Origin of the sequence: Oceanobacillus sp. HCA-5259 (assembly GCF_037892815.1) — a bacterium.
Lineage (GTDB): Bacteria > Bacillota > Bacilli > Bacillales > Amphibacillaceae > Oceanobacillus > Oceanobacillus indicireducens.
In genome coordinates, this window is record NZ_JBBKBV010000018.1 from 1 (window position 1) to 57,671 (window position 57,671).

The 57,671-nt window shown below is 40.5% G+C and carries 52 protein-coding genes and 1 pseudogene (1 of these 53 running past the window's edge); 34 read left to right on the forward strand and 19 right to left on the reverse strand.

Translation table 11 applies throughout. The features are described 5' to 3' along the window. Positions 1-489 precede the first annotated feature (489 nt). The 5 genes from WKU33_RS11130 (at position 490) to WKU33_RS11150 (ending at position 8,533) form a co-directional block, all read left to right on the forward strand. Entirely contained in the window at positions 490-1,662 is a 1,173-nt protein-coding gene (locus WKU33_RS11130; RefSeq protein WP_156857031.1) for a pyridoxal-phosphate-dependent aminotransferase family protein, read from the forward strand. Between the two features lie 339 nt (positions 1,663-2,001). Further along, a complete protein-coding gene (locus WKU33_RS11135; RefSeq protein WP_340454580.1) occupies positions 2,002-3,318 on the forward strand; it encodes an FAD-binding oxidoreductase in 1,317 nt (438 codons plus the stop codon). Positions 3,319-3,349: 31 nt separating this feature from the next. Next, positions 3,350-4,699 (forward strand): (Fe-S)-binding protein, encoded by a 1,350-nt coding sequence (locus WKU33_RS11140; protein ID WP_340454633.1) that lies wholly within the window; start codon positions 3,350-3,352, stop codon positions 4,697-4,699. Between the two features lie 75 nt (positions 4,700-4,774). Continuing rightward, positions 4,775-6,187, forward strand: a complete 1,413-nt coding sequence (locus WKU33_RS11145) for an FAD-linked oxidase C-terminal domain-containing protein (RefSeq protein WP_340454636.1) — start codon at positions 4,775-4,777, stop codon at positions 6,185-6,187. Positions 6,188-6,766: 579 nt separating this feature from the next. Next, on the forward strand, positions 6,767-8,533 hold the full coding sequence (locus WKU33_RS11150) for an L-lactate permease (protein WP_340454583.1): 1,767 nt from the start codon (positions 6,767-6,769) through the stop codon (positions 8,531-8,533). A 343-nt stretch (positions 8,534-8,876) separates the two neighbouring features. On the opposite strand, the gene WKU33_RS11155 is transcribed toward WKU33_RS11150, so the two are convergent. Then, the gene (locus WKU33_RS11155; RefSeq protein ID WP_156857027.1) at positions 8,877-9,047 is read right to left on the reverse strand and encodes a hypothetical protein; all 171 of its coding nucleotides are present in this window, start codon (positions 9,045-9,047) and stop codon (positions 8,877-8,879) included. 229 nt (positions 9,048-9,276) lie between these two features. On the opposite strand from WKU33_RS11155, the gene WKU33_RS11160 reads away from it, so the two are divergent. After that, positions 9,277-10,653 (forward strand): ISLre2 family transposase, encoded by a 1,377-nt coding sequence (locus WKU33_RS11160; RefSeq protein ID WP_340454585.1) that lies wholly within the window; start codon positions 9,277-9,279, stop codon positions 10,651-10,653. Positions 10,654-11,221: 568 nt separating this feature from the next. Beyond that, positions 11,222-12,604, forward strand: a complete 1,383-nt coding sequence (gene nhaC / locus WKU33_RS11165) for a Na+/H+ antiporter NhaC (RefSeq protein WP_336253514.1) — start codon at positions 11,222-11,224, stop codon at positions 12,602-12,604. Between the two features lie 63 nt (positions 12,605-12,667). Here the strand turns inward: nhaC and WKU33_RS11170 are convergent, their stop codons facing one another. From WKU33_RS11170 to WKU33_RS11190, 5 genes are all read right to left on the reverse strand, one after another. Beyond that, positions 12,668-13,603 (reverse strand): ferrochelatase, encoded by a 936-nt coding sequence (locus tag WKU33_RS11170; protein WP_340454587.1) that lies wholly within the window; start codon positions 13,601-13,603, stop codon positions 12,668-12,670. A 4-nt stretch (positions 13,604-13,607) separates the two neighbouring features. Beyond that, on the reverse strand, positions 13,608-14,612 hold the full coding sequence (locus tag WKU33_RS11175; RefSeq protein WP_156857024.1) for an ABC transporter substrate-binding protein: 1,005 nt from the start codon (positions 14,610-14,612) through the stop codon (positions 13,608-13,610). Between the two features lie 29 nt (positions 14,613-14,641). Then, on the reverse strand, positions 14,642-15,403 hold the full coding sequence (locus WKU33_RS11180; RefSeq protein WP_340454589.1) for an ABC transporter ATP-binding protein: 762 nt from the start codon (positions 15,401-15,403) through the stop codon (positions 14,642-14,644). Then, the gene (locus tag WKU33_RS11185) at positions 15,400-16,461 is read right to left on the reverse strand and encodes a FecCD family ABC transporter permease (RefSeq protein WP_229782739.1); all 1,062 of its coding nucleotides are present in this window, start codon (positions 16,459-16,461) and stop codon (positions 15,400-15,402) included. The genes WKU33_RS11180 and WKU33_RS11185 overlap by 4 nt, the downstream gene beginning before the upstream one ends. Positions 16,462-16,945: 484 nt before the next feature. After that, on the reverse strand, positions 16,946-17,629 hold the full coding sequence (locus WKU33_RS11190) for a DUF421 domain-containing protein (protein WP_188858527.1): 684 nt from the start codon (positions 17,627-17,629) through the stop codon (positions 16,946-16,948). A gap of 95 nt (positions 17,630-17,724) precedes the next feature. On the opposite strand from WKU33_RS11190, the gene WKU33_RS11195 reads away from it, so the two are divergent. After that, the gene (locus WKU33_RS11195) at positions 17,725-18,051 is read left to right on the forward strand and encodes a DUF4363 family protein (protein ID WP_229782742.1); all 327 of its coding nucleotides are present in this window, start codon (positions 17,725-17,727) and stop codon (positions 18,049-18,051) included. Positions 18,052-18,061: 10 nt separating this feature from the next. On the opposite strand, the gene WKU33_RS11200 is transcribed toward WKU33_RS11195, so the two are convergent. Then, positions 18,062-18,358: a hypothetical protein gene (locus tag WKU33_RS11200; RefSeq protein WP_340454592.1), complete on the reverse strand. Its 297-nt coding sequence runs from the start codon at positions 18,356-18,358 to the stop codon at positions 18,062-18,064. A 203-nt stretch (positions 18,359-18,561) separates the two neighbouring features. Here WKU33_RS11200 and WKU33_RS11205 point away from each other — a divergent pair, with 203 nt between their 5' ends. The 5 genes from WKU33_RS11205 (at position 18,562) to WKU33_RS11225 (ending at position 22,919) form a co-directional block, all read left to right on the forward strand. Beyond that, positions 18,562-19,596, forward strand: coding sequence for an ABC transporter permease (locus tag WKU33_RS11205; RefSeq protein WP_340454594.1), 1,035 nt, complete (start codon positions 18,562-18,564; stop codon positions 19,594-19,596). Between the two features lies 1 nt (position 19,597). Continuing rightward, complete coding sequence (locus WKU33_RS11210) at positions 19,598-20,269, forward strand: ABC transporter ATP-binding protein (protein WP_340454597.1); 672 nt, start codon at positions 19,598-19,600, stop codon at positions 20,267-20,269. A gap of 110 nt (positions 20,270-20,379) precedes the next feature. Continuing rightward, a complete protein-coding gene (locus tag WKU33_RS11215; RefSeq protein WP_156857018.1) occupies positions 20,380-21,060 on the forward strand; it encodes a response regulator transcription factor in 681 nt (226 codons plus the stop codon). Further along, the gene (locus tag WKU33_RS11220; protein ID WP_340454599.1) at positions 21,057-22,439 is read left to right on the forward strand and encodes a sensor histidine kinase; all 1,383 of its coding nucleotides are present in this window, start codon (positions 21,057-21,059) and stop codon (positions 22,437-22,439) included. The genes WKU33_RS11215 and WKU33_RS11220 overlap by 4 nt, the downstream gene beginning before the upstream one ends. 87 nt (positions 22,440-22,526) lie before the next feature. Beyond that, positions 22,527-22,919, forward strand: a complete 393-nt coding sequence (locus tag WKU33_RS11225; RefSeq protein ID WP_156857016.1) for a hypothetical protein — start codon at positions 22,527-22,529, stop codon at positions 22,917-22,919. An 89-nt stretch (positions 22,920-23,008) separates the two neighbouring features. Here WKU33_RS11225 and WKU33_RS11230 read toward each other — a convergent pair whose 3' ends face one another. After that, entirely contained in the window at positions 23,009-23,581 is a 573-nt protein-coding gene (locus WKU33_RS11230) for a Maf family protein (protein ID WP_340454601.1), read from the reverse strand. 148 nt (positions 23,582-23,729) lie between these two features. On the opposite strand from WKU33_RS11230, the gene WKU33_RS11235 reads away from it, so the two are divergent. The 6 genes from WKU33_RS11235 to WKU33_RS11260 all read left to right on the forward strand — a co-directional run bounded on the left by WKU33_RS11235 (position 23,730) and on the right by WKU33_RS11260 (position 32,510). Beyond that, the gene (locus WKU33_RS11235) at positions 23,730-24,875 is read left to right on the forward strand and encodes an MFS transporter (protein WP_336252647.1); all 1,146 of its coding nucleotides are present in this window, start codon (positions 23,730-23,732) and stop codon (positions 24,873-24,875) included. A gap of 143 nt (positions 24,876-25,018) precedes the next feature. Next, entirely contained in the window at positions 25,019-26,197 is a 1,179-nt protein-coding gene (locus WKU33_RS11240; protein ID WP_445321699.1) for an MFS transporter, read from the forward strand. A 42-nt stretch (positions 26,198-26,239) separates the two neighbouring features. Beyond that, on the forward strand, positions 26,240-26,893 hold the full coding sequence (gene rnhA / locus WKU33_RS11245) for a ribonuclease H (RefSeq protein WP_156857012.1): 654 nt from the start codon (positions 26,240-26,242) through the stop codon (positions 26,891-26,893). Between the two features lie 196 nt (positions 26,894-27,089). Further along, on the forward strand, positions 27,090-27,458 hold the full coding sequence (locus WKU33_RS11250; protein ID WP_336252645.1) for an ArsR/SmtB family transcription factor: 369 nt from the start codon (positions 27,090-27,092) through the stop codon (positions 27,456-27,458). Further along, a complete protein-coding gene (locus WKU33_RS11255; protein ID WP_336252644.1) occupies positions 27,451-29,583 on the forward strand; it encodes a heavy metal translocating P-type ATPase in 2,133 nt (710 codons plus the stop codon). Before WKU33_RS11250 ends, WKU33_RS11255 begins: the two co-directional genes overlap by 8 nt. 536 nt (positions 29,584-30,119) lie before the next feature. Beyond that, on the forward strand, positions 30,120-32,510 hold the full coding sequence (locus WKU33_RS11260) for a penicillin acylase family protein (protein WP_156857009.1): 2,391 nt from the start codon (positions 30,120-30,122) through the stop codon (positions 32,508-32,510). A 300-nt stretch (positions 32,511-32,810) separates the two neighbouring features. Here the strand turns inward: WKU33_RS11260 and WKU33_RS11265 are convergent, their stop codons facing one another. Continuing rightward, on the reverse strand, positions 32,811-33,848 hold the full coding sequence (locus tag WKU33_RS11265; protein ID WP_077703054.1) for an aldose epimerase family protein: 1,038 nt from the start codon (positions 33,846-33,848) through the stop codon (positions 32,811-32,813). A 145-nt stretch (positions 33,849-33,993) separates the two neighbouring features. Here WKU33_RS11265 and WKU33_RS11270 point away from each other — a divergent pair, with 145 nt between their 5' ends. Both WKU33_RS11270 and WKU33_RS11275 read left to right on the forward strand, forming a co-directional pair. Next, positions 33,994-34,692: an L-ribulose-5-phosphate 4-epimerase gene (locus WKU33_RS11270; protein WP_077703053.1), complete on the forward strand. Its 699-nt coding sequence runs from the start codon at positions 33,994-33,996 to the stop codon at positions 34,690-34,692. 111 nt (positions 34,693-34,803) lie between these two features. Continuing rightward, positions 34,804-35,916 (forward strand): GntR family transcriptional regulator, encoded by a 1,113-nt coding sequence (locus WKU33_RS11275; protein ID WP_077703052.1) that lies wholly within the window; start codon positions 34,804-34,806, stop codon positions 35,914-35,916. A gap of 228 nt (positions 35,917-36,144) precedes the next feature. Here WKU33_RS11275 and WKU33_RS11280 read toward each other — a convergent pair whose 3' ends face one another. Together WKU33_RS11280 and WKU33_RS11285 are read right to left on the reverse strand one after the other, a co-directional pair. Next, positions 36,145-37,740, reverse strand: coding sequence for a xylulokinase (locus tag WKU33_RS11280; RefSeq protein ID WP_077703051.1), 1,596 nt, complete (start codon positions 37,738-37,740; stop codon positions 36,145-36,147). A 43-nt stretch (positions 37,741-37,783) separates the two neighbouring features. Continuing rightward, positions 37,784-39,172 (reverse strand): sugar porter family MFS transporter, encoded by a 1,389-nt coding sequence (locus WKU33_RS11285; protein WP_340454610.1) that lies wholly within the window; start codon positions 39,170-39,172, stop codon positions 37,784-37,786. A gap of 511 nt (positions 39,173-39,683) precedes the next feature. Between WKU33_RS11285 and araA the strand changes: the two genes are divergently transcribed. From araA to WKU33_RS11310, 5 genes and pseudogenes are all read left to right on the forward strand, one after another. Beyond that, positions 39,684-41,108 (forward strand): L-arabinose isomerase, encoded by a 1,425-nt coding sequence (gene araA / locus WKU33_RS11290; protein ID WP_077703049.1) that lies wholly within the window; start codon positions 39,684-39,686, stop codon positions 41,106-41,108. 195 nt (positions 41,109-41,303) lie between these two features. After that, a complete protein-coding gene (locus WKU33_RS11295; protein ID WP_308425612.1) occupies positions 41,304-41,420 on the forward strand; it encodes an RAxF-45 family protein in 117 nt (38 codons plus the stop codon). 253 nt (positions 41,421-41,673) lie between these two features. Next, on the forward strand, positions 41,674-43,545 hold the full coding sequence (abc-f, locus tag WKU33_RS11300; RefSeq protein WP_340454615.1) for a ribosomal protection-like ABC-F family protein: 1,872 nt from the start codon (positions 41,674-41,676) through the stop codon (positions 43,543-43,545). Between the two features lie 97 nt (positions 43,546-43,642). Next, a complete protein-coding gene (locus WKU33_RS11305; RefSeq protein WP_370459778.1) occupies positions 43,643-44,119 on the forward strand; it encodes an ASCH domain-containing protein in 477 nt (158 codons plus the stop codon). A 6-nt stretch (positions 44,120-44,125) separates the two neighbouring features. Next, positions 44,126-44,236 (forward strand): annotated as a pseudogene (locus WKU33_RS11310) (SAM-dependent methyltransferase); the annotation flags it as partial. A 239-nt stretch (positions 44,237-44,475) separates the two neighbouring features. Here the strand turns inward: WKU33_RS11310 and WKU33_RS11315 are convergent. The 6 genes from WKU33_RS11315 to WKU33_RS11340 form a co-directional block, all read right to left on the reverse strand. Then, complete coding sequence (locus WKU33_RS11315; protein WP_340454617.1) at positions 44,476-45,144, reverse strand: hypothetical protein; 669 nt, start codon at positions 45,142-45,144, stop codon at positions 44,476-44,478. Positions 45,145-45,302: 158 nt separating this feature from the next. Further along, entirely contained in the window at positions 45,303-46,046 is a 744-nt protein-coding gene (gene fabG / locus WKU33_RS11320) for a 3-oxoacyl-ACP reductase FabG (protein WP_340454619.1), read from the reverse strand. Between the two features lie 137 nt (positions 46,047-46,183). Next, positions 46,184-47,278 (reverse strand): sporulation integral membrane protein YtvI, encoded by a 1,095-nt coding sequence (gene ytvI, locus WKU33_RS11325; RefSeq protein WP_156857003.1) that lies wholly within the window; start codon positions 47,276-47,278, stop codon positions 46,184-46,186. Between the two features lie 191 nt (positions 47,279-47,469). Then, on the reverse strand, positions 47,470-47,826 hold the full coding sequence (locus tag WKU33_RS11330) for a DUF779 domain-containing protein (protein ID WP_156857002.1): 357 nt from the start codon (positions 47,824-47,826) through the stop codon (positions 47,470-47,472). Between the two features lie 79 nt (positions 47,827-47,905). Further along, positions 47,906-49,426: an aldehyde dehydrogenase gene (gene adh / locus WKU33_RS11335; protein ID WP_340454622.1), complete on the reverse strand. Its 1,521-nt coding sequence runs from the start codon at positions 49,424-49,426 to the stop codon at positions 47,906-47,908. Positions 49,427-49,582: 156 nt separating this feature from the next. Continuing rightward, the gene (locus tag WKU33_RS11340) at positions 49,583-49,936 is read right to left on the reverse strand and encodes a DUF488 domain-containing protein (protein WP_336252635.1); all 354 of its coding nucleotides are present in this window, start codon (positions 49,934-49,936) and stop codon (positions 49,583-49,585) included. 192 nt (positions 49,937-50,128) lie between these two features. Here WKU33_RS11340 and WKU33_RS11345 point away from each other — a divergent pair, with 192 nt between their 5' ends. Both WKU33_RS11345 and WKU33_RS11350 read left to right on the forward strand, forming a co-directional pair. Beyond that, positions 50,129-50,974 (forward strand): patatin-like phospholipase family protein, encoded by an 846-nt coding sequence (locus WKU33_RS11345; protein ID WP_336252634.1) that lies wholly within the window; start codon positions 50,129-50,131, stop codon positions 50,972-50,974. A 59-nt stretch (positions 50,975-51,033) separates the two neighbouring features. After that, a complete protein-coding gene (locus tag WKU33_RS11350; protein WP_156856998.1) occupies positions 51,034-51,387 on the forward strand; it encodes a hypothetical protein in 354 nt (117 codons plus the stop codon). Positions 51,388-51,457: 70 nt separating this feature from the next. Here WKU33_RS11350 and WKU33_RS11355 read toward each other — a convergent pair whose 3' ends face one another. Beyond that, positions 51,458-51,664: a hypothetical protein gene (locus WKU33_RS11355; protein ID WP_188858573.1), complete on the reverse strand. Its 207-nt coding sequence runs from the start codon at positions 51,662-51,664 to the stop codon at positions 51,458-51,460. 139 nt (positions 51,665-51,803) lie between these two features. Between WKU33_RS11355 and WKU33_RS11360 the strand changes: the two genes are divergently transcribed. The 6 genes from WKU33_RS11360 to WKU33_RS11385 all read left to right on the forward strand — a co-directional run bounded on the left by WKU33_RS11360 (position 51,804) and on the right by WKU33_RS11385 (position 56,739). Beyond that, complete coding sequence (locus WKU33_RS11360) at positions 51,804-51,959, forward strand: hypothetical protein (protein WP_336252633.1); 156 nt, start codon at positions 51,804-51,806, stop codon at positions 51,957-51,959. A 668-nt stretch (positions 51,960-52,627) separates the two neighbouring features. Then, on the forward strand, positions 52,628-53,233 hold the full coding sequence (locus WKU33_RS11365; RefSeq protein WP_336252632.1) for an NADPH-dependent FMN reductase: 606 nt from the start codon (positions 52,628-52,630) through the stop codon (positions 53,231-53,233). Between the two features lie 17 nt (positions 53,234-53,250). Then, positions 53,251-54,438 (forward strand): NAD(P)H-dependent oxidoreductase, encoded by a 1,188-nt coding sequence (locus WKU33_RS11370; protein ID WP_336252631.1) that lies wholly within the window; start codon positions 53,251-53,253, stop codon positions 54,436-54,438. A gap of 80 nt (positions 54,439-54,518) precedes the next feature. Next, entirely contained in the window at positions 54,519-55,445 is a 927-nt protein-coding gene (locus WKU33_RS11375) for an FAD:protein FMN transferase (RefSeq protein ID WP_156856995.1), read from the forward strand. 65 nt (positions 55,446-55,510) lie between these two features. After that, complete coding sequence (locus WKU33_RS11380) at positions 55,511-55,663, forward strand: small acid-soluble spore protein P (protein WP_156856994.1); 153 nt, start codon at positions 55,511-55,513, stop codon at positions 55,661-55,663. Positions 55,664-56,085: 422 nt separating this feature from the next. Beyond that, entirely contained in the window at positions 56,086-56,739 is a 654-nt protein-coding gene (locus WKU33_RS11385; RefSeq protein WP_336252630.1) for a reverse transcriptase-like protein, read from the forward strand. A gap of 52 nt (positions 56,740-56,791) precedes the next feature. Here WKU33_RS11385 and WKU33_RS11390 read toward each other — a convergent pair whose 3' ends face one another. Continuing rightward, positions 56,792-57,671 carry the 3' portion of a DUF2207 domain-containing protein gene (locus WKU33_RS11390; RefSeq protein WP_336252629.1) on the reverse strand. Its footprint extends 803 nt past the window's final position, so 880 of the gene's 1,683 nt are visible here — the last part of the coding sequence; its start codon lies beyond the right edge, outside the window; the stop codon is at positions 56,792-56,794.

A 57,671-nucleotide genomic window follows, 5' to 3' on the forward strand; every position in this document is an offset into this window, starting at 1 on the left:
AAAAATGATTTTACATATGTGTAACAATTTTTAAAACACCCCCAATCATCAAGTGATGAGTGAGAATTGTAATCAGCAGGATGGCTCTACTTTTAGTCAAGTGTTTCTTTATTAAGTAAAATCAAAGATTCAATCACTATTTATGCGATGTTAGTGATTATATGATTGACGCAATTAAATTCGCAAGGTTCTGAATTATAATATACTCTAATATTATATTTAACGAAAGCAAATTGCTAGTACTGTATCAATGCACGATGCAACAAACTAATTTAAACTGGGGTCTATATTTTAGTAATTAATCGTGATAACAGGAAGAGAGAGTATTTTCTGTTCTCCTAACTATTTAAATTTTATAAAAAGATGTTATCATAATATATAATCTTTACCGTATATAGATAAAATGTGAGGGGTGATTTGTTAATTGATCAACTAGAGAATTAAAGCACTAATACTAAACATAAAAATGAAGAAGGGGAGAGGGAATTTATGTATCCAACTATTCTTAGACATCCTGGGCCTACGCCTATACCTAAAAAGGTGGAACTGGCAATGGCGCAAAATATGATTAGCCACCGTTCAGAGGAATTTGTTAAGCTCTACCGAGAAACGATGGAACGTGTAAAACCTATATTTGGGACGAAACAAGAAATTTTGCTTTTACCTTCAGGTGGGACGGCCGCGCTTGAAGCAGCTGTGGTCAATTCTGTTTCTCCTGGGGAAGAAATAGTTGTGATCACAGTAGGCGCCTTTGGGGATTATTTCGTCTCGATATGCGAGAAATACGGCTTAAAAGTACATAAACTTGAAAAAAATTGGGGAGAGGCCTGTACGGAGAGTGAGCTGATTGAATTTTTAAAGCCGTTATCCAATATTAAGGCTGTCTTTGCAACGCATAATGAAACTTCAACAGGAATCATTAATCCTATAAAACAATTAGCAAGAGTAGTTCAGGAACATTCAGATGCTCTCTTTATAGTGGATAGCGTGAGCGGTATTGGAGGGGTGTCCGCCCGAATGGATGAATGGGGTATTGATATTTTAGTAACCGGTTCACAAAAAGCAATGATGCTTCCTCCAGGTCTCGCCTTATTAGCAGTTAGTGAAAAAGCATGGAAGGTGATAGAGGCTAATCGTTCGACTGCTTATTATTTAAATCTATTAAGTTATCGTGATTGGGCAGAAAAAGGAATGACTCCCAATACCCCGGCGGTTTCCCTTATTATGGGACTTTCTGCTGTGTGCGATTTAATTGAGGAGGAAGGTGGGATTGCGAAAACAGCTGAAAGACACGAAGTCATGAAAAATATGGTTCGATCAGCCATGAAAGCATTGTCGATTGAATTGTTAACAAGCGACGAATTTGCATCCCCAACAATTACAGCAATCCGCACTCCTGAAGGATTGGATCTTGCAACATACTTAGCCCACTTAAAGAAAAAGTATCAACTAGATTTTGCGGGTGGTCTTGGTCACCTTCAAGGTAAAATTTTCAGATTTGGGCATATGGGGTATTGTTTCCCTAGCGATGTTCTTCAAGCTGTTTCCCTTATGGAAGCTGGATTACAAGATTTTGCTTATCCATTTGAGCCTGGAGCTGGGGTCAAAGCGGCACAAGATGTTTATTTGTCCTCATTAAGACAGCGAAGCCCAGTGTTTTAATTAGTTTATTTAAAAAATATTGCAAGAAATCCCCTTCAAATTGTATCGTAATTAGGAGGGGATGAATTGCAAGGTGTTGAACCATTAAAAACAAGCTTGATATTAAGCGAATAATGGTTAATCTATAATTAAATTTATCAGAATATAAATTAAAATGTAAATATTCCATAATCCATTACGTGAAGATTGATAGCTTTGGTTAGATAGCTTCATTGCGTTCAACAACGCAAGATCAAAACTAAAATTTAATGAAAGTGATTTCGGGGTGCAGATAACTAAACGGCAGGCTCGGATTATTCTGGGGTAAGAACGTAACCATTTGTCCAAAGGAGGATTCATATGATTTATTCAGACACAGAAAGTATTTTGCCAGAAGAACAAGTAAAAGTAAATAATGAACGAGAGCATCTCCTTGGCAATAGCGGCATGCAAATCATGGAAGCTTATTCCGAAGCGGATATTTCCAAAGTGCTCACCTTTGCTTATGAACATGAAAAAACAGTTAACGTGATTTCTGGTGGGACGAAGCGAGGTTTTGGCGGGGAATCAGAAAGTGCAGATATATTATTATCGCTTGCAAACTATAAAGGCATTGTAGAACATTCTGTCGGAGATCTAACAATGACGGTGAGGCCTGGAACAACCCTCAAAGAAATTACAGATGAACTGGCGAAAAAAGGGCAATTTGTCGCTCTTGATACAGCTTGGCCGGAAATGGCGACAATCGGTGGCATCATTTCTGCTAATGACAGTGGGCCAAAGCGATTGCTCTACGGCTCAGCGAGAGATTTAGTCATTGGCCTGCGGGTTGTTTATGCAGACGGCAGGGTAATTCGAACAGGTGGAAAAGTGGTTAAAAATGTTGCTGGCTATGATATGAATAAACTTTTTATCGGTGCGATGGGAACGCTTGGTGTGATTAGTGAAATTACGATTAAACTGCGCCCGCTTCCCAAATATGAAGGACTTTCGCTCATTCATTTTCCCGAGGGAAGTGAAAATAAAATTCATGATTTTTCCGTTTCCTTGCTTGACTCTGTAATGGAACCAGTGACCTTAGAGTTATTAACTCCGACTCTTGCTGAAATATTAACCGGAAAGAACAGCTACATCTTAGGAATAGCCTTTGAGGATAGGGAAAAAGCGGTGCTCGAGCAGGTAAAGTGGATAAGAGAAAATCTACCTGAGGGTGTGGGACATACCGTAATGTATCAGGAAGAAGCAAAGAAATGGTGGGAAGACTTCCGGCAGATTGGACCAAACGGCTACAATGATGAAGTTGATGAGGCAAATACTTGGGCAGCGTTGAAAATCGGCAGCAACAACATGGATGTACTTGGTAATCTTGAAGCGGCTGAAAAGCTTGCAGAAACCCATCACCTAATACTCCAAGGACACGGCGGCTTAGGGCACGGCATTTCACGCATATATATAAAAGGCCGCCCCGATGATATCGTTTCTTTCATTAAAAAATTAAGAGCAAAAACAGAAGAGAAAAACGGGTTTGTTGTTTGTACGCACTTGCCGTTTAAGTTAAGGGAAACGGTCAGTGTTTGGGGCGTTAAACCAGCGCACTTCGCACTTCTAGAAGGGATTAAGCAAGCGAATGATTCGAAGCGTATCCTGAACAGAAAACGATTTGTAGGAGGAATATGACATGAATGTGGGTGAAAAAGAAAAAGAGACAATGAACCTTGTCAATATGCTGGAAAAAGGTGGACCCGCCTGTGAAACGAAGACCTTGGGAAATTATATTTGGGATGATTTACCTGATCCGGATAAATGGGCGGATTGTGTGCATTGCGGCATGTGCTTAGAGGCATGCCCGACATATCAGGAAACAGGAGAAGAACAGCATTCGCCAAGAGGTCGGGTTTATTTAATCCAAGCAGTCGCAGAAGGAAAAATTGATATTAATGAAGCGTTCTCCAAGCCAGTATTTGACTGTCTTGATTGCAGAGCCTGTGAAACAGCTTGCCCGGCAGATGTTCAGGTTGGTGGTTTGATTGAGGAAGCCCGGGGCCAAATCCGTCAAGCAATGCCTTTAAAAGGTTTTAAAGGTACTGTCAGTAAAACGGTTTTAAATGGCATTTTCCCAAATAAGAAACGGCTGAACATGCTTGGCGGTCTCATGCGGTTTTATCAGAAAAGCGGTATGCAAACAATCGCTAGAAAAACGGGTGTGCTGAATGTAATGCCAAATCATATGAAGGATATGGAAGCGATTCTCCCGGAAGTTGGAAAACCTGTGCTTGGCAGATATCCGGAAGAGGTCCCGGCGGAAGGGAAGGCGAAAGAAAGAGTTGGTATGCTGACCGGCTGTGTGATGGATATCATGTTCAGTGATGTGAACGAAGCGACCATTCGCGTTTTAAATCATAATGGTTTTGAAGTCGGCTTGCCAAAACAACAAGGATGCTGTGGCGCTCTTCATATTCACGCTGGTGATAGAAAGACGGGAAAAGAACTCGCAAAACGGAACATAGAAGCCTTTAAAGATTTTGATAAAGTGCTCGTCAATGCAGCTGGGTGTGGCTGTGCGCTCCAGGAATATGATGAGCTATTCCGCAATGATCCGGAGATGCTCCCGCTGGCGGAAGAGTTTTCCGAAAAGATAGAGGATGTTTCCAAGTTTTTATATGACAATGATTTTAAACGGCCAAAATCTGCAATCAACACAAAGATTACGTACCATGATGCGTGTCATCTGGCGCACGGGCAAGGGGTCCGCTTTGAACCACGCCAGCTTTTGCAAGAAATCCCGGGTGTAGAAATGGTAGATTTGCCTGATGCAGACAGATGTTGTGGCAGCGCGGGAATTTATAATCTCACACATCCCGAAATGGCAGGTAAACTGCTTGACCGGAAGATGGATGATATACCGGATAATGTGGAAATGATTTCAATGGGTAACCCCGGCTGCATGCTGCAAATTGCAATGGGGGTCAAGAAGCATGGCCGTAGTGAAAAGGTTGTTCATACCATCCAACTGCTTGACTGGGCCTATGAAAAAGACAAACAGCTATTGAAATCATAAGAAATGAGGGAGGTGCTCGGCTTGTTTGGAAAAAAGCGTAAAATACAAGGGTTGGATGCTGTCATTCAGAAATTAATGGCTATCGTTGGAGAAAATGAAGTGCTTTATAAAAAGGAAGACCTCATATCCTATGAATGTGACGGTTATACGATGTATAAGGGGATGCCGCGAGCCGTTGTATTTGTAAAAGATACACAGCAGGTTTCTCAAGTGGTGAAATGTTTAAATAAAGAAGAGATCCCGTATATTGCAAGAGGGGCAGGAACGGGCTTGAGCGGAGGGGCGACACCGCTGGGCGGGGAAGTGCTCATCAGTTTGGTGAAAATGAAGCGAATGCTCCATCTGGACCTGGAAAATAGAAAAGCAGTAGTGGAACCAGGTTATATTAACTTGAAATTGACCCAATCTATTTCAGATAAAGGCTACTATTATGCTCCGGATCCTTCCAGTCAGTATGCATGCACGATTGGTGGAAATGTCGCCGAAAATTCGGGTGGTGCCCATTGTTTGAAATACGGGGTGACCACAAACCATATATTAGGGCTTGAAATGGTTCTCCCGAGCGGAGAAATTGTGGAAATCGGGGAAGAAGGGGTTCCAGACCAGCCAGGATATGACTTATTAGGCTTACTTACCGGATCTGAGGGAACACTTGGAATTGTGACAAAGGTTACGGTGAAAGTTTTAAAAAATCCCGAGGGAAAGAAAACGGCGCTTGCCTACTTTGATGATATTGATGATGCCAGCCAAGCTGTCTCGGATATCATCGCTGCAGGTATCATTCCTGCCGCACTGGAGATGATGGATGAGATTGCCATTGAAGGCGTGGAATCAGCCGCTTACCCAGTAGGACATCCAAGGGACATTGCCGCATTTCTTCTGATTGAGGTGGATGGAATTGCTGTAGGGATTGATGACCAGATTGAGGAAATACTCACGGTTTGTAAACAAAATAATGTCCGTGAAGTAAAAGTCGCTAAAGATGAAGCTGAACGTAGCCTCTGGTGGGCAAACCGCAAGATGGGTTTTGGTGCAATGGGGGCAATATCCCCGGATTATCTTGTGCAAGACGGAGTAATTCCGAGAACCCGATTACCGGAAGTCTTAGCAAAAATCACACAAATTAGCAGGAAGTATGATCTCCGGATTGCAAATATCTTTCATGCAGGGGATGGAAATCTTCATCCGCTAATTTTGTTTGATGCAAGCGTTCCAGGTGAAAGTGAACGTGCATCTAGAGCAGGTTCAGAATGTTTGAAGGTCTGTGCAGATGTCGGTGGATCGATTACGGGTGAACATGGGGTCGGGATTGAAAAATCAGCCGAAATGCGTTTTATTTTTACGGATGAAGAGATAGCAGCGCAAACAAATATCCGCAACGTATTTAACCCGGAAGACTTGTTGAATCCAGGTAAACTATTCCCACAGCCCGGACGCTGTGTTGAAATAACAAGGCGAGACCACGAAGAAATGCATCCTGTTCAATAAGTTAATAGAAAACGATTTAATACAAATGAGGAAGCAACGGGGACTGTTGTATGAGAGCGATTAGCGATGAAGTTTATCAGATTAAAAGATAGATAGCATAACCTTCAGGGCACTTTTTATCACGCATTAACGGTCTATCATACCCCACCTCTAAACAGGAGGGAAGCCCAATATGTTAAGGTGCGGGATATAGATATACAGTCCGTAAATTCCTGATTCTGTTCAACTAACATTCAGTGGGGAGGAAGGAATTCCCCACTGAATGAAGCTTCAATTTACGAAGCTTCGTTAGTATTCCGATTTAGAGCATTTCTATAAAAGAAAAAGACAATTTTGTTAACGCTTCCAAAAATGAGTGTCATTATCCGTTATGCTGATTAGAGAAGTATGCGGCCTTGTGCGCAACTTTGATAGAGAGGGTTGAAATAATATGTAAAATATATGGAACTAGTGAACTTCAAAATTCGGTACAGCAAGAGGCAACATAACAAAATGGAGGAAAACCCCACCATCATCATTAAGCAATAATCAGAAGTAATAGTATTGCTTAATATAAAAGAAATCCAAGGAGGGAAAAAAATGGGGGATGGAATGTTAGCTATTCTGGCGTTACTTCCGATTATTGTTGTTGCAGTCTTTTTAGTAGGATTAAAGTGGCCTGCGAGTAAAGCGATGCCGCTATCTTACATCGTTGCAGTCCTACTGGCACTTTTCGTCTGGGATGTAGCCTTTCCGCAAGTTGCCGCTGCTTCTATTCACGGTCTAATCGTTGCTGTCACCTTATTATTTATTATTTTCGGTGCGATTTTACTATTGAACACTTTACAGGAAAGTGGAGGTCTGCATACGATTCGTCGCGGTTTTACAGATATTTCACCAGACCGCCGTATTCAGGTCATTATCATTGCATGGCTGTTTGGCTCGTTTATTGAAGGTTCTGCAGGATTTGGTACACCTGCAGCTGTTGTAGTACCGCTAATGGTTGGGCTTGGGTTTCCGGCAATGGCTGCGGTTGTTGCTGGCTTGGTAATTCAAAGTACCCCAGTATCATTCGGAGCTGTTGGAACACCAATGCTTGTGGGAGTAGGTTCAGGAGTTGAGCCACTTACACAAATCACAAATCTTTCAAGTTTTATTTTCGATGCTGCTACTAAAGTAGCCACACTTCATTTTATTGCAGGATTGTTGATCCCATTATTTTTAGTTGGGATCTTAACGAAATTTTTCGGGAAAAACAAATCATTTAGCGAAGGTCTGAAGGTATGGAAGTTTGCGATATTTGCAGCACTTGCAATGACGATACCGTATATTATTGTTGCTAATATATTAGGCCCTGAATTTCCAGCGTTGCTTGGAGGATTAATTGGACTCGCAATTGTAATTCCTGCTGCCCAAAAAGGTTTTCTTACCCCAAAAGGGGAAGATGTCTGGGATTTTGAGGAAAAAGACCGCTGGGATCCAACCTGGACCGGTCGGGTTGAACTGAAAAACAACGAAATTTATGCAGGTAAAATCAGCATGTGGCGCGCATGGGCTCCTTATGTATTGATTGCTGTATTTTTATTGATTTCAAGATTGACGGTAGTTGGAGATTGGCTTAAGTCTGTTGAGATCGTAGTTCCTAATATTTTTGGATCAAATATTAGTTCCAGCTGGGAAATTTTATTTTCTCCAGGTTTTATTTTTATTGTTGTTGCTGTAATCACATACTTTATGCACAGAATGAAACCAAGCGATTTTGCGAGGGCATGGAAGACGTCCGGTAAAACAATAATTGCTGCCAGTTCTGCACTTGTGTTTACGGTTCCGATGGTACAGGTATTTATCAACACAGCGGGAGGAGCAGCGGGCTACCCAGAAATGCCAATTGCTTTAGCGGAAGGTGTGGCAAATCTTGCAGGTTCCGTGTATCCGATTTTCGCAACATTTATTGGAGGGATCGGAGCATTTGTAGCTGGTAGTAATACAGTCAGTAATATGATGTTTTCTTACTTTCAATTTGGAGTCGGTGAACGCATTGGCGCTGATCCCTCTTGGGTAGTTGCCCTTCAGGCAGTTGGTGGCGCAGCAGGTAACATGATTTGTGTGCATAACGTCGTAGCAGCATCAGCTGTTGTTGGGCTCGTAGGAAAAGAAGGTCACGTTATTCGTAAAACGCTTCTGCCGTTTTTCTATTATTCACTATTAGCGGGATCCATCGGCTATTCCATAATATGGACAGCAGAAAAAGGAATATTTAATATTGGCTCAATCCTTGCACTGATTATTTGGACCATTGCGATTTATATTATTGCGACAAACAACAAGCGCTTGAATGCGATTGGAGGAAATAAGAAGAGTGCATAAATTACTTTCGTTTCGCTCTTTTAGGTAGATTTAGATTGAGTTTTACCACGTATTAACGGTCTGTAAAAGCCCCCACCTCTAAACATGGGGGAAGCCCAACATGTGAGGTTGGGGGATATATAGTCCGTAAATCCCCACTGAATGAGTTTCACTTTATAACGCTGCTAACTCCAATGTACATAGCGTGACTTTGGAGTTAGCAGCATTTAATATTTTACATAATGATTTTTAGGCTGGGATTTTACTGAAATTCTTGCGCTTGTGTCCAGTGGATAAGGAATATCTAGTTTGTTCGTAATAGTGAAGTTTCAGTTCTCGGATAAACTTTTACTTACTTTCATGCTCAGTGATCTGTATTGTCAATTTTTTGATGTTCCTCGTCGTTCTGTTGCTTAAGGATGACATAATATTGCTCTGAACCGAGTCCACCTTCATTAATCATGTCTGCAATTTCTCGGGAGCGTGTTTCCTTCGTTCGGTCAATCGTAATTTTTTGTTTTTCATGATTAGGCATTTTAAAACCCTCCTTTCTTCCTTTCGTTTTAACGGAAGTTCGGATTATTTACTTTATTACGTAATAATTTATATTCACTTTCTCTATATGCGGTTAATACGCATATAATGTAGTATGTGTAAAATAGTTCTCGGTGGGATTTCTGCAAAATCCTAGTCAAAAAAGAAGAGGCACTCTATCATAAATGTATGCATACCAAAGCAAATACATCATAGAAAGAGGCCTCTTCATGGATACTATTATATCAGAATTATACAGATTAATACATCAAACAGATAATTTAATTGAATTCGAGGAAAATGTTCGCACCTTGATGTATGAGGTGTTTACGTCCTTATTGGGGGACGTATTCACCAATATGAATACTGTCATTGTGAAGAAAAAACAAGCAGAAGGATGGTCCGTTGAAAGAAATGACGAAAGGGAAATTCAATTCACTTTTGGTGGAGTGAGATTTACACATACGCTTATGCATGATCCAGAAGGTCATGCCCACTATCCATTTGATGAATGGGCTGGATTTAAAAAGTACAAGCGTAGAAGTCCTTTTGTAGAAGTTAAGGTTGCCGAAATGGCCGCTGAAGGCACGTACCGGGATGTGGCTCATGTACTGAAAGAGTGGACAGCTGTAGATATTAGTCATTCAACGGTTGGAACGATTGTGAGAGAGGTTGGAGAAGCACAAGCCAAGGCGGATGAGGAAATGGTCACCGAATTAGAGGAGTCGGCTGAATTGCCAGAGGGTGAAGAAGTGGAGTTTCTCTATGCGGAGGCTGATGGGGTATTCGTTCGGGGAACGGAAGTTTATGAGGGCTGGGATAAGAATGGAAAAAGAGTATCTTTGCGTAATCAAAAAGTGATCATGACTACCAAGCCAACCTCGGAATTTTGGAAAGAAGTTCAAGCATTTACTGCCAACCACTATTCCCTGGAGAATACGAGAGTAGTAACAAATAGCGATGGTGGAGCCGGTTACACGGCTGAGAAGTTTCAAGAAGCCTTTTCTCAATCGGAATATCCAGTCCTAAACCAATTAGACTCTTACCATGTGTTTCAAGGGCTTAATCGAGCGCTTGGGGCCGGAAAGAGTGAGTATAAATCAGAGATACGAAAAGGGCTGGAGAAGCATGATCTGGAGCATTTTAACTTATGGCTAGACACTTACGAAAGCACGCTTGAGGACTCCAAAAAAGTCGAAAAGGTTAGGGACTTTCGCACGTATGTCTTGAACAATTGGGATCGTATTTTGGATTGGAGAAAGCGTGTAGATCATCCCCCAGAAGGAGCCAGAGGTCTAGGAGCTATGGAATCCAATCAGCGCCACGTTACCTATCGGATGAAGAAGCGAGGCATGCATTGGAGTCCAGAAGGTGCAGAGGCGATGGTAAAAGTTAAACAAGGCATCCTAAACGGTACATTACGGGAAGTTTACCTTGAAAATCTTAAACGAAGCGCAAGAAAGCAGCGAGAAGTAAAACAGGTAGTCCGAATGTCTTCTTACCTGCGTCAACCCACACGTCCATCGATAGGCGTTAAACAAGGCTCAATCGGCGTATACGCACCTCATTCATCCGCGATTGGGAAGCTATCCAAAAGTTTTAGATAATCATCCCTGCATTTTAAGTTAGGTTCTTGGTCTTTAGAACCTAACTTAAAATGCAGGGGAACCAAGCGAAGACATTCGCGCGGTAGCCGAAAAAGCGTACAACTATAGAGTGCCGGAAATACTGGGGTGAAGACGGTACCGAGAAAAGCTTGACACAAACTATAATGTAAGATTGGTTGACTAATTACCGTAAATTGCTTATCATTTAAGAACATCAATACATCATTGAATAAACGCATTAATTCACTAAAGTATTTTAGTAATATAAGAAATTATAATATAAAATGCTGTAATAACTTAGGTATCCAGGGCTAGCCGCGTCCGGCTCCAGCGCCCAGCAACTAGCAGATCTTTTGGTGGGACGAGCAGTGCGCAGTCCCAAACTTCACACTCCTCCAATCGATAAGTCAACATCGGCTCTCTACGTTCGCCGTGTTTCCTTTATCTCATTCCGGAGTGCTCCAGTTTGTACGTTGCTAAACGGGCGCTTGCGCCTTTGTTTAGTGATTTTAAGGACTGTTATATTCTAAGCATGTAAATAGATTTTTAGAAAATAACGGAGGATACGATGAAGAAGAGCATAACCTTTACAAAATCACTCATTCCAATAATCGGTTTAATCATTGCAGGAGCAAGTTCTATTTTCATTTGGGATGCTGGCATGAGTTTTCCGTTAATCGTTGGGGTGATATTAGCTTCCATCATGGCTGTTCGTTCTGGGTGGGAGTGGAATGAAGTTCAAAAGATGATGGCAAACGGTGTAAGCAGGGTTTTGCCAGCATTATTTATTTTATTAACGATTGGTATGATTATAGGATCCTGGATAGCTAGTGGGGCGATTCCTACGATGATTTACTATGGCATGATGCTGATTAGTCCGGCCTGGTTTGTTCCAATCACTAGCCTTGTGACGGGGATTGTGTCCATTACACTTGGAACATCCTTTACCGCTATCGCAACAGTCGGGATAGCTTTTATGGGAATTGGTGATGCATTAGGATTTTCTCCGGCACTTGTTGCGGGAGCTATTGTTTCTGGAGCGTTTTTTGGAGATAAACTCTCCCCATTGTCTGACACAACAAATATTGCCGCGGCGATGGTTGAAACAGATTTATTTAGTCATGTTAAACATATGTTATGGGATACGATTCCTGCATTCTTGCTAGCACTTGGATTATTTTGGATGATCGGGAAATCTGAAGTGACGGATATTAAATTGGATTCAGCTTTAATTGATATGTTCATGGAAACGTTAAATGATTGGTTTGTCATTCATCCATTATTATTACTGCTTCCAGTCTTTACTGTTTTTTTAATGATCAGACGGGTGCCGGCACTACCGGCTTTAATGAGTGTTGGTTTATTGGGTGCTGCTATTGCTGTCGTTGTACAAGGAAGTTCTATTGCGTCAACCGTTCAAGCAATGTCAACTGGCTTTGCAATCGAGACGGGTGTTGAAGCTGTAGATTCCCTATTAAATCGCGGCGGGTTTACCTCCATGCTGGAGACAGTCGGTATCTTAATTGTTGCCACAGCTTTTGGTGGTATCCTAGAAGAAACGGGATCATTTAAAGTCTTAACAAGAAAACTGTTGGAGAAGGTAAAGACAACCGGATCTTTAATCGCCTCTACCTTATTAACTACATCTGTTGTTGTGTTAGCAAGTGGGGAGCAATATTTATCTATTATATTGCCGGGAAGAACCTTTGTGCAGAAATATAAAGAAATGAATATTGATACGAAAAATTTATCTAGAACAGTTGAATCAATGGCTACGGTTGGCATAAACCTTGTGCCTTGGAGTGTGACCGCAGTGTTTGCCTCGGGAATTCTAGGAGTAAGTGCTTGGGAATACATACCATATGCATTCTTTATTTATCTTGTTCCATTGATAAACCTGCTGTTTGGGTTTACTGGATGGACGATTGCTAGAAAAGATTATAGCGAATAAGAGCTATAAAGTAAATAAAAAGCCTATCCCAATGGGGAGAAAGGCTTTTTATTTTTGTACGAATTATTTAATGGTAGCGGCCCCAGTTTCCATCTGCAACTCTACGGAGAGATGATCACATAACGCATCAACAAAATCCGCACTGTCATTTAAGTATTCACTTTGCACGGCGCTCATGCCAAGCCCCTTCGCCTTATTGATCGCATCCGTTGTAATCTCCTGGATCGCTTCAATATTTTCTATAACGGACAGTGCTTCAATAAAGATAACGGCTGGGACGTTTTTTGCATGTAGCTCATCAACTACATCAAGCACATCCGGCCCTAACCAGCGCTGGGGAAGAGGTTTACCGCTCCGATAAGCTAGATGGTAGTCTTTAACAGGAAGAGAATCGGCAACCTTCTTAGCCAATGTTTCGTATTGCATAATCATCGTTTGATGTGCTTTCGGAACGCCGGGCTTGCTGTGGACCGTGAACACGATTTCCGTTTGCTTTCGTTCCGCTTCTGGCAGCCATTCGTAAGCGGTTTTCGCACGGTCAGCTAAAACTTCGACAAATTGGTCATGATCACAGTAGGTTGCTACATGGACGATTTTCGTTTGGTCATTTTCTTCCCGAAATATTTTGGTGAATCGCTTTTCATATGCATTACTGCCCGTAAGCGAATCAAATGGTGTGAGACTGAATGTAGCGATTCGCTTCGGGTTTAGCTTAATACATTCCTCAGCAACGGTTTGAATCGATGGTTCTGTATGGTGGTTGGCTACATAGACAATCCATTTTTCACCAGATTCTTTCGTTAATTTCTTTACCAATGCTCGGCCGACGCGTGCTGTATTCGCTCCTAAAGGGTCAGCCATGCCGTGTGCCTCATATGTCTTGACCCCTGCAGCGATATTTTCCTCTGTAGCTGTTCCATGATAAATATCATTGTAAAATCCAGCAACATCATCAATCGACGTGAGACTTCCATAACTAAATAAAACAAGAATATTCATTGAATCACTCCAATCCATATATCCAATCAACCATAATCTCAAGTCCTTTAATTACTTCCACGTTTGGGTTCATTAAATATTTTACATCAAGCAATTTGACTCGGTCGTTTTCAATTGCTTGCAGACTACCCCAGCCGGGATTCTCACTTAATTCGGTGAAATCTTCTTCCCCATTACCAAAGAAGTCAAGCAGGAAAATATAATCCGGATCCATCTTCATCACTTGTTCAATGGAAGCGGGAGTAGAGCCTTCCAAGCCGATTTGATCCACTGCAGGTGTTGCTCCAGCTAATTGGATTAAATCATAGGAAATGTTTCCAGGTCCCATCATGAATGGTCCGGTTCCTGCTCCGACTTCCGAAAGAACTAAGACAGATGGTGCATCTTGATCTTCTGGAATTTTACCTTGAATTGCTGTGATATCATTTTCCATCTGTTCAATCAATTCGGCTGCTTTTTCCGTTTCTCCAACTGCTTGACCGATTACTTCGATATTTTCCATGAATTGGGCAAGTGTACCCATCGTTTCAAAAGTAATAATCGGTAGGTCAATTTCACTTAAAATACTGCTCGCATCTTCTTCCTGCCCATGCATTTTCGTTAGTAAAAGTAAATCTGTTTCATAGGCGAGGACTTCTTCTGGATCAATATATGCCGCCGTAGAAACCCGATTAGGAATTTCCTCGGCCTTTTCGGTATGTGTTGACAAATGTTCATCTTCAGCAGAACTAGAGATAGCGACAACTCTGCTTGGATCGACAAGTTCCAGTAAAATTTCCGTTACGTCAAGCGATAATGGTAAAATATTTTCCGGTTTTTCATTGATTGTTATTTCTTCCCCATCATGTTCAATCGTTACTGGAAAATCTTGTGTATTTTTGTCTTCTGCGGTTTCAACTTTATTACCGTCTTTCGCTTCTTCTGTATTCGTTCCATCAGTCGATCCGCAGCCAATTAGAAATATGGCGATACATAATATACTGCTTACAATAAATAGATTCCTTTTCATTGTATTCCTCCTCGAACATGATTCCCTTTTTAAAGAGGGGTTACGTTTAATGCATCGATTAGTTCATCCCGTCTTATTTTCGCATCGATATGGTAGGTTTCTTTTAATCTTTCTTCTGTCAATACTTCATTTGAATGGCCAAATGTCCTTACTTCGCCATTTTGCAGCAAAAGTAGCTTCTCTGAAAAGCGGGAAGCAAGATTCAAGTCATGCAGCACTGTTACAACTGTCTTACCCTGGGACGTGAGTGCTTGCAGTAATTTTAATATGTGCATTTGGTAATAGATATCAAGGGCGGAGACTGGTTCATCGAGTAAAATCAACGGTGCATCTTGTGCGAGAGCTTTTGCGATAAAGACGAGCTGTCGCTGACCACCGGACAAATTCAGGATGGAATCATCCCGAAAGCTCCACGTATTCGTTGCGAGCATCATTTCTTTTATGATCTCTTCGTCAGCTTTATTGGATTGTAAGAATTCACGATGAGCATGCCTCCCCATGGAAACAACCTCTTTGACATTGAAATTGAAATCGATATGGGTATCCTGGGGAACATAGCTTAAGTGTCGTGCCATTTCTTTATGGGAGTATGCTTTCTGATCCTTACCGGCAATCTTTATTTTTCCTTCCTTAGCAGTGATCAGTTGGGCAATTGTTTTCAGTAAAGTTGTTTTCCCGCTGCCGTTCGGACCAATTAGACCGATAAATTCGCCTGGCGCGACATGAAAGTTTATGTTTTTTAAAATCTGTTTATCACCGAGCGTTACATGTAAATTGCTAACATCGATCATAAAGACACTCCTTTGTAAGCTCTGATAATAAGAAAGACAAATAATGGGGCACCGATCAGGGCACTCACAACACCAACCTGCAATGTGATCGGCTGAATGACCATTCGCGAAATTAAGTCTGCTAAGATAAGGAATGCTGCCCCGCCAAGTGCACTTGCCGGTAAGAGTAGTCGGTGATCTGGCCCGATAGCAAGCCTTAATATATGCGGAACAACGAGTCCGATAAAGCCGATGATTCCACTAACAGCAACTGCTGCACCGGTGATTAATGCGGCAATGGTAAGCACAAAGTTGCGAGTAACCCGCGTGTTGATTCCCGAAGTTTTCGCATGATCTTCGCCGAGGAGCATCATATTCAACTGGCTGCCAAATAAGAATAAGATGATAATACCAATGGTAATCGGAATCGAGATAATGAGGACATGCTCCCATGTTCTGGCTTCAAGGCCTCCCTGCAACCAGAAAACGATGCCTCGCAGTTCTTGTTCGTTTTTAGATGTAGCGACGAGCACGTTCATCATTGCCGAGAAAAAGGAATTGACACCGATGCCGAGTAAAAGTAATACCGCTATACTTCGCTGATTCGTCGCTTTCCAGACAATGATGATGACAAACATAGCGAATAGGGCACCAATAAATGCAGATATTGGCAGCAACCACTGATTTATTGCTGACCAACCAAAAAATATCGCACAAACAGCACCGAGAGCAGCCCCGCTGGAAACACCGATATAACCGGGTTCAACGAGAGGGTTACGAAACAAGCCTTGCATTGCAACACCGGCAACCGCTAAAGCAGCACCGACAAAGCTTGCGACAAGTACGCGGGGAAGGCGGACCTCTGTAATGACGACCCACTGTTGGTCTGTGAAACCAGCATAATTAATGAGCTGTAGTTTATGTAAAAATATCATAATCGTTTCTTTAAAAGGAATCGAAATCGGTCCTAGAGAAACCCCTACGATAAACGCGACAGCTAGAATGATTGTCATCAGCACTAATGTAATTGTTGTTTTAAAGACGCGATTACGCTTCCATCTCATTGTTAATTTATTCATAAAGCACCTTCAATTTGTACTCCTCTCGGGTGGTAAGGGTAGTTGGATTTTCTTTTTATCACGTATTAACGGTCTGTAATATCCCCATCTTTAAATAGGAAGGAAACCCAATATGTGAAGGTCGGGGATAAACAGTCTGTAAATACCTGATTCTGTTCAACTAATATTCAGTGGAAGGAAGGTAAGGATTTCCCACTGAATGAAGTTTCACTTTATTGAATTACCATTATAGCAAAAAGAGGCAAGTTCTTCTTGCTTTTCGAGGAAATGTACTGAATCATTCATAATTTTATTAAAAAAGGCAGCGTTTCATCCAATTTTGTGGAAAAACACTGCCCGCTTGATTTCTAATATCTTATTTCGTACTTTCCACGGTGTTCCTAACGCCGGCAATGCCCAGCGGTCAAGGCCGTACTAATCGGGGACTTTCCAGGCTAGAATGACGAGGATTGCAACCAGCAGCATGCTTGATCAAGAAGTGGGTTCAAGTATCATATAAATCGACATACAATTGTCCTTTGGAATCGATTTGTGCTAAAAATACATCACTAATATCATAGGCGCCTTGCTTTTTCACTTCTGTTTCTAGCCATTCAGCAGTGAACCCTAACACTTCCATGCTTTTTGTCATCATTTTTCCATCCATAATTAAAATCATCGGACCATGTTCCAAGGGAATTGGCATGTTTAACATTTTTGCAGTAACCGGTTGCTGATCGGTTTTTAACATAATACTTAATTTACCGTTCGTCTCTAATATAGCCATTTCAACGTCAGACACTTTAAAAACGTCTTTTTCCCTTAATAAGAGCATTAATTCATTGAGATTCATCAGATTCTTTTTCATATTCTTCTCAAGAATCTTGCCGTTTTCTATAAGGGTTGTCGCTTTTCCATCTGTCAGATTAGAGAATGCATTGGATTTCATTCCGATATAGGAGAGTAAGATTGGAAAGAGCCCCCACACGAATAATGACATTAAGCCATTCAATGCCTTAACATTCTGGTCAACAGACATTGTTGCAGCAATCGAGCCAATCGTGATCCCAACACAATAATCAAAAAATGTAAGCTGGGAAATTTGTTTCTTTCCCATCATTCTCGCCATGAGAAATAATAATAAAAAAGCTGCGATTGAGCGTAGTAAGATTAATATCAGTTCCGGCATCTTTTTTCCACCTTTTACATTTATTATTTAGCTTTAGTATGGGGCAAGATATGCATATCAATTCATGGAAAAGGAGGAGCATTTCTTTGCGTAAAATGATCGGTTTTATCTGTTTATTTGTCTTACTTGTTGGTTGTGAAAATAATTTCGGCGGTCAAGCTTTCTATGACCAGATTAAGGAGATAGAAAGCAGGGTGGAAGCAGAAGATTGGGAAGACGTCGTGGTGAAAGCTGAAGAATTGAAGGAATTGTATAAGCAAGATAAGTGGAAATTGCAATTATTAGGGGATGAGGATGAATATGAGGGCTTATATGAAGCCATCAATAAATTAATCACTGCGGGAAAAGGGAAGGATGAGGCGAACGTTCGGATGGAATTGTCCGGTATTCATACGCGTATTGAAGATATTTATTCGTTGTGACGAACGAGGCTTAGGTTTCCCCTAAACCTCGTTTGATCTTTTTCTGTCTATAAGCGGTCCAAGCTGTTTTTAAAGCAGAATATGTTCCAACTGCGGCGGCTCCGTAAAAGGCTTCCATAAAAAAACCTGCCCATAAATCACCTCGGTGACTGATGAATATGGAAATAATAAATCCGATAATGCTTGCTATCGTTGGGAAGAAGGCCCTGGGAATTGGAAAAAGTTTAAAGCATTGGGTTAATAGAACGACAGCTGGAACTGCAATGACACCATCCCAGAAATTAGTATGAATCGTCGGGAAATCCAAAGTAACTCCTCCTTTTTTAGTAATATGCCTTATTTTGAAAAAAATATTACACGCTCAGGTACCAGCCAACTGGGACAACTGCTCTGACCCCGTGTCCCGATCGGGACATGGGGTCAGAGCAGTTGTCCCAATCTGTTCATTATCTATTCATATTTGGGTTGTATTCTAGGGTTAGTGATATGAATAAGGTTGGAGGAATGAGGATGAATCTTGCTTGGAAAGAGATGAAGAAGAATAAGGTGAGATTTTTAATATTGGGTTCGATCGTTTTTCTTGTTAGTTTCCTAACGTTTATCATATCGGGGCTTGCGAATGGGTTGTCTCAGGATAATGCGGCTTTGATTAAAGATTTGCCGGATGGTCAGTTTTACATGAGTGAGGATGCGGAAGAGACGTATAATTTATCAAGGATTGATGTGGATACACAAGAAGAATTATTAGAAAAAGAGGAACAAGCTACAGCGTTGTCGATTCAGCTGGGATTTCTAAATGATGGAGACAACAAACAGCAAAGTGTCGCCTTTGTTACGTCAGCAGGTTCGGAAAATTTCCCTCAAGTAGGAAATGGGAAAGTCATCTTGGACCGCTCGCTGGAAGAGAAGGGCATTAAAGTTGGAGATACATTGACGAACAATCAATTTAGTGGTGAGTTTATTGTAAAAGGGTTTGTTGATCAAGAGAAATTCAGCCACGCGCCTGTTGCATTTATCCATACGGAAAACTATCAAGAAATGTACCGGGTAGAGGAGATGCAGCTTGTCTTCATACCGAACGGGGAAACTACCGAATCGGTTAGCGGGCTACAAGCTTTTACAAAAGATGAATTTTTACATACGATTCCAAGCTTCAGCGCAGAACAGCTGTCATTAAATATGATTGTCTGGTTTCTAGTTGTTATTAGCGGTATGTTGTTTGGCATTTTCTTTTATATGATGAACGTGCAAAAGATTGGCCTGTACGGCATTTTAAAAGCAATAGGTTACAAGACTAGTAGTCTATTCAAAATGATGTGGACGCAAATGATATTCATTACATTACTCGCTCTAGGAATATCCATTGCACTTAGTCAGGTTTTCAATCAGATCGCTCCGGACGGGATGCCCTTTAGCTTACCTGTCGGAACAACATTGCAGTTGTCCATTGTATTCCTCGTGATTGGATTCATCGGTTCGACCTTATCAGGCATCCAGATAAAAAAGGTCAATCCTTTACAGGCAATTCAGCAAGGAGAGATGTAACATGTCCATACTAACAATGGAAGAAGTGAGAAAGACATTTACAAACGGAGAAATAGAAGAAGAGATATTGAAAGGAATTAATCTCTCGCTTCAGAAAGGGGAAGTTACGGCACTGGTCGGAGCATCCGGTTCCGGTAAAAGCATCCTGCTCACGATAGCTGCAGGTCTACAAGACGTATCAGTCGGTCAAATAATTGTGAACGGAGAACGTTTAACCGGAATGAATCAGGAACAAATCCGTAAGATCCGTGCGAGTCAATTTGGTTTTGTTTTTCAATTTGCCCATCTCGTTCCGTTTCTTACCGCAGAAGAACAACTCTTGCTCATGCTTGAGGTTTCCGAGTCGAAATTAACGAAACAGGAACAGAAAATAGAAGTCGATCGGATGTTGACATTGGTTGGAATGAGCCACCGGAAAAATGCATATCCAGCTTCCATGTCAGGCGGGGAGAAGCAGCGGGTTGCCATTGCTCGGGCCATGATTCATAAGCCTAAAATTCTATTCGCCGATGAACCGACCGCAAGCTTGGATTCCAAGCGGTCGCAGGATATTATGGAATTAATCCGCGAACTGACGAAAAGTGAGAAGATCACGACACTGATGGTCACACATGATGAAGAGATACTAAAATTTGTTGACCATGTGGTTAAAATGAGTGATGGGGTCATTTAATGATCTCAATTCACTTACATTTAGTGTCCAACCCAGCCCTTGATATTGCACAGGGCTGTTTTTTTCTGTACAGTTTGGTTAAAGAAAATATTTTCATAGGAGTTAACAAAATGACAACTATTTTAATTGTTGATGATGATAAAAATATCTTGAATCTCGTATCCATCCATCTGTCTGAACAAGGTTATCACGTGTTGAAAGCGCAGGATGGAATTGAAGCATTAGAAATCCTTCATGAAGAAATTTGTCACTTAGCAGTTGTTGACGTGATGATGCCGTTTATGGATGGTTACGAACTGACGAAGGAAATCAGGAGGCAGTACAATATTCCAGTTATCCTGCTCACTGCTAAAAGTCAAATCGATGATAAAGAGCAAGGATTCCAGGCAGGAACAGACGATTATCTTGTGAAGCCGTTTGAGCCAAAGGAATTGGAGTTCCGGATTAAAGCATTGTTGCGCCTTTATTATAATGAACACGATGAATTTACGATTCGAATCGGTGAGACTACGATTAATAAAAGGACGTATGAAGTGAAAGCCGGTGACCGGACCATTCTTTTACCATTAAAAGAGTTTGAACTATTATATTTTCTTATGTCACATCCGAAGCAGGCATTTACCCGCGAGCATCTAATCGAACAAATTTGGGGCTTTGATTATGAGGGGGATGATCGCACTGTAGACGTGCATATTAAGCGGCTCAGGAAACGTTTTTCAACATGGACCGATGATTTCCAAATAAAAACTGTCAGAGGGGTCGGCTATTTACTCGAGGCGAAACGCACATGAGGACGCTTTATGTCAAGCTTGTTGTCATGACGATCGGGATCATGATACTCAGCAGTATTCTAGCTTTCCTATTATCCAATACGTATTACCAGCAAAAATTAAAACCGGAAAACGATGAAAAAATTACAACAATCGCTGAATCGATAACGACATATATTGATGAGAATCCGAACATTGATCTGATCGACTATTTGGAGAGCATTGCAGCTGTCGGTTATCAAATGTATTTGGTTGATGACACTCAGGAAGGGAATTTTTACGGAGCGGAATTCAGGGATAAGAATCTTTCGAAACAGACAGTGGAACTTGTTTTAAACGGCGAAGTGTACCACGGCATCCTGGAGTTTCCCCAAGAAACATTTGTGACTGGCTTCTTTGCAAATGAATTGAAGAATACAATCGGTGTCCCGATAACACATGGCGGGAAAAATTATGCGCTCTTCCTAAGACCGGATATTAAATTACTCTTCAATGAAATGCATTTTCTATTTGCCTGGTTGCTTGTATTCACGATTCTGTTAAGTATTATTTTAGTAGCCATCAGCACGAAATATCTAGTTAAGCCAATATCCGAGTTAACGGCGGCAACGAAATTGCTTGCAGAAGCTAATTTTAATGTAGAAGTAGGGACAAACCGGAATGATGAGCTTGGAAAACTTTCACAAAGCTTCGTACAAATGGCGAAAAAATTAGAACAAATGGATGATGTGCGGAAGGAATTCATCTCAAATATTTCCCATGATATCCAGTCTCCTCTATCTAATATTAAAGGTTATACGAATTTGCTGGAAAAAGAAGCGATTAGTGAGGAAGAGAGAGCTGAGTATATTTCCATCATTAATGGGGAGATCAAACGGCTGTCCAGTATGACGGATCAGTTATTACTTCTCGCATCATTGGATCGCAGTGATGATTTGGTAAAGCGGAAAACGTTCAATCTCGCAGAGCAGTTGAAAGAGTTGGTGCGGAACCATCAGTGGCAGGTTAATGAAAAAGGAATCATGCTGGCATATACATTACCGGATATTGAATTGAACGGGGACCCATCCTTATTGAATACGGTTTGGGATAATCTGTTATCAAATGCGATTAAATATAATAAGCCGGATGGAAGCATTAACTTATCCATTGAAGGAAAAGATGAAGCGGTCATTATTCGGTTTGAAGATACCGGAATAGGGCTTGGACATCCAGAAATGGAAAGAGTTTTTGACCGTTTTTACCGGGCCGATACATCGCGGACAAGAACAGTTGAGGGAACAGGACTCGGTTTATCGATTGTCTGGACGATAATTAAATTACATGGTGGCTCGATTCACGTTGACAGCAGAGAAGGGGAGGGGACTGTTTTCACCGTTGAGTTACCTAATCGTATATAATTTCTTTCCAATTCATCCTCTATTCATATTGATTCTGTAGATTATAGAGGAAGTTAAAAAACACCTATATGAATTGGAGAGGATGTAATGAATACTAGATATAGTATATTATTGTTGCGATTCGCAGCTGCTTTTGGTGTAGTTGGAGCGATCCTCGGAGCGCATATGGCTGGAGCAGGTTCGTATGCATTTCGACCGGTTCATGCACATATTTTAGTCGTCGGTTGGCTAAGCCTTTTCGCTTGGGCGGTATATTATAAGGTATTCCAGCCGTCTATCTCAGGCTTGGCAAAAGTCCATGTCTTTAGTGCAATTATTGGATCAGTTGGCCTTTCGGTTGGGATGTGGTTATACATGGTCAAGCCGTTTGAATTACCGGAAGCCGTGCTGCTTATTATTTATATTGGTGGTGGCGTTACATTACTGATTAGTTATATTGTGTTTTTCTTTATGACTCTGTTCGATAAAGGGAAAGCTTAAATATGAAAAACAGAAGCGCAGTTCTTTGAGGAATGAAGGATTCGCACTTCTGTTTTTTTTACTGTCTGTTCTTCAAATTTATACGATATTTATTCCATCACGATCCCAAAATCCCGCAATTCCCTCACAACTCGAGATATTGGCAAGCCAACAACCGTATAATAATCACCGATAATCTGTTTTACAAACATTGCACCTAAGCTCTGAATGCCGTATGCTCCCGCTTTGTCATAAGGATCTTCCGTCGATATATAAGCGTCGATTTCTTCTTCGCTGAGTGGCCAAAATTCTACTCTCGTTCGTTCGACAAATACCTTTTTCTCTTGTAATGAACGGATCATGACACCGGTATAGACATCATGTACTTGACCACTTAGAGTAGAAATCATTTGCTTTGCTTCATTTTGATTGCGGGGCTTTTCAAAAATCGTTTGCTCATAAGAAACGATGGTATCAGCTGATAAGACGATTGTGTTTAGATGTTGAATCGGGATATTTTCACCTTTCCAAATCGCTAGTAGCTTTACTTTCTCGATTGGATCTGTTGTTGTAATCTGTGATTCATCTATATTTGCGCTTTGAACGGTAAAAGGGATATTCATTTGTTGTAATAATTCTTTTCTTCTTGGCGATGATGAGGCTAATATTAGTTTGTTTGCCATTCTAATTCCTCCTGCACGTGTTGGGTATAGTGTAATTATAGGTGAATGGGCACGATTGTCACAATTTATTTGGAGCCTATCAACTGTTTAATTCATCTTACTCAGGTATAATGATGGTTAGAAAAATGTGTGGAGAGGTTATGTAGTAATGAGTAGAATCTTATTTGTTATTATTGTTGTTTCGTTCTTGGATACGTTTATCCAATTGCCGATTATAACGCCATATGCGATGGAGTTAGGAGCATCCCATCTTTTGGTCGGGTCAATTGTTGCTATTTATTCGCTGACCAATATGATCGGTAATATTTTCGGTGGGCATTGGATTGATCGTTATGGAAGGAAAAGAATGCTCTTAACAGGGATGTTTTTCGCGGCAATCATCCTTATCTTTTATCCCCTTGCCCAGTCCGGTTGGCAGCTATTCTTTATTCGCTTCTTCCATGGACTTGCTGGTGGGGTGCTGATCCCGGCAGCTTTTGCATATGTTGGTGACATATCGAAGTCGAAAACACGTGGCAGATCGATGGCATTTACTGGTGCAGCTATCGGGATTGCGGCGATTGCAGGTCCAGCAATTGGCGGAGCGATGGCAGCAAGATCGCAAATAGAATATGTATTTATTTTCGTAGCGATTTTATTTTTCATTAGTACGTTTTTAATTTATCAGTTTATTGAGGAGTCCTATGTGTCTACGGAGAAAGGGAAGTTTTCTTTAAGTGAATTTATGCCGCTCCTAAAGCATCCACTAGTTCTCCAAGCATCACTTGCTGCGTTTGCTTTGATGATCAGTAACGGGACATTGGCATTTGCCTTGCCTTTAAAGGTGAGTGATATGGGACTTACATCTGAAACGACGGGAATGATGTTAAGTACATATGGCATTGTCGCACTTATTGTTTTTCTGACGCCAATCAACCGAATATTTGACCGGATTTCTTCATTATCCCTAGTTATTACTGGAATCATGATTATCGGTTCGGTGCATATTATGCTGAATATCGTAACGATTTACTGGGTGAACATGCTGCTTATGGTCGTTTACGGAATTGGCTTTGCCTTTGTATTCCCGTCGATGAATAAGATTGTTGCAGAGGCTTCATCTAAAGTGGATCGCGGGAAAGCGTACGGAATCTTTTACGCATTCTTTTCCCTTGGGGCCGTTGCAGGCTCGTTCGTTTCCGGGGCGACAGCGGAGACGTTGGGTCTGCCGTTTTTCTCAAGTGCGATTACGATGATGACGGTTGGAGTGATCTTGATATTTATTGCGAGGAAATATCCTGTTAAAGGGAAGTAATAGTTAAAAAGATAAGCAGGCTGCCTTGGTGTAGTCTGCTTTTTTTGCCGTCAAAAAAGAACATCATACCTGTCATATTCTCATTATTAGCGTATAATAAAAACGATAGACGTAGTAGAAAAAAGATGTTTGTCTGTTTTTCAATGAATAAAGGTGGTATAAACTTGAAACTAAAAAAAGTGCTGCCGATTCTTTTTATGATTATGTTCCTTGTGATGGTTGGCTTTGGGATCATCATTCCAGTGCTCCCGTTCTATGCGGAAGAATTAGGTGCCTCGCCAACGGAACTTGGATTATTAATGGCAGTATATTCATTCATGCAATTTTTATTTGCGCCGATGTGGGGAAGAATATCGGACAGGTATGGTAGGAAACCAGTTATTCTTGTAGGGATATTTGGTTTATCGTTATCCTTTTTCCTCATGGCATTATCTACACAAGTATTGATGCTGTTTGCCGCCCGGGTTATCGGTGGAGCGTTATCAGCAGCAAACATGCCGACTGTGATGGCGTATGTTGCAGACATCACAACGGAAGAAGACCGCAGTAAAGGAATGGGGATAATTGGTGCAGCGACAGGACTAGGATTTATTTTCGGTCCAGCGATTGGCGGAGTATTCACGAATATCAACCTGCACGCACCATTTTACATAGCAGGAACATTATCATTCCTGACACTCCTTTTCGTGATGTTTTTCTTGAAAGAGTCCTTGCATTATTCCGAAGCTGGAAAAGCTGGTAGAGACAAGAAACAGCCTTTCCGTAAAGCAATTGCAGGACCGTTTGCGTTGCTCTACTTCTTGCAATTTTTCATTACATTATCGCTTGCTGGGCTGGAGGCAACATTCGCGTATTTCGCAGCGGCTAAAGCAGGGCTTGATGCGGTGAAACTTGGTTATATCTTTATGATAATGGGACTTGCAAGTGCAGCTGTTCAAGGAAATATGGGGAAACTGACGAAAAAATTTGGCGAAGTGCGGATTATCCAATCGGGGATTATCATCTCGGCTATCGGGTTTGCACTGATTTTATTCACACAGAACTTTATCACTGCAGCTATTTTCCTTGCGATATTCGGAGTGGGGAATGGTGTGATTCGCCCAAGTATTTCGTCTCTCTTAACGAAAAAGTCACGTGCGGGTTATGGTAGGACGACAGGTTATCTATCTTCCTTCGATTCCCTTGGAAGAATTATTGGTCCGGTACTCGGCGGAGTTCTATATTCAATTGCGATTGAACTGCCATATATTTCAGGAATTATTTTATCTATCGCAGCATTCTCCCTTGTTAAAGGAGCAGCTCGCGGTCGAATGAGTACTTAATTTATTGGTGCAAACACTAAAAAAAGGAGTCGGAGTCGTACAATGGCAAAGCAAAAATATTATGTCGTTTGGGAAGGCAGGAAGCCCGGAATTTATACAAGCTGGGCAGAATGCCAGAAACAGACGAAGGGTTATAAACAAGCGAAATTCAAATCTTATATGATTCGTAAAGAAGCGGAAAAAGCGTTTGAAGAAGGCTGGAAGAAGAATTGGGGGAGTGGTGGAAATACGGCTGCTGTATCTAGTAAGAGGTCAACGAGCAATGCTTCTTCAAGCACTTCTACAGAAAAAATAGATTATGACAGTATTTCAGTTGATGTTGGTACTCGTGGGAATCCAGGTCCGATTGAGTATCAAGCAGTAGACACACGGACAGGAGAAGTCGTATTTTCTTATGGCCCGATTAAAAAAGGAACGAATAACTTAGGAGAATTCCTGGCAATCGTTCATGCCCTGGCATACTTACAAAAGCAAGGTAGCAATAAGACGATTTATACGGATTCGGTTAATGCGATGAAATGGGTGCGGGAAAAGAAGGTTTCGACAACGCTGAAACGGGATGCATCGACGGAAGAGGTTTGGAATTTGGTTGACCGGGCGCTTCACTGGCTTCATACCCATACGTATGAAAATAAAATTAAGAAATGGGATACGAAGAAGTGGGGCGAGATTAAGGCGGATTATGGGAGGAAATAGAGCGAAATATACCCTTATTAAAAGGGCTAAATTAAATGGAATAGCAGGGCAGTTCAGTTGAAGAAGAATTGAGGAAATAATCTCGATTCTTCTTTTTTGTCTTATACAATATCCTTAATCAAATAAACTTGAATAAGGGAGAGTAAAATGATAAAGTTCATTCAAGTATATATTTGAATAATAATGAGGTGAGGATATGAGTAAAAAAGATACCTGTGAAATCTTTTATTATGACGAAGAAAAGGTTAACCGAATACAGGGGGATTTACAGACAGTAGATATTTCTGGTGCAGCCAAAATGTTTAAAGCAATTGCCGACGAAAATAGGGCAAAAATCACATATGCATTGTGTCAAGAAGAAGAATTATGTGTGTGTGATATAGCGAATATTATTGGGTCAACAATAGCAAATGCTTCTCATCATTTACGAACACTTTATAAGCAGGGTGTTGTGAAGTATCGAAAAGAAGGAAAACTCTCTTTTTATTCGTTGGATGATGAACATATCAAGCAGTTAATGATGATTGCGTTAGCCCACACGCAAGAGGTGAAGGTCAATGCCTGAACAGCTAGTTAAACGATCCGAACAAGAAATGAAAGCATATCGTGTTCAAGGATTTTCTTGTGCAAGTTGTGCAGCTACATTTGAAAGTAACGTTAAAGAATTGCCAGGTGTAAAGGATGCAAAAGTAAACTTTGGAGCATCCAAGGTTTATGTTAAAGGGGAGACAACAATTGAGGATTTAGAAAAGGCCGGATCCTTTGAGAATTTAAAGGTTCGGGATGATAAAGAGAAAAGAGTGGAGCGCAAACCCTTCTGGAAGCAAAAAGAAAACATAAAGGTATATATTTCAGCGGTTTTACTTGTTATTAGTTGGTTTTTAGTACAGGAATACGGAGAAGGGCATATGATTCCAACAGTAGGTTACGCATCCTCGATTTTGATTGGTGGTTATTCGCTATTTATTGCAGGTTTTAAAAACCTAAGCAGATTAAATTTCGATATGAAAACATTAATGACGATTGCGGTTATAGGGGCCGCCATCATCGGTGAATGGGGCGAAGGGGCAACCGTTGTCATTCTTTTTGCTATCACGGAAGCATTAGAGCGTTATTCAATGGATACAGCTCGTAAATCGATTGAATCATTGATGGATATTGCACCAAATGAAGCGTTAATTCGCCGTGGAAATGAAGAAATGATGGTAAACGTGGAAAATATCCTAGTGAACGATATTATGATTGTAAAACCTGGTCAAAAATTGGCTATGGATGGGGTGATTATCAATGGTACTTCTACGTTAAATCAGGCTGCGATTACTGGTGAAAGTGTCCCAGTTATAAAAACAATGAATGATGAAGTATTTGCGGGAACGTTGAATGAAGAGGGGTTACTTGAAGTCAAAGTAACAAAACATGTGGAGGATACCACTTTATCCAAAATTATTCATCTTGTAGAAGAAGCTCAAGCAGAACGAGCACCTGCTCAAGCATTTGTTGATAAATTTGCGAGATATTATACGCCAGCTATTGTTATATTATCTCTACTAGTTGCTGTTGTTCCCCCATTGCTGTTTGGTGGTGTTTGGGCAGAATGGGTTTATCAAGGTTTAGCTGTATTAGTGGTTGGTTGTCCGTGTGCCTTAGTTGTTTCAACCCCTGTTGCCGTCGTTACCGCGATTGGAAATGCTGCGAAGCATGGTGTTTTAATCAAAGGTGGCGTTCATTTAGAAGAATCTGGAGCACTTCAAGCTATCGCCTTTGATAAAACAGGAACATTAACAGAGGGAATACCTGCTGTAACTGACATTGTGACATATGATGAAAATGAAAGTGAATGGATGACTATAACGGCTGCTATTGAAAAAAATTCCCAACATCCATTGGCTTCAGCGATCGTAAGAAAGGCAAAGGAAAAAAGATTAAATTTTAATAATGTAACGGTGGAAGAATTTCATTCCATTACAGGTAAAGGCGTAAAAGCAAAAGTGAACGATGTCATGTACTATGTCGGAAGTCCAAATCTGTTTGAGGAACTGCATGGAAATATCGAAAGCACGATCAAGGAAAAGATTACTCATATGCAAACAGAAGGGAAAACCGTGATGGTGTCAGGAACAGAAAATAAAATCCTTTCGTTGATTGCTGTTGCCGATGAAATAAGAGAATCGTCCAAAGAAGTTATAGGGAAATTGAACAAACTGGGAATAGAAACAGTCATGCTGACAGGAGATAACCAAAGGACGGCAACAGCAATCGGAAAACAAGTTGGAGTTTCTGATATTAAAGCTGATTTACTTCCAGAAGATAAGTTAAATTTAATCAAAGAGCTTCGCGGAAAGCATCAAAATGTGGCAATGGTTGGAGATGGTGTAAACGATGCTCCAGCACTTGCGGCATCAACCGTTGGTGTAGCGATGGGGGGAGCTGGAACAGATACAGCATTAGAAACAGCCGATGTTGCTTTAATGTCCGATGATTTAAGCAAATTGCCATATACAGTTAAATTGAGCCGTAGGGCTTTGGCGATTATCAAACAAAACATCACCTTCTCCTTGGCAATTAAGGCTGCTGCTTTATTGTTGGTTGTTCCTGGTTGGTTAACGCTATGGATAGCGATATTTGCAGATATGGGGGCAACATTGCTTGTGACATTAAATAGTTTACGACTATTAAAGGTAAAAGAGTAAATGCATATCACCAGGGAAAATTTCTCTCCTTCGCGTTTTTTAGGAAAGGCAAGACTTAATTGATGTTATCACGTGTTGCGTAAGAGCACTGTATGAAAACAATTTAAATGAATGGCTGGGAGTGTGGTTTATTTCTGCTCTCAACCATTAAGTTTATTCGTAGTTATTATTTATTTTAAGTTTACCCAAAAATAAAGCTTGAATTGCGGATGAAAATAGGCATTAAAAAATCGTCTAGAGGATTTTCATGAGGAAAACACCAATTAGTGGAAAACGATGGAAAGGTTGTCTCTACTTATGGTACTACTGACAAATAAGGTGGCTAAAAAGAAGGAAGAGGTACTTTCTATTTAAAAAGCCTATATAATCAGATGGCGCATTGAGTTAAAAATAACTATCCATTGTCCTCCCGGGCCATTCATTGTATAATGATGTAATAACAGACTTTTATTTATTATCTGACCATTAAATGTTAGTATTTTTCAAATGTTGGTATAGCATGATTTGCTGGTGGCCAATTTAAAGGGGAGAAGCAAATGGAACAACAGACAACAACGAAGAGTCCAGTAAGGAAAAAAGGAAGATGGAAGAAGATATTACTTATTGGACTATTATTGTTACTAATTATTGGGGTTGGAGTGTTCATATATATACATTCATACATAAATAAATCTTTGCCTCATATCGAAGGTACCATTGCGTTACCGCATTTACAAAATGAAGTTACGGTGATCACGGATGAAAATGGGGTACCCCATATAAGTGCGCAAAATGATCATGATTTATATATCGCTCAGGGCTATGTACAAGCGCAATATCGCTTGTTTCAAATGGACTTGTCACGAAGACAAGCATCTGGAACTTTGAGTGAAGTAGTTGGAGAAAGTGCGATTAATAATGATAAATATTTTCGTGCGCTTGGATTGAGACGGGCAGCTGAAAAATCGTATGATACCTATACAGATGAAGGAATTGAAGTGTTAGAGTTATTTGCAGAAGGTGTGAATGCATATATTAACGAGGCAATAGAAGACGATAAATTACCAATTGAGTATACATTGCTTGGTGTAGAGCCAGAGGAATGGTCGACAATAGATTCCCTTACGATCGGGAAATATATGGCATTCGATTTAGGGGGAAATTGGGAACGACAAGCGTTTAACTATTATTTATTGAATCAGTTCAGAGAGGAAAAAGCCTTGGAGTTATTTCCAGTATATCCCAAGAATAAGCCGACAATCATGGAAGATGGTGAAATTGATATAACGGGTATTATAGAACATGCAGTTATTCCACATGATTTTAATGGAAGTAATAACTGGGTAGTAAGTGGTGAAAAAACAGCTTCAGGTCATCCGTTATTAGCGGATGATCCCCATTTAGGTTTGGCGACACCATCGATTTGGTTGCAGATGCATTTAGAATCAGCTGATGTAAATGTGGGTGGAGTTATTTTTGCAGGTGTACCTGGGATCATCCTTGGTCACAATGAAAATATTGCATGGGGAGTAACGAATGCAAATCCCGACGTTCAGCAGCTTTATATAGAAAAGCGGAATCCAGATAACAAAGAAGAATTTGAGTTTGAAGGAAAATGGGAAAAGGCACTTGTTCATGAGGAGCCAATCAAAGTGAAAGACGGTGAAACGATTGATTTCCAAGTGCTTGAAACACGTCATGGACCAATTATTTCTGAGTTTGCAGAAGATAGTGCGAAAGATACCGTTTTCTCTCTACGCTGGACTGCACTTGATGCAACGACAGAGTTAGAGGCCATCCTAGATATCAATCGGGCAGAGGATTGGGAAACATTTGAAAAAGGGTTAGAAAAATTCATTGTTCCAACGCAGAATTTTGTTTTTGCTGGGAAAGATGGAACCATTGCATACAAAGCAAATGGAAAAATACCAATCTATGAAACGAGTGAAGATGCACTTTTACCACTTCCTGGTTGGGAAGCGAAGTACGAGTGGGAAGACTTTATTCCATTTGCTGAATTACCTCGTATCGTAAATCCGGAGAAAGGCTTTATTGCAACTGCAAATAATAAAATTGCTGGTGAAAGTTACCCCTATCATATTTCCAACGTTTGGGCACAGCCATATCGTTATGAGCGAATCACAGAAGTATTAGAGGCAAGGGACGATTTTACTGTAGAAGACATGCAAAACTTGCAGATGGATGCGATGAATTTACGTGCGCGTGAGTTTGTGCCGCTATTTAATGATGTTCTAACAGGTGTAAACCTTGGCGAAGCGGAAAAAGAGGCTTTGGAGTTTCTACAAAATTGGGATTATAAGGATGGTGTTGAGCTACCCCAGCCTTTGATATTCCATTCCTGGTTTGATGAAATCGATGCAATTTTATATGATGAAATTCCCGAATCGATGATGGAATTTTTTAGTGCGAACGGACAGACAACCGATGAGCTATTACGCAAGAGTATCAATGGTGAAAAATCCATTTGGATAGAAGAAAATGGTGGTTTAGAAAAGGTATTGCAAACATCCTTAACTGCAGCAGTTATGAAATTAGCGGATAAATATAGCGAGGATATGGAAGCCTGGCGGTGGGGAGATTATCATAAAGTACAGTTTTATCATCCGTTATCTAACGTACATCCTATACTAGCCTACTTTTTTAACAGAGAAAAGCCAATTCCAGTTGACGGAAGTGCTGTCACGCCAATGGCAGCAGCATACAAGAAGGAAACTGGAGAAGTAGATCATGGCGCTTCCTGGCGCTTTGTCATCGACATGGATCAGCCTGTCGTCGGATATCATATTGTCGCACCAGGGCAAATGGGACATTTTAGAAGTGAATGGTACCATGATCAAATGAATGATTGGGCAGAAGGGAACTTCCACAGGACAAAAATCAAAGATGCCCAAGGGAATGAAATTTTACTTAAACCAAGTACAGAGTAAGCTTTTATAAGGAACTTCAGGGAAATCCTGAAGTTTCCCTATGATAAATGTTGTTGCCTAATTGCCGCTTTCTATTGGAATGGAGAGCGGCTTTTTATCTCGGGAGAATTTGTAATTAAAGGTAACTTGTTTGTTGAAAGAGATGTAGTTTTATGATATTAAAATTAAAAGAAAGGAGAACCCACTTTTTGTAGATTCTCTAATTTTTATGTAAAGCCCTTTATTGAGAAGCTCCTTATTTATAAGTGGCTGGGAGCGCGTTTGGACTCTGCTCCTAACGATTGAGTTTATCCCGTAAAATCACGCATCAACTGACAATTCATAAATAATCCGATATGTCTTTTTATCACCTGCATCAAGCACAATATTACCAAAATCCGGATGATGAACTGCACCAGGTAATGTTTGCGGCTCGAGTGCAACAGCCATATGCGGGGATAAGGCATGCCCATCATTTACGATTTCCTTTGATTCAGTCGCGTTTAGAGAATAGAAAACAAGTCCATTTCGATCTGAGTGGATGCGAATATATCGTCCATTATCCGAATTCCTTAATACGGCAATCTCTGAATCCGTTACCTTATAAGGGTCATCAAAGCCAGATGCTCCAATTTGTTTGACAGACTCTAATTTTTCTAAGAGACTACTTTCCTTGTTAAAGTCATAAGCTGTGCCCGAAATATTTAGTAGTTTACCAGTTGGGATTTGGTTCTTATCAAGCTCCACCGTCTCACGCGCAGGAATGCTTAATAGATGACTTTTGAGTCCAGCTGTTTTATTATCGTTTAAATTAAAATAATTATGGGTAGTCGGATTGAACAAGGTCGCCATTTCGGATTGGTTTTCACCGGTAAACTCAATTTGTAACTGATTTCCGGAAATCCAAGTGTATGAAATGGACGCAGCGAGTTCAGCGGGGAAGCCGTCCATCTCAGGATCAATGGTTTTCGTGAAAACTATGCCATTCTCAAGTTCGGAAACGTCCCACCATAAGCTATGGAATCCATTGTTGCCACCATGTAATGTGTTATTACCTTCATTTTGCGGCAATTGAATATATTCATTATTAAACTGGAAAGCTCCATCTTTAATTCTTCCGCCGACCCTGCCGATTGCTTTACCAAAGAAGTACGTCTGATCTGTTATAAAATCCTCCGGGTCATTGAAGCTAAGTAAAATATTACTAGTCTTGCCGTCTTTATCTGGCATTGTTAGCGACGTTAATGCAGCGCCGACATTAAGACAGGAAAAGGAATAACCATTTCCTTTGTCCACCGTATATTTCATTAAGGGAATGTCTGTCTGAGCGTTTAATTTTTCTTTTGTAATTGTCACCATTATGAGCACCAACTTTCTAGATTGAGTAAACCGGTTACAATGCAATTGTATCACTTATACGTATGAAAGTCAATTACCTTTGACTTATACGGACAAGTGATATAAGATGAGGGTAGTTAATAATTCTGTAAGGGGATGAGTCTCGATGTTGGAAAAATTGAAACAAGAAGTCTATGAAGCGAATATGTTACTGCCAAAATATAATCTTGTAACGTTCACATGGGGAAATGTCAGCGGGATTGATCGGGAAAAAAATCTCGTCGTCATTAAGCCGAGCGGTGTGGCCTATAAGGAACTAACATCAGAGCAAATGGTTGTTCTTGATTTGGAAGGGAATATTGTGGAAGGTGATTTAAATCCATCGAGTGACACAGCAACTCATCTTGTATTATATAAACATTTTCCAGAAATCCAAGGAGTCGTTCATACCCACTCGCCATGGGCAGTGACATTTGCGCAAGCCGGCCTTGATGTACCAGCTGCTGGCACGACACATGCGGATACATTTTATGGTCCGGTTCCAGTTACGAGAAAAATGAAGGAATCGGAAGTAGTCCATGATTATGAGAAGCAGACGGGTGACGTAATTGTCGAGACTTTTGAAGAAAGAAAAATTAATCCGTTAGAAGTACCAGCAGTTCTCGTCAACGATCACGGTCCATTTACATGGGGTAAATCAGCAGAGGATGCGGTCCATAATGCAGTTGTTTTAGAAGAGGTATCCAAGATGGCGTATCATACATTGCAATTGAACCCCCATCAGATCGACATGGATTCCTACCTATTAGATAAACATTATTTAAGAAAACATGGAAAAAATGCTTATTATGGACAAAATAAATGATAACTTGAATAAAACGCTGCTGTTTTGAAGAGTGTATCAATTACTTCTTCAAGGCAGCGTTTTTTCTTTGTGATATAATAAATTTGTCATGATATAAAAGGGGATCTAGCCATGGTTAAAAAATATGAACGAATTAAAATAGATATAAGTGAGAAGATCTTATCGGGTACTTATCAGGTGAGTGATAAGTTACCGACGGAATCAGAATTAATGGAAATGTATGAAGTAAGCCGCTTCACGGTGCGCCGGGCAATTGATGAGCTGGAGAAGGATAATTACGTTTACCGGATTCAAGGTGCCGGGATATTTGTAAATGACTGGAAAAGTAAACCGAAGCAGCAAATTCAAAATAAAACGATAGGGCTCATATCAACACATATAACGGATTATATTTTCCCGAATATCATCAGCGGCATCGATAATTATATCTCCGCATACGGTTACTCGATACTTATTGCCGATACTCAGAACAATCCAGAGAAAGAACGGAAAAGTTTAACGAATCTGACAGCCAACCAATTGTCAGGATTTATTATCGAGCCGACAAAGAGTGCGAGAAATAATCTCAATAAAAATATGTACGATAATATAAAAGCGATGGGTATCCCGATGTTATCGATCAACGCGACGTACGATGATCTCGATATTCCGTATTTAGTGATGGATGATGTGAAAACAGGGGAGATGGCGACCAATTACTTAATTTCTAAAGGTCATCAGCAGATTGTAGGAATATTCAAGGTTGATGATAAGCAAGGGGTTGACCGGATGAATGGCTTTATCAAAGCTTATCAGGACCATCCGGAAATCTCGAATATGGGCGATATGATGATGTACCAGACAGAGGAAAAAATAGATAATATCTTCAAAAAGCTGCACACGATGCTGACGCGTTCTAAATATGCTCCAACGGCAATCGTTTGTTACCATGATCAGCTGGCAATTCAAATTATGAATTTCGCAAAAGAGATTGGCTTAAAAATCCCAGAAGATATTTCGATTATTGGCGTGGATGATTACCCGTTTTCCAAATACACGAATCCAAGCTTGACGACGATTCGCCATCCTCAGGAAAAGATGGGATTTGATGCAGGGAAAATGATTATTGATATGATTAATAAACAGGAAGTCCGTTCCAAAGTTTATGAGCCGGAGTTGATCGAACGCGATTCCGTTCTAGAATTAGAGGTAGTTAACGGTTCTCTTCAGGAAAAGAAGGGATAGTAAAGTGAAACTTCATTCAGTGGGGAATTCCTTACCCCCCACTGAATGTTAGTTGAACAGAATCAGGTATTTACGGACTGTATATCCCCCACCTTCACATATTGGGCTTCCCTCGTGTTTAGAAGTGGGGGGTATTACAGACCGTTAATGCGTGATAAAAAGTCCGAATGATTCAGCCTTACCTTATACTCTAAGGGAGGAGGGAAGATCATTCGGATTTTTCATGGATTAAATATGTTCAATTGCCGCTAATTCAACTGGTAGTCCGGCCCTATATTTCGTAATGAATTGCTCGTAACCTTCCACCCCCGCAGGTTCTGGGCTTAATGTAGAACTTTGCGGGTCAGTAAATACGTATTGGTCAAGGAAATCCTCTAAACTGATTTCCTTATTTCCTTGCTTCACGTAAGCTGCAAGTACTGCCATACCCCAAGCACCGCCTTCACTAGCCGTTTTCATAACCGTAATCGGTATATTTAGTGCATTGGAGAGGATTTGTTGGGCGATGACAGGTGTTTTAAATAGGCCGCCTTGTGCGATTAAAACATTTGTCTCGATTTTTTCTTCATTAATTAAAATATCCATTCCAATTTTCAGTGGAGCAAATGCTGCATACAACTGCGTAAGGAAGAAGTTAGCGAGTGTGAAGGAACTATTGACATCTCTTACGAATAGAGGGCGTCCTTCTGGCATTTTCGTGATATTTTCACCAGATAAATAACTATAATTGACTAATCCGCCAGCATCCGGTTCTGATCTTGTTGTTGAGTGGAATAGGATTTCAAATAAGCGGCCTTCATCAAGGTTAACGCCAAGACGTTCAGCGAATTCTTGAAAGATACCAGCCCAAGCATTAATATCGGAAGAGCAATTATTCGTATGGACCATCGCAACAGGCTCATTATTTGGTGTTGTCACGAGATCGATGTCTTTATAGACTTTCTGTAATGGTTTATCAAGGACAAGCATGGAAAAGGCAGAAGTCCCGACGGAAATATTTCCAGTTCGTCTCCGAACACTATTCGTACTAACCATTCCAGTTCCCGCATCCCCTTCAGGAGGAGCCATGATACTACCGGCTTGAAGGTTTCCGTTTATATCTAGTAATCTGGCACCAGCTTCTGATAATGTGCCTGCATGATCCCCTGCTTGTAATACTTTTGGGAGGATATCAAGAAGGTTCCAGTCGTATTGAGAGACATTTTCCAGGTTTTCAAACAGCTTTATATGCTTATCGGAATAAGAACCCGATTCTTCAATTGGGAACATGCCGGAAGCATCACCTACACCTAACACTTTTTCTCCAGATAACTTCCAGTGGACATAACCTGCAAGTGTTGTAATGAAATCAACCTCACGTACATGCTCTTCTTGATCAAGGATTGCTTGATATAGATGGGCAATACTCCAGCGCTCCGGAATATTGAATTGGAATAGTTCGGTCAAGTCATGTGCCGCCTGTCCTGTCGTATTATTCCGCCATGTACGGAACGGTGTTAGTAATTCATCATTTTTTGAGAAGGGTAAGTAGCCGTGCATCATGGCACTTACCCCAATGGAACGAATATTTGAAAGTGTTGTGTGATATTTACTTTCTACGTCAGCAGCTAGTTGAAGATAACTGCTTTGAATCCCTTTCCAAACATCTTCAAGGGAATAGGTCCACATGCCATTTTCGAATTTATTTTCCCAGGCATAGTTTCCAGCAGCAATCGTATTGAAATCGTTGTCAATTAGGACAGCTTTGATTCTCGTAGAACCTAATTCAATCCCGAGATATACATCGCCTTGCTGAATCGCTGTGGACGTCTCTGTAAGATTCATAAAAATTACCTCCAAAATCTATTATTCTGGTTCTCTCTTCATTTTAGGCTGTTTTATTATTCTTTGCCAATCCTTTCATTTCACCGATTTTCTCAATTTCTTCTAATGTGCGGCCGCGAGTTTCTGGTACACGGATACGGATAAAGCCGACTCCGAGTAGACAAATGATACCAAAGATAGCGAATACAGCTTCCTGTGCCATCGATGCAGTCATAATCGGAAAGAGCAATCCGACTAGGAAAGATCCTATCCAGTTAAAGGATGAAGCCAAACCGGATGCACGTCCGCGGATGAGCAGCGGGAAGATTTCTCCGACAATTACCCACGTTAAAGGTGCCCATGTAAAGGAATAGAATGCGACATAAATACTTAGGAACACAACAATCATCATCGGGTTCGCATCTGGAACAATGGAATTGATAATCGCCGGGAAGATAAAGGAAAGCCCCATTACTGTACCCCCGAGGGTCAACAATGTCCGACGCTTAAATTTATCCGCAATGACAAGGAACACTAAGGAACCTATTACTAGAATGATACCTTGGATAATCGGCCACAGCAATGCAGAGCTTGCTGCTTGTCCAGTAGCTGATTCTACGATTAATGGGATATAGTAGAATATCGCGTTAGCTCCTTGGAACTGCTGGAAGGCTGCGACACCGACACCGGCAATAACTAAATAGCGATATTTACTATTTAATAAAGCACCCCAAGAAACTTTCTGATTTTCTTGCTTACTGCTCTCTTGAATTTCTTTGATTTCGGTTTCAATTGCTTCTTTATTTGGGCGAATATAGCTTAGTACCTGACGAGCTTCGCCAATCTTATTATTTTTAATAAGGAAACGAGGCGATTCCGGTAACTTTAATACACCGAGAAACAGAATGATAGCTGGTACCGCTGCCATCGCAAGCATAGAGCGCCAAGCCATCGTCGTTGGTAATCCGCTTAGTAAAAAGTCAACAACATAGGACAGTAACATCCCGGAAACAATCATTGTCTGGTTTATCCCAGATAAGCGTCCCCGTAACTTGGCTGGAGCCATCTCTGACATATAGGCCGGAACAAGTGCAGATGCTGCACCAACGGCAAGACCGAGAAAGACCCGAACGATAATTAAGAAGATATCACCATTAGACGGTGCAATTCCCGAAAGGATTGATCCAATAACGAAGATAATCGCAGAAGCTAGAATCATCTTCCGGCGCCCGAAACGGTCCGAAAGTTGTCCTGCAAGAGCACCACCGAAGATTGCCCCTAACATAATAGAAGAAGTTATCAAGCCAATTGTTGCCGCATTTTGCAGTCCCCAATCTTGCTGCAGGAATGGAAGCGCTCCTGTCATAACACCAATATCATAACCGAATAATATTCCTCCAAAAGCTCCAAAGAAATAGATAAACTTATGAGAAATCTTTTTTTCTTTTACCAATTAAATTCCCTCCCTAGGTGTAGAACATTTCTCGAAAATAACTTCTTTAAAATCGTAAAGGCTTACAAACAAGAACGTAATGAGAGTACTAGCAAGTGAATGGAATTATTTATCAGTACAACTATGTTAAAAAATATGAATTAATTGCGTATAACTAATGTACCTCCTCTTTTATATGGTTACTTTCAGCTGGAAGTAAAGGCTTTCACAAATAAATAATATCATTATTGTACAGACAAATCAACTAAAATATTTTTGTTCGTATAAATAGTGTAGTGTCATATGCTTTGGAACACGTGGATTTATTAAGGGTTCTATTGTTTTACAGAGATGATTCACCTATCTTTTATACGTATAAATAAACTTATTATTGACTTGTGCGTATCATTAATATACAATACAAGTTGTAAGCGATTTACAAAATATTAAACGTACAGTACTGTAAAGAGATTCAAACCATGTGAATGGAGCAGGGGAAACTTAAGATATTTAATTCAAGGAGGTCTTTATTATGTTGGAAATAAATCAATATGAATTTTGGTTCATTGTAGGAAGTCAGCATTTATATGGGGAAGAAGCATTGAATGCCGTTAAGGAAAACGCGGTAGAAATCATGAATGAATTAAATGAAAAGGGTAATTTCCCTTATCCGATTGTATTTAAAACAGTTGCGACGACTGCCGATAGCATCACAGAGGTTATGAAGGAAATTAACTATAATGATCGTGTTGCTGGTGTTATTACGTGGATGCATACATTCTCTCCAGCGAAAAACTGGATCAGAGGGACGAAGCTACTTCAAAAGCCGTTGCTCCATTTGAATACACAGTTAGCGAATAATATTCCATGGAAAGACATTGATATGGACTATATGAACCTACACCAAAGTGCACACGGGGATAGAGAGTATGGTTACATTAATGCTCGTTTGAAGAAAAATAATAAAATTGTTGTCGGCCACTGGAAAGATGAAGATGTTCAGAAGGAAATTAAACAGTGGATGGATGTTGCTGTTGCTTATAATGAAAGCTTCAACATTAAAGTTGCTAGATTCGGTGACAATATGCGTAATGTGGCTGTTACGGACGGGGATAAGATTGAAGCACAAATTCAATTCGGTTGGACAGTCGATTACTTCGGTATTGGTGATTTAGTCGCTGAAATGAATGAAGTGACGGATGAAGCGATTGATGAGGTTTATAAAGAGTGTGAAGAGAAATACGAATTTGTAGTAGGTGAAAATGATCCAGCATTTTTCGAAAACCAAGTGAAAGAACAAATTAGGATTGAAATCGCATTGAAGAGATTTTTAGAGCGCGGTGGTTATACTGCATTCACGACGAACTTCGAGGATCTATGGGGTATGAAGCAGCTCCCTGGTATGGCTGTACAGCGTCTGAATGAAGCTGGGTTTGGTTTTGCTGGTGAAGGTGACTGGAAAACAGCAGCACTTGACCGTTTAATTAAGATTATGACTCATAACAAGTTGACAGGCTTTATGGAAGATTATACGTACAACTTAGTGAAAGGTGAGGAAGCGATTCTAGGCTCGCATATGCTTGAAGTTGATCCGACCTTAGCAAGCACGAAGCCACGTGTGGAAGTTCACCCACTAGGTATTGGTGATAAGGAAGACCCTGCACGCTTAGTGTTTGATGGAGTGGAAGGAGAAGGTGTGAACTTGACTGTTTCCGACTTTGGTGATCATTTCCGAATGGTAATGTACGAAGTAGAAGGAAGTATCCCAGCGGAACCTGCCCCGCATCTTCCGGTCGCTCGTCAAATGGTGACTATAAATGCCGGATTCCAGCATGGCGTGGAAAAATGGGTTGAATATGGTGGAGGTCACCATACAGTTCTATCATTTGCAGTTACAGCTAAACAAATAGAAGATTTAGCGAAAATGTTCGGATTGGAATGTGTAACAATCCGATAAAGTAAAACTTCAATCAGCGGGGCGCTTTATCCCCGCTGATTGTTAGTTGAACGGACATAAGGTATTAATGCGGACTGGGACATGGGGTCAGAGCATTTGTCCCAGGGACAAACGATCTGACCCCACGCTCCACTTGCAGATTATTCCTATAAATGATACACTACAAGTGATTATTTGAAATGGAGGTGGTTAAGGATGTTGAATCAGGCTGTTTTAGGGCACGGTTATGTATTGGATTTTCTGTATTTTTGCCGTGCAAAATTTGCAGGTTTAGTTGTTAACGGGATAAGTATGCCCTTTTTTAACAACTAAATAGCAAACTAAAACAGTGAAACATTCTTAACCCGCAGGCGGTATAATACGTAGGCAAAGAGTGCATTTTCATGCTCTCTTTTTTCATATAGTGAAGTGGTCGCACTTCTATAAGTCATGGGGAGAGTTGTCTTCTCATGGCTTTTTTATGTTTAAGAAGGATTGGGACATGGGGTCAGAGCATTTGTCCCAAACGAGCGGTCGCTCGGGACAAATGCTCTGACCCCGCGTCCCATTACGAGGAGGAAGGAAAATGATTATTTGCAGTGTGAATCATATCGCAAAAATGTATGGTGGAAATATGGTTTTTGAAGATATTACATTTGAAATAAAAGAAAAAGAACGGCTTGCTTTAGTAGGAAGAAATGGAAGTGGAAAGACGACTCTACTTCGGTTGTTAGCTGGTGAGGAGTTAGCTGACGAAGGAAAAATTCACTGGAAAAAAGGTGCTTCCAGAGGGATTTTGCGGCAGATTCCGGAAGGGGTGGAAGGTACTGGTAGAGATGTTTTAAAGCATGCCTTTTTTGAACTGACTAAGATCGCACAGAAGATGGAAAAGCTTGAACGTGATATGGCTATTGAGGTGGATGCAAAAAGGTTAGAAAAATTAGTATCCGAATATGGTACGTTACAAGAAATATTTACTGTAAAAGGCGGTTATGAAATGGAGGCGGAGATCGAGAAAATTATCCATGGACTAAATATGGAATCTTTCATTCAGCAACCATTTCGTGAGCTTAGCGGAGGAGAGAAGACAAAGGTAGGGTTAGGTCAACTGCTGTTGAAACAACCGGACTTGTTACTGTTAGATGAACCGACGAATCATCTTGATCTCATGGCTGTTGAGTGGTTGGAGAGCTTTTTGCAAGATTACGAGGGGACAGTTCTTGTGATCTCCCATGATCGTTATTTTCTCGATGAAGTAGTAGATAAAGTGATGGATTTGGAGGACGGGGAACTGACGATGTATCACACGAATTTTACCGGATATGTAAAGGAAAAAGAGAAGCGACTATTGCAAGCTTTTCAGGATTATGAGGAGCAACAGAAGAAAATAAAGAAAATGAAGGAGGCGATTAAACGGTTGCGGGAATGGGCGAACCGTGCGAATCCTCCAAATGCAGACCTTCACCGGAGAGCTCGTAATATGGAGAGAGCCTTGGAAAGAATGGATAAATTGAATAGGCCAGTATTAGAGCGGAAGAAGATGGGGCTTGAAATGGAAGCTGGAGAAAGGAGTGGAAAGGATGTTATCCAGCTACGCGATGTCAAGAAAAGTTTTTCAGGAAAACAATTATTTGCGGACATCTCGATGCATCTTGTCTACCAAGAGCGAGCTGCAATAATTGGGGAGAATGGGAGTGGAAAGTCAACACTTCTGAAGCTGATATTAGGTGAAATAGCTGCAGATGGAGGAGAAATACGAATAGGGAGCAACGTCAAAATTGGCTATCTGTCTCAGCATGTATTTCAAGAAGCTAAGAATGAAACGGTGATTGAAGCTTTTCGTAATAAGGTGAGGGTAACGGAAGGAGAAGCAAGAAACATTTTAGCGAAGTTCATGTTTTATGGTTATGCCGTCTTTCAAAAGGTTTCCGGTTTGAGTGGTGGGGAGCGGATGCGTCTAAGACTTGCGGAACTGATGTATCAGGATGTGAATCTCTTAATTTTGGATGAACCGACAAACCACTTGGATATTGATTCCCGGGAAGTGTTGGAGGAAGCGTTGGATGATTTTAACGGAACGATCTTGGCTGTATCCCATGACCGGTATTTTCTTAATCGCTTGTTTGAGAAAATATATTGGATGAAAGATGGAACTCTTCATGCGTTTAATGGGAGTTATTCCTGGGCGAAGGAGAAAATGGAGGAGACTAGAGAGCGACAAGCGGAAAAGAAGGAGCTTGATAGAAAACAAGAACACTCCCTTTTCGAAAAAAAGCCTCGTGAGAAAAAACATAACGAAAACAAGATAGAGAAAGAACTAAATCTTCTGGAGGGAAGAATTATAGAACTAGAAAAGAAACTATCAGAAACTCAAGACTTGGACTTATTACAGCAACTATATGAGGAAAAAGAAGAACTAGAAGAGAAATGGCAAGCACTTATTGAAAAATTAGACTAATCGGTAGGTGGGACATGGGGTCAGAGTAAATGTCCCAAACGAGCGGTCGTTCGGGACATTTACTCTGACCCCAGTGTCCCACTTTTAAGGGAGGAATATGAAAATGGAAAATAAATCATTGATTAAGATGTGGCAGGAGTATCAGGATAGGTTTGGAGATGTAGCTAGCGAGTATGAGGCATGGGCTTTCGGGAATTCCAAGGAGATGGCAGATGAACTTGCTGATCTTGTGTTGGCTGGAGTTAAAACGGCAACTAGTTCCCTTTATCTATTCTATGAATTGGAGAATGAAACTTTACCGTACGTTGGGCTGCATAATATTATTCTGAACGGTAAGGGAGAAGCGGTTGCGATCATCGAAACAACTTCAGTCCAGATTACTCCTTATGATGAAGTTACAGAAGAACATGCATATCTGGAAGGGGAGGGGGATCGTTCTTTAGCTTATTGGCAGAAAGTACATGAAGATTTTTTCAAAAAAGAACTTCGAGAGATAAATAGAGATTTTACAGAAGATAAGCTCGTCGTTTGTGAGAAGTTTAAGTTGGTATATAAGAATGGAGAAATTTGTTAAAGGGGAGAAATTCAAGGTCAAATTGATGCTGGCTTTGCTATTATTGGTTTTTACGAAGATGATTTCGGCGGGAAGCGGATGCTAGATAAGTATATTAAAACATTTATCACGTATTAGCGGTCTGTAATCCCCCTCCTCTAAACATGAGGGAAGCCCAATATGTGAAGGGCGGGAATAAACAGTCCGTAAATCCCTGATTCTGTTCAACTAACATTCAGTGGGAAGGTAAGGATCCCCCCACTGAATGAGTTTCACTTTATCGCTACACGTGCGGTTAAAATTGATCAAATGGAAATTTTACCTAAATAACTATTAAACGGGCCAAATCCAGTTCAATTTGACCCGTTTAAAGATTTTTAGAATTTATTTCTCATCGTTCTCATACGATAAGCGGACTTTCGTTCTTGTGTATTTGCCTCTCTGGGTGTTGGAACGGTGGAGTAAATGAACAGGCAAACGAAAATAGTTAGATTACCAGCCCACGTCATTTCAAGGTGGGGGAATAATAATTTAAGTGCGATTGGATATAGAATGAGCAAGAGACTTGTTGCCATTAATTGACAAGCTGTTCCGATAATTTTGTTTTCTAAGCGTTTATGACTGCGCCGGTAGGGTACAATCTGCCGAATTGTTCTTGCAATACGGATGAAAAAGGCTGTTAATCTAGTTTTTACGAGAAATCGTAAGGCAATAAAATATAAAATGATGTACATTATCCCGTATGTTAAAGAGAATTCCAATAACGCAAAGTCCTGTGATGTAAGTAAATGAACGCCTTCACCGTTTGCGAAGAATTGCGGCGTGCCAAATAAATAAGGATGAATGAAAATGATGATTCCGACGAGCAAACTAACCGCTGCTGTAAATACTCCAAGCATGAAAATGTGCAGACTGATGAGCAAAACTTTCCCAAGAAACTTAAATAGGGAAGAAAGTACACTGGATTTCCTCACCAATGAAATAATAATTGCTAAAACAATAATAACGAAAAAGAAAATCCCATAATTAATTAAAGCTTCAACCAAACCCCTCACCCCTTTCCTATGATTTAACTACACTATCAAAAAAATATCAAAGGGCCTATCCTCCTATTTTTGGGTGCTAGGGTCGGCGGGACAAGGGGTCAGAGCAACTGTCCCAAACGAGCGGTCGCTCGGGACAAATGCTCTGACCCCCTGTCCCGCTAAAGCATGATGCCGCCGTCGACGTGGAGGGCGTGGCCGTTTATGTAGTCGGATTCGTTGGATGCTAGGAAGAGATAGGCATTAGCAATGTCTTCTGGTTTACCAAACCGCTGTTGGGGAATTTGCGCTTTCATTTGTTCAATAACCTTCTCAGGTACTGATGTAACCATACTTGTTTCTGTAAATCCAGGTACGACTGCATTTACATTAATTCCTTTTCTCGCCAGTTCTTTCGCCCAGCTTTTGGTCATGCCGATGATGCCGGCTTTTGCAGCGGCATAATTTGTTTGTCCAACATTACCATACACACCAGAAACAGAGGATGTACTTATAATTTTTCCACTACCTTGTTTAATCATGTATGGGATAACTGCTTTGGTACACTGGAATACTCCAGTTAAGTTCACATTGATGACTTGCTGGAATTCTTCGACACTCATTTTGGTAAGCATTGCATCCCTTGTGATGCCTGCATTATTAACTAAAATATCAATCCGGCCATACTCTTGAATAGTCTCATCCGCAAGCTGCTTGCAACTATCCCAGTCAGCAACATTAACTTGGATGAAGCGGCAATCCACTCCTTCTTCTTGCAATATTTTCTCTTGTTGTTTTCCTGTATTCTCATCAAAGTCTGCAATCACTACCTTTGCATCTTCCTTCGCAAAAACGCGAACTGCTGCAAGCCCAATACCATTCGCAGCCCCTGTAATAATTGCAACCTTCCCATCTAATCTCCCCATCTCAAAAACTCCTTTCCGAATTATTTAATATTTTCTATCATTTTAACATAGAAAAAGAAAATCGGGACACTGGGGTCAGAGCATTTGTCCCAATCAACTGGGACAAGTGCTCTGACCCCAATGTCCCAGCCCCTCGGTTAGTTTTCTGTTCGTTCTGGTTTTGAGGTTAGTTCAAATAATCCTGCTTCTTTGGCGGTGATGAATGCAATGTAAACAAATGGTCCGAAGATGAGTCCGAGTACACCGCCCAGTACATACCCGAAGTACATGGAGAGTACGGTTGGAAGGGCAGCGAGACCAATAGAATCTCCCAACACTTTTGGTTCGATTGCTCGGCGTAACACGAGTAGAATGACGGTAAGGATAATCAATTGAATCCCCATAAATGTTTTCCCGAGAATAAAGGCGAGTAGTGCCCAGGGGACAAGTACAAGTGCCGGCCCGACGTATAATGGAATGATATCGACAATCCAGATAATGAAAGACATGACCAAGGCGGGCCCAGGAGCAATAAACTTAAGGCTAATGAAGCAAAAAATAAATACCCCGATACTTAAGATGAGTTGTGCTTTCCAATATCCGAGGAAGACTTCACCCATACGTTTGGAAATGAACTGCAGCTTAGCGGCAAGGTCAGAACGGAACCAGCTCCAGAAAATCTTTTTCACTCTTGGTAATTCCAGACTGAATAAAAATAGAGCAATCAAGAAGAATAAGGAGACAAAAATTAAGTTTGGAATCGCCGCTACAATATTTTGTACAAAAGACCCGATTCCAGTAATAATAGAGGTCGTAATACTTAACGCTGTCTGCATGAAATCAGAAGATAATGCTTCTAGTTCTTCAATAATGACATCCGCCATTGGAACTTCTTGGAGAAAATCATAGAACTTTTCAATATTGTTTTCGATAAAATGCTGAACTTCGATGGCATAGCGCGGGATTTGAAAAGCCCATCCATAAAGGATGTCAAAAATGACAACGACTGTAATATAAATGATTAAGCCGCTAATGATCAGAAAGGATAGAAAGGTAATCAAAACAGGTAAGATTCTTTTCTTCCATTTGAATTTGCGCATCATTAGCCGAACGAATGGTTCAAAAACTAGTGCGAGCAATAGTGCAAGTAGGATGGGGAAAATTTGTGAGAAATAAAAATATGTAAGGAGGCCCCCAACAACAATAAGTACTCCGATGATAATTCGTTTGATAATTACATTTGACGTGCTCATTTATAAGCAGCTCACCTTTCAAGTATAAAGATAGAATAATAGATTAAGATAAAAGTTCGGTAAAAGATACAACTATTATAACAGGTTAGAAGGGGAAACACCCATTCAATTGCTAGGAAATTTAGGGACATTGGGGTCAGAGCATTTGTCCCAGTGGGACAAATGCTCTGACCCCACGTCCCATCCCGCGATCACAATTCTAATTTTTCTCGTTCTTCTGTTGTGAAAATCCGTGATCTTGTCAAAAATCGCTTCCCTTCTGGACCTTCCACGGAAAACATCCCACCTCTTCCATCTACCACATCAATGATAAGCTGGGTATGTTTCCAGTATTCATATTGATCTTTGGACATGTAAAAAGGCGTATCGCCAATTTCTCCTAGTAACATATCCGATTCACCGGTTCTGAATTCATCACGTGGATAGCACATTGGGGAACTTCCGTCACAGCAACCTCCGGATTGATGAAACATGAGCGGGCCATGGATTGTTTTCAATTTTTCTAGTAATTGAAGTGTACTTTCCGTCGCAACAACACGTTGTACCATCAAAAAATCCCTCCTTATTTTAATCTATGTAAAAAGGAAGCTAATCAATACAGGCGATTAGCTTCCTTGCAGATGAAAGTTAGAATAAACCGGTAGGGCCTTCACTATAACTGATTAATAAGTTTTTCGTTTGCTGGTAATGGGCGAGCATCGTCTGGTGATTCTCCCGGCCGATTCCGGACTTTTTATATCCGCCAAATGCAGCATGGGCAGGATATTGATGATACGTATTCGTCCAAACTCTTCCTGCTTGAATCTCCCGACCAAAGCGGTAAGCAGTATTAATATTCCGCGTCCAGACACCAGCACCTAGACCGTAGAGTGTATCATTCGCGATCTCCAGCGCTTCTTCCTTATCCTTGAAGGTTGTGACAGACAGGACCGGACCGAAAATTTCTTCCTGGAAAATCCGCATTTTGTTATGTCCTTTAAAGATAGTCGGTTCCACATAGTAACCGTTCGAAAGCTCTCCGTCCAGTTTATTTACATTCCCTCCGATTAACACTTCCGCGCCTTCTTGTTTTCCGATATCAAGGTAGGAAATAATTTTCTCTAGTTGTTCGGTTGAGGCTTGTGCACCCATCATTGTGGTCGTATCGAGCGGATGACCGATTTTAATTTCTTTAACTCGTGCGAGTGCCCGTGCCATAAATTCATCGTATATGGACTCATGAATCAAGGCACGAGAAGGACAGGTACACACTTCACCTTGATTTAAGGCGAACATTGTCAAGCCTTCCACCGCTTTATCGAGAAAACCATCATCTTTGTCCAAAACGTCTTCAAAAAAGATATTTGGTGACTTTCCTCCAAGCTCCAATGTTACCGGGATAATATTTTCAGATGCATATTGCATAATCAAGCGGCCGGTTGTTGTTTCGCCGGTAAAAGCAACTTTATCAATCCCCGGATTTGTTGCAAGTGGCTTTCCAGCTTCGACTCCGAATCCATTCACGACATTCAATACACCAGGAGGAAGCAAGTCATGAATCAACTCCAAGAGCACATGAATCGATGCTGGTGTTTGTTCAGCAGGCTTTAAAACGACACAGTTACCAGTAGCAAGCGCTGGTGCAAGCTTCCACGTCGCCATTAACAGTGGGAAGTTCCACGGAATAATCTGTCCGACGACACCGAGCGGCTCATGGAAGTGATAAGCAACCGTGTCATGATCGATTTGGCTGATGCCACCTTCTTGTGCACGGATGACACCGGCAAAATAGCGGAAGTGATCGATGGCTAAAGGCAAGTCAGCTGCGAGGGGCTCGCGAATTGCTTTTCCGTTATCCCAAGTTTCCGCAACGGCGAGCATTTCCATATTGTTCTCTATGCGATTTGCAATTTCATTTAAAATGTTTGCCCGCTCCGTAACCGAAGTTTTTCCCCAGGCTTCCTTCGCTTCATTGGCTGCATCGACTGCTAACTGGATATCTTCTTTTGTTGAACGGGCGATTTCACAGAATGCTTTACCAGTTACCGGACTGACATTTTCAAAATATAATCCCTTGACTGGTGGACGATATTCTCCTCCAATGAAGTTATCGTAACGGTCCTTAAATGTAATCACTGCACCTTCTATATTTGGGTTTTTATACCTCATATTAAAATCCCTCTCCTTTAATAATTTTTGCCATGTTGACTATAGGTTTGTCCTAATAAAACATATGCAAGTAGGAGAGGGAAAATGACTGGGACGGGACATGGGGTCAGAGCATTTGTCCCAGTGGGACAGATACTCTGACCCCATGTCCCGCTTTTAACCATCTAATTTTTCTTTTAATATGACTGCTTGGTTTTCTTTTTCATTTTTTGCTGCGAAGAGGAGAGTGACTTGGTTGGCATCAGCTGCTATTTTCTTTAATTCATCAAGCGCTTCTTTTTGTTCGCCGGATTTTAATTCTTTTAAGTACTTTTCTTTAAATTGTTTAAAGCTCATTTCATCATGATGAAATGATTTTCGTAATTCATCTGTCGGACCAATTTCTTTTAGCCAGTGATCGAGTTTCGCTTTTTCCTTCGATACCCCTCTTGGCCAGAGACGGTCAACGAGAATGCGTACCCCGTCTGCTTTTGCGGATTCATCATAAATTCGTTTCAGTTTAATCTTCAAGAAAATCCTTCCCTTCCAATATCTAATGTACCCAGGTATGCAAGAAAGAAATCTTCTTACCTGTTTTAAATTGAAAAAATTCCCAAACTCTAGGCAGGTCTGTTAAAATGATATTATTTAATTGTAGTATCCGGAGCATAATATAAATGGAAAAAGCCTACAAAATTCACAATAAAGTTGAGGGAAGAGACGATGGTTAATGCAGGATTAATCCTTGAAGGTGGCGGTATGCGCGGATTATATACGGCAGGAGTGCTTGAATATTTTATGGAGCGGGATTTATACCCACCCTATGTCATCGGTGTTTCGGCGGGAGCTTGTATGGCCGCATCTTATCTTTCAAGGCAAAAAGGTCGAAACAAAAAAGTGAATCTCGGTTTTATTGAGGATAAACGTTACCTTTCCTTTAGAAATTTTATCAAGAAACGGGAACTTTTTGGGATGGATTTTATTTTTGATGAAATTCCAAATAAATTAGTTCCATTTGATATGGATGCGTTTAAGCAGAATACAGAGGAATTCGTCATTGTAACCACCGATTGTGACACAGGGGAGCCGGTCTATTTTAATAAAACGGACCAGGGGACAGATCTCGTGAAATTACTCCGTGCCTCAAGTTCTTTGCCATTTGTAGCGTCGAGTGTGGAATATAAAAGCCGGCATTTATTAGACGGCGGGATTAGTGATCCCATTCCGATAAAAAAATCAGAGCAAGATGGCTTTGAAAAGAATGTAATTATCCTTACAAAGCCAGAGGGTTATTTCAAACGGCCAAGAAAAATGTACTCTATTATTAAGTATAAGCAGCATCCGAAAATAAATGATTTATTAAGGGAACGGTATAAGCATTATAATGAGACACTTGAATATGTCGCTAAACAGGAACAGCTAGGAAATGCGTTTGTGATGCGACCAAGTGCGGAATTGCCGGTAGGGAGGGCGGAACGGAAGAAGGAACGAGTGGAGGAGCTTTATGAGTTAGGTTGGAACGATGCTAAAGAGCAATTTGAGGCACTGCAGCGCTTTCTTAGCAATTGAAAACACTCTTTGTATGTTTTTCCGAAGAGAGGGAAAACGTAATAAAAAGGAGTGATACAATGAAGCAACGGCGCTTAAGCATTGAAGAATTTAATGAATTATTACAGAAATGGAATGATCAACAGATAAAGATTGTGAAGCAGGAAATGGATGATATAGATGAAATACTTCTTGTTTTAAGAGGAGTTTCTTTCACGAAGGGACAGAATATTGATGATTATATATCCCATTACGCCTTGCAATTAAACGGAAGTGGTCTCATCGAAACAACGATGAACAATTATGAATCCTTGCCAGCTGAAACATTTGAAATCCCTCTTGAAGAGGAAGCAACGTACGAATTTGATGGGGCTCGCTTTACGATCAGCACCTCCCGCGGAGTTTATACGATAGAACAGAATCAATTCGTTTAGGAGAAAATAAGTAGTTTAGCATTTTTTATTGAAAAAGATGCTAAACTACTTTATTTTTTGGAATGAATTCTTATTCGAACGGAATCGCAAAGCTTCTTTTGTTAGGATGTTTAGCAACGAGCAGATGGCATTTTCTTGCATTATCTTTTGTATACCAATGATCTTTTAAATATCTTTCCAACTCGTCCACTGTTTTAACCTTTTCGTCTTTTAATTCACTTAGAAGCATTTTAATATGCTCTTCATTCAACAGAAAGCCATTAATTTCTATCTTCATCATGGATAACTCCTTTTTCATTCAAATCTCTATGTCCGCATTATACCAAAAGAGAACGGAATACGATAATTTCTATCTGAAATAACTAGTAAAAAGAAGGACACACTAAGATTGAATTAGTGTAAAGGAGGTTTATACCATGTCAGAGGAAAATAAGAATAGAAATAAGGATAAAGGAAAACAGAGGAACGTGAGGAAATATGATACGAGGCCGAAGCGCGATGTGGAGATAGCTGAGGATACAGAGTTCCTAAATCTTGATCAGAAGAGAAATAAAAGAAAACGGGATGATTAATTTTAGTGCTTGGGAATGGGTGCCGGTGACTGCTTTTGCCAAAAAGGCACCCTTAATTTATCACGTATTAACGGTCTGTAATCCCCCCTCTTCTAAACATGAGGGAAGCCCAATATGTGAAGGGTAGATAAACAGTTCGTAAATCCCTGATTCTGTTCAACTAACTTTCAGTGGGGAAGGTAAGGATACCCCACTGAATGAGTTTCACTTTATTTTTATAGGGAAGGGATATAAGATTTATCTTCCACGTATGTTTTATCCAAATTGTTGTTTGCAAAGAATATATTATAAAGATGATTTTCTATTGTGGGACAATTGCTCTGACCCCCGTGTCCCAGCAAAAATGGGGACAAATGCACTGACCCCATGTCCCGCACTTTTTCTTGCATTTTGATGGGGAATACGTTATATTTAAATTGTGATAGTTAGTGAAAATATTCACAAGTTAAAGTGTGAGAGGGATTTCAATTAAGTGATGGTTAAGGGAATTTACTCTTACCCTTTATTGTTCGAATGGGAGTGGGGTCTTCGGTAATTGCTATGTTTACGATAGGTAAGCGTAGGGTAATTATCTTAAGAGATAAAGTATCCTGCTATCATTAATTTTCTGAAAAAAATATCTTATTCGAACTGTTGTAGTGTATAAAATATGAGAAGGGAGCAATAACATGATGAATCTAATCGGAATAGTTGGAACGAACTCAGACCAATCCACGAATCGTCAATTACTAGAATTTATGCAAAAACATTTTGCTGAAAAAGCGAACATTGAACTTTATGAAATTAAAAATTTGCCTGCATTTAATAAACCTAGAGACACCACAGCACCACCTGAAGTGCAGGATCTTTCGGATAAAATTAAGGAAGCGGATGGGGTTATCATCAGCACACCAGAGTATAATCACTCTGTCCCAGCTATTTTAAAAAGCGCATTGGAATGGTTATCTTATACGACTCAACCACTTATTGATAAACCGGTCATGATTACTGGAGCATCATACGGTCGCCTGGGTTCTTCCCGTGCCCAGTCACACTTGAGACAAATTCTTGATGCACCGGAATTGAAAGCACGTATTATGCCAAGTTCTGAGTTTCTGGTTGGCCTATCTTTACAAGCTTTTGATGAGGATGGCAAGCTTGCCGATCCAAACAAAGTACAGGAACTAGAAGAAATCTTTAATGAATTTATCCAATTTGTAGATATTACAAAGCAATTAGTTAAAGCGAATCCTAATAAAAACAAATCCAAAAGTTTTTCTTGGGAGAAGAATTAATCCAGGGAGGTATATAGATGAAAATCGTTGGAATCGTCGGATCAAATGCTGAATTTTCATATAACCGTTTATTATTAAATTTTATCGCTAAAAATTTTAAAAACTTAGTTGATGTTGAAGTGCTCGATATTGATGAAGTTCCGATGTTTAATCAATCGGATGATCAAACGAACAGTGAACCGATTCAATATTTAAACAAAAAGATAGTTGAGGCGGACGGAGTTATTATTGCGACACCAGAGTATAATCATTCGATACCTTCTGCATTACAAAGTGTTCTTGAATGGTTATCCTTTAAAATACATCCCCTTGATGGAAAACCAGTCATGATTGTAGGAGCTTCCTATGACGTTCAAGGGTCTTCCCGCTCCCAGCTTCATCTGCGCCAAATCCTTGACGCCCCGGGTGTGAATGCTGTCGTCATGCCAGGTAACGAATTCCTGCTTGGCGAGGTGCATCAAGCTTTTGATGAAGATGAGAATTTGAAAGATGCTAGCACCGTTCAATTCCTTGAGAGTTGTATTAAGAAATTTATTCGTTTCATTAATGTAGTAACGATTATCGACTCACCCGAGGGAATGAAAGATGTATCGAGTACAGAGGATTTATATGCTACAGGGAAAATCGATACAACAATTGAAGGCGTCGATATGGAAGCGGAAGATTGGGTCGAGCAGGCTGCTGAAGCGGTGGGAGCAGTTGAAGGTGATACGTACGTGAAATTGGACCGAGGAATTTTAACCGTTAATCAGTTGAATTACTTTCTAAAATCTATGCCGGCTGAATTAACGTACGCAGATAGCAATAACCAATTCCTGTATTATAACCGCATGTATGAAGCGGAAGACATGTTAGCATCCCGTACACCGGCACAGGTTGGTAATCCACTAGCTAAGTGTCACCCGGAAAGAACCTATAGCGGAGTTGCGTGGGTCATTCAGCAACTACGTAAAGGAAAAGAAGATGTCGTCCGAGCGCATGTTCCAACCCATGGACCAGATAAGTTCGTTGTGCACAGCTATCAGGCCGTTCGGGATGAAGAGGGAAATTATCTTGGAATTAATGAATATGTCCAAGATATCAAACCGATTATTGACTGGTACTTGCAGCAAACCGGACAACAATTAACCGGTGGCGATGTTGATGCAGTCTCCGGAGCTACAGAAAAAGTAGATACGGTATCGGGAGCAACCGCTCAAGATTAATAATTAAGGGAAACACAGGGGAAAGAGGTCTCTATGGCCTCTTTTTTCGAATTTTCACGTGGAAGGATGAGGTTTGCCGAATGAAAACTCGTGAAATACATATGATGGGTACGATTATTCAATTATCGGTTCAGCATAAATACGCGGATTTTGTCTTAGATGAATTGATTATTCGCCTCGAGGAATTTAATAAACGTTTCAGTGCCCATGACCCGGACTCAGAATTAATGCAGATTAATAAAAACGCTGGAATCATGCCAGTGAATGTCCACCCTCAGTTATACGAACTAATTAAAATTGGAAAACTACATAGCACGCCTGCAGACAGTTCTTTAAATATTGCAATTGGTCCGCTTGTTGAAGCATGGCGCATTGGTTTTGGCGGTACAGAAGTTCCAGCAGATAAAGAGATTCAAGCTTTACTTCCTAAAACGGATCCGATGAATATTATTCTTAATGATGCGGAACATACCGTGTTTTTAAAAGAACCCGGAATGTTCATTGATTTGGGTGCGCTAGCAAAAGGCTTTATAGCGGATCTATTGATAAATGATATTGAAACGCTGGAAGTGACAGCGGCCATCATTAATCTGGGCGGGAATGTCCTCACCTATGGAAAATCACCAAATCAGCCAGATGGATTCTTTCGCATTGGAATTCAGCATCCATTCGAGGCGCGTGGAAATCATATCGCGATTGTTAAAGCATTCAATCAATCCGTCGTTACTTCTGGCATCTACGAAAGAAAATTAACCTTGAATAATAAGACTTACCACCATATTTTAGATCGGCACACAGGTTATCCGATTGAAACTGAAATTGCTGGCTTGACTGTTGTATCCAAACGTTCAGTCGATGGTGAAATTTGGACAAGCCGTTTATTCGGGAAGTCGGCTGAGGCAACAATTGCTGCTTTAGAAGCAGTAGAAGATGTCACGGGAATAGTCATTACAAAAAACGGAGAGCTTCATTATTCCGAATCGCTCCAGCCATATTTGGTTATTTAGATGTTCCAAGAATAAATGTATCCCTTCCGTCAAAAGCTATCCCTATAAGGAAGGAGGACACAATCATGACATCAAGACCAAAAGGACCGAAACAAAATAAAAATCCAGATCTGCCGCAAAGTCCAGTTCAGCCTTATGGGGAACCTTTATCCGGCTCGAAAAAGACAAAAAAAGCGAATCATTCCAGACAAAATTATAATCCGCATCATGGATTATAATAGATGATGATCAGTTCGAAAGAGAATGTATCTTATCACTTGAGTGGAAATTATTTAGTGTGCTTTGGTTGATTAGAGTGCTTCCTACTTCTGAATAGAGATTATTTAGTTTACTTCAAATTGATTAGAGTACTTCTAAACACTCGAGCAGAAATTATTCACCTTGCTTTGTTAGAATAGAGCGCTTCTCATCGCTTGAGCAGAAAATTATTTCCTTACTCCGTTTGAATAGAGCACTTCTAATCGTTCGGGCGTAAATTTTTTACTTTATTTTAGTTGAATAGGGTACTTCTCATCGCTTGAGCGTAAATAATTTACCTTACTTCGGTTGATTAAAGTGCTTCTAACCAGAAAGCTCTTACTCAATTCAGCCGTTTAAATGCTTTTATCATCAAAGAAATAGACAAGGGGAGGGGTTCATCTTGCAAGTTAGAATAGAAATAACTTACCGGACGAAAAATGGGGCTGAAGCGGAGTTTAGTTCTGATTACATGGAGGCAGAACCTGCCCTTGTCATCGCTCGCGATCTCGAGAAAACGGGGAGAATGAAACAATTAACAATTATTGATACGTACGATGTAAGTTGGACGTTAAAACAGTTAACGAAATTTATGGAAAAGGTTAAAACAGAACCCCATGATATCGTCGTTTATTTTGATGGCGGATTTGACCAGAATACACAGAAAGCCGGATTAGGTTGCGCAATTTACTATAAACAGGATGAAAAATCATATCGAATTAGAAGAAATGCTTTAGTAGAAGGTTTAATCAGCAATAATGAAGCCGAATATGCAGCACTTCATCTTGGACTGAAGGAATTAGAACTGTTAGGCGTCCATCATTTACCAATTACGTTCGTGGGAGACTCCCTTGTCGTTATTAATCAACTTAATGATGAGTGGCCGTGTTATGAAGCCGAATTATCAAAGTGGTTGGACCGGATTGAAGCAAAAACGGAGAAACTCGGAATTGCGCCAATCTATGAAAGTGTTTCACGTAAAAAGAACCGCGAGGCAGATCAATTGGCGACACAAGCTTTACAAGGAGTTGAAATTACGAGTCACTCGGAGCAGTAAATAAAAAAAGGGATCATGCATCCCTTTTTCTTTACGTCCATCAATTTGCCTTTTAAAAAGCGCCCGATCCTCCGCCGCCACCGCCAACTCCAGTACCTGAACTTGATGAAGAATTTACTGACTGGGCTACAGTCCTTGTCGCCGAACTAAAACTTGTATTCGCGGTAGATGAAAGTGTCAGTAACGCTAATAAGTTGGCAGTTGAATCAGGTTGTCCGACGGCATTACTTTCAATAAAGTATTTATTTTTCTCCTGAAGTTTCTTATCCTTCAGTCCAGCGGAGAAAATGAGCGCGCGTTCTTTATCATCTTTAGGTAACGTGTACCAGCTACTTGATTGTAGATCATTAAAGTCTTCTTTAAATTGTTGCCATTGCAAGCTAATAAGTTGCCCCTTGACAGTTCGCGTTTGGAACACAAGGACAAACAAGAGAAGGCCGCCTAGAACAATGAGATTAAAAACAAGCCACATATATAATTCATGGACACCGAATAATATGATGAGTGAAAGTAATAAAAGACTGATTAGCCCCGTAATCCAGCGGGGTTTTATATGCTTATTGAGCAGTCGATGTGACTTTATTTCTTCCTTTAATAATTGCTTATACTCTACTAGAGCCTTATAAAACGTCTCCTGATTTGTCGTCTTCTTCGTATATTTTTCCAGCTGGTCAAAGGAAAATATGCGATTTTCCCCAATCTTTTTAAACAAGAGATCCATAATCAATGTTTCATGCTCAAGGTCCGTATTCTCATGAACAAGATAAAAAGTATCATTTTCCCTCTGCTCAATATTCCCTTTCCTTACTAAATCCATCATTGCCGCTGTCAGCATATCCCCATGCTCTGCTACCTGATTACGGAAATAAAGAATCGTTGCGGGCATACTCATCATTTCCTTTGGAACTAAGGAAACCTTATGATATTGGTGC

Bases quoted from the DNA above. Each gene is read 5' to 3' on its own strand.
- WKU33_RS11145 (WP_340454636.1), top strand. From the start codon at position 4,775: ATGGCTATCGTTGGAGAAAATGAAGTGCTTTATAAAAAGGAAGACCTC.
- WKU33_RS11295 (WP_308425612.1), top strand. From the start codon at position 41,304: ATGTTGAATCAGGCTGTTTTAGGGCACGGTTATGTATTGGATTTTCTG.
- abc-f (WP_340454615.1), top strand. From the start codon at position 41,674: ATGATTATTTGCAGTGTGAATCATATCGCAAAAATGTATGGTGGAAAT.
- WKU33_RS11155 (WP_156857027.1), bottom strand. From the start codon at position 9,047: ATGCCTAATCATGAAAAACAAAAAATTACGATTGACCGAACGAAGGAA.
- araA (WP_077703049.1), top strand. From the start codon at position 39,684: ATGTTGGAAATAAATCAATATGAATTTTGGTTCATTGTAGGAAGTCAG.
- adh (WP_340454622.1), bottom strand. From the start codon at position 49,426: ATGAGGTATAAAAACCCAAATATAGAAGGTGCAGTGATTACATTTAAG.
- WKU33_RS11250 (WP_336252645.1), top strand. From the start codon at position 27,090: ATGAGTAAAAAAGATACCTGTGAAATCTTTTATTATGACGAAGAAAAG.
- WKU33_RS11190 (WP_188858527.1), bottom strand. From the start codon at position 17,629: ATGCCGGAACTGATATTAATCTTACTACGCTCAATCGCAGCTTTTTTA.
- rnhA (WP_156857012.1), top strand. From the start codon at position 26,240: ATGGCAAAGCAAAAATATTATGTCGTTTGGGAAGGCAGGAAGCCCGGA.
- WKU33_RS11305 (WP_370459778.1), top strand. From the start codon at position 43,643: ATGAAAATGGAAAATAAATCATTGATTAAGATGTGGCAGGAGTATCAG.
- WKU33_RS11365 (WP_336252632.1), top strand. From the start codon at position 52,628: ATGATGAATCTAATCGGAATAGTTGGAACGAACTCAGACCAATCCACG.
- WKU33_RS11225 (WP_156857016.1), top strand. From the start codon at position 22,527: ATGAATACTAGATATAGTATATTATTGTTGCGATTCGCAGCTGCTTTT.
- WKU33_RS11195 (WP_229782742.1), top strand. From the start codon at position 17,725: ATGATCGGTTTTATCTGTTTATTTGTCTTACTTGTTGGTTGTGAAAAT.
- WKU33_RS11160 (WP_340454585.1), top strand. From the start codon at position 9,277: ATGGATACTATTATATCAGAATTATACAGATTAATACATCAAACAGAT.
- WKU33_RS11360 (WP_336252633.1), top strand. From the start codon at position 51,804: ATGTCAGAGGAAAATAAGAATAGAAATAAGGATAAAGGAAAACAGAGG.
- nhaC (WP_336253514.1), top strand. From the start codon at position 11,222: ATGAAGAAGAGCATAACCTTTACAAAATCACTCATTCCAATAATCGGT.
- WKU33_RS11375 (WP_156856995.1), top strand. From the start codon at position 54,519: ATGAAAACTCGTGAAATACATATGATGGGTACGATTATTCAATTATCG.
- WKU33_RS11150 (WP_340454583.1), top strand. From the start codon at position 6,767: ATGGGGGATGGAATGTTAGCTATTCTGGCGTTACTTCCGATTATTGTT.
- WKU33_RS11270 (WP_077703053.1), top strand. From the start codon at position 33,994: ATGTTGGAAAAATTGAAACAAGAAGTCTATGAAGCGAATATGTTACTG.
- WKU33_RS11215 (WP_156857018.1), top strand. From the start codon at position 20,380: ATGACAACTATTTTAATTGTTGATGATGATAAAAATATCTTGAATCTC.
- WKU33_RS11135 (WP_340454580.1), top strand. From the start codon at position 2,002: ATGATTTATTCAGACACAGAAAGTATTTTGCCAGAAGAACAAGTAAAA.
- WKU33_RS11280 (WP_077703051.1), bottom strand. From the start codon at position 37,740: ATGAATCTTACAGAGACGTCCACAGCGATTCAGCAAGGCGATGTATAT.
- WKU33_RS11210 (WP_340454597.1), top strand. From the start codon at position 19,598: ATGTCCATACTAACAATGGAAGAAGTGAGAAAGACATTTACAAACGGA.
- WKU33_RS11380 (WP_156856994.1), top strand. From the start codon at position 55,511: ATGACATCAAGACCAAAAGGACCGAAACAAAATAAAAATCCAGATCTG.
- fabG (WP_340454619.1), bottom strand. From the start codon at position 46,046: ATGGGGAGATTAGATGGGAAGGTTGCAATTATTACAGGGGCTGCGAAT.
- WKU33_RS11180 (WP_340454589.1), bottom strand. From the start codon at position 15,403: ATGATCGATGTTAGCAATTTACATGTAACGCTCGGTGATAAACAGATT.
- WKU33_RS11330 (WP_156857002.1), bottom strand. From the start codon at position 47,826: ATGGTACAACGTGTTGTTGCGACGGAAAGTACACTTCAATTACTAGAA.
- WKU33_RS11175 (WP_156857024.1), bottom strand. From the start codon at position 14,612: ATGAAAAGGAATCTATTTATTGTAAGCAGTATATTATGTATCGCCATA.
- WKU33_RS11230 (WP_340454601.1), bottom strand. From the start codon at position 23,581: ATGGCAAACAAACTAATATTAGCCTCATCATCGCCAAGAAGAAAAGAA.
- ytvI (WP_156857003.1), bottom strand. From the start codon at position 47,278: ATGAGCACGTCAAATGTAATTATCAAACGAATTATCATCGGAGTACTT.
- WKU33_RS11240 (WP_445321699.1), top strand. From the start codon at position 25,019: ATGAATAAAGGTGGTATAAACTTGAAACTAAAAAAAGTGCTGCCGATT.
- WKU33_RS11345 (WP_336252634.1), top strand. From the start codon at position 50,129: ATGGTTAATGCAGGATTAATCCTTGAAGGTGGCGGTATGCGCGGATTA.
- WKU33_RS11220 (WP_340454599.1), top strand. From the start codon at position 21,057: ATGAGGACGCTTTATGTCAAGCTTGTTGTCATGACGATCGGGATCATG.
- WKU33_RS11140 (WP_340454633.1), top strand. From the start codon at position 3,350: ATGAACCTTGTCAATATGCTGGAAAAAGGTGGACCCGCCTGTGAAACG.
- WKU33_RS11350 (WP_156856998.1), top strand. From the start codon at position 51,034: ATGAAGCAACGGCGCTTAAGCATTGAAGAATTTAATGAATTATTACAG.
- WKU33_RS11260 (WP_156857009.1), top strand. From the start codon at position 30,120: ATGGAACAACAGACAACAACGAAGAGTCCAGTAAGGAAAAAAGGAAGA.
- WKU33_RS11130 (WP_156857031.1), top strand. From the start codon at position 490: ATGTATCCAACTATTCTTAGACATCCTGGGCCTACGCCTATACCTAAA.
- WKU33_RS11355 (WP_188858573.1), bottom strand. From the start codon at position 51,664: ATGAAGATAGAAATTAATGGCTTTCTGTTGAATGAAGAGCATATTAAA.
- WKU33_RS11170 (WP_340454587.1), bottom strand. From the start codon at position 13,603: ATGAATATTCTTGTTTTATTTAGTTATGGAAGTCTCACGTCGATTGAT.
- WKU33_RS11370 (WP_336252631.1), top strand. From the start codon at position 53,251: ATGAAAATCGTTGGAATCGTCGGATCAAATGCTGAATTTTCATATAAC.
- WKU33_RS11265 (WP_077703054.1), bottom strand. From the start codon at position 33,848: ATGGTGACAATTACAAAAGAAAAATTAAACGCTCAGACAGACATTCCC.
- WKU33_RS11275 (WP_077703052.1), top strand. From the start codon at position 34,804: ATGGTTAAAAAATATGAACGAATTAAAATAGATATAAGTGAGAAGATC.
- WKU33_RS11235 (WP_336252647.1), top strand. From the start codon at position 23,730: ATGAGTAGAATCTTATTTGTTATTATTGTTGTTTCGTTCTTGGATACG.
- WKU33_RS11205 (WP_340454594.1), top strand. From the start codon at position 18,562: ATGAATCTTGCTTGGAAAGAGATGAAGAAGAATAAGGTGAGATTTTTA.
- WKU33_RS11255 (WP_336252644.1), top strand. From the start codon at position 27,451: ATGCCTGAACAGCTAGTTAAACGATCCGAACAAGAAATGAAAGCATAT.
- WKU33_RS11185 (WP_229782739.1), bottom strand. From the start codon at position 16,461: ATGAATAAATTAACAATGAGATGGAAGCGTAATCGCGTCTTTAAAACA.